General features: G+C 63.7%; 53 protein-coding genes and 2 tRNA genes (2 of these 55 running past the window's edge). 30 read left to right on the top strand and 25 right to left on the bottom strand.

Annotated elements, in window-relative coordinates:
* On the top strand, positions 1–236 hold the 3' portion of the coding sequence (locus tag EJ066_RS02495; RefSeq protein ID WP_126043721.1) for an SLC13 family permease. It extends 1,537 nt beyond the left edge of the window; 236 of the gene's 1,773 nt are visible here — the last part of the coding sequence; its start codon lies off the left edge, out of view; the stop codon is at positions 234–236.
* Positions 237–420: 184 nt separating this feature from the next.
* Here EJ066_RS02495 and EJ066_RS02490 read toward each other — a convergent pair.
* A tRNA-Ser gene (locus tag EJ066_RS02490) sits at positions 421–510 on the bottom strand.
* A 426-nt stretch (positions 511–936) separates the two neighbouring features.
* Between EJ066_RS02490 and EJ066_RS02485 the strand changes: the two genes are divergently transcribed.
* The 3 genes from EJ066_RS02485 to EJ066_RS02475 all read left to right on the top strand — a co-directional run bounded on the left by EJ066_RS02485 (position 937) and on the right by EJ066_RS02475 (position 3,171).
* Complete coding sequence (locus tag EJ066_RS02485; RefSeq protein ID WP_126034656.1) at positions 937–1,260, top strand: hypothetical protein; 324 nt, start codon at positions 937–939, stop codon at positions 1,258–1,260.
* 45 nt (positions 1,261–1,305) lie between these two features.
* Positions 1,306–1,971 carry a peptide-methionine (S)-S-oxide reductase MsrA gene (msrA, locus tag EJ066_RS02480; protein ID WP_126034655.1) on the top strand — a complete coding sequence of 222 codons (666 nt, stop codon included), beginning with the start codon at positions 1,306–1,308 and terminating at the stop codon, positions 1,969–1,971.
* A 210-nt stretch (positions 1,972–2,181) separates the two neighbouring features.
* Positions 2,182–3,171, top strand: a complete 990-nt coding sequence (locus tag EJ066_RS02475) for a BMP family ABC transporter substrate-binding protein (RefSeq protein WP_126034654.1) — start codon at positions 2,182–2,184, stop codon at positions 3,169–3,171.
* Positions 3,172–3,245: 74 nt separating this feature from the next.
* Here the strand turns inward: EJ066_RS02475 and EJ066_RS02470 are convergent, their stop codons facing one another.
* Positions 3,246–3,455: a SlyX family protein gene (locus EJ066_RS02470; protein ID WP_095488524.1), complete on the bottom strand. Its 210-nt coding sequence runs from the start codon at positions 3,453–3,455 to the stop codon at positions 3,246–3,248.
* A 96-nt stretch (positions 3,456–3,551) separates the two neighbouring features.
* Between EJ066_RS02470 and EJ066_RS02465 the strand changes: the two genes are divergently transcribed.
* Genes EJ066_RS02465 through deoA form a run of 7 tightly spaced genes read left to right on the top strand, consistent with a single transcriptional unit; the run spans position 3,552 to position 10,016 of the window.
* Entirely contained in the window at positions 3,552–3,749 is a 198-nt protein-coding gene (locus EJ066_RS02465) for a hypothetical protein (RefSeq protein WP_126034653.1), read from the top strand.
* Between the two features lie 43 nt (positions 3,750–3,792).
* Positions 3,793–5,325 carry an ABC transporter ATP-binding protein gene (locus EJ066_RS02460; protein ID WP_126034652.1) on the top strand — a complete coding sequence of 511 codons (1,533 nt, stop codon included), beginning with the start codon at positions 3,793–3,795 and terminating at the stop codon, positions 5,323–5,325.
* Positions 5,322–6,461: an ABC transporter permease gene (locus EJ066_RS02455; protein ID WP_126034651.1), complete on the top strand. Its 1,140-nt coding sequence runs from the start codon at positions 5,322–5,324 to the stop codon at positions 6,459–6,461. Before EJ066_RS02460 ends, EJ066_RS02455 begins: the two co-directional genes overlap by 4 nt.
* Before the next feature lies 1 nt (position 6,462).
* Entirely contained in the window at positions 6,463–7,434 is a 972-nt protein-coding gene (locus EJ066_RS02450; protein ID WP_126034650.1) for an ABC transporter permease, read from the top strand.
* 55 nt (positions 7,435–7,489) lie between these two features.
* Positions 7,490–7,882, top strand: a complete 393-nt coding sequence (gene cdd, locus EJ066_RS02445) for a cytidine deaminase (RefSeq protein WP_126034649.1) — start codon at positions 7,490–7,492, stop codon at positions 7,880–7,882.
* Positions 7,879–8,697, top strand: a complete 819-nt coding sequence (locus EJ066_RS02440; RefSeq protein ID WP_126034648.1) for a purine-nucleoside phosphorylase — start codon at positions 7,879–7,881, stop codon at positions 8,695–8,697. The genes cdd and EJ066_RS02440 overlap by 4 nt, the downstream gene beginning before the upstream one ends.
* A complete protein-coding gene (deoA, locus tag EJ066_RS02435; protein ID WP_126034647.1) occupies positions 8,697–10,016 on the top strand; it encodes a thymidine phosphorylase in 1,320 nt (439 codons plus the stop codon). Before EJ066_RS02440 ends, deoA begins: the two co-directional genes overlap by 1 nt.
* Before the next feature lie 101 nt (positions 10,017–10,117).
* Here deoA and EJ066_RS02430 read toward each other — a convergent pair whose 3' ends face one another.
* From EJ066_RS02430 to EJ066_RS02420, 3 genes are all read right to left on the bottom strand, one after another.
* The gene (locus EJ066_RS02430; RefSeq protein WP_126034646.1) at positions 10,118–10,681 is read right to left on the bottom strand and encodes a TIGR02281 family clan AA aspartic protease; all 564 of its coding nucleotides are present in this window, start codon (positions 10,679–10,681) and stop codon (positions 10,118–10,120) included.
* A gap of 98 nt (positions 10,682–10,779) precedes the next feature.
* Positions 10,780–11,409, bottom strand: coding sequence for a uracil phosphoribosyltransferase (gene upp, locus EJ066_RS02425; RefSeq protein WP_010911460.1), 630 nt, complete (start codon positions 11,407–11,409; stop codon positions 10,780–10,782).
* 169 nt (positions 11,410–11,578) lie between these two features.
* Complete coding sequence (locus tag EJ066_RS02420; RefSeq protein ID WP_126034645.1) at positions 11,579–12,553, bottom strand: adenosine deaminase; 975 nt, start codon at positions 12,551–12,553, stop codon at positions 11,579–11,581.
* Positions 12,554–12,701: 148 nt separating this feature from the next.
* Here EJ066_RS02420 and ubiE point away from each other — a divergent pair, with 148 nt between their 5' ends.
* The 3 genes from ubiE (at position 12,702) to coaBC (ending at position 16,788) form a co-directional block, all read left to right on the top strand.
* Positions 12,702–13,478 (top strand): bifunctional demethylmenaquinone methyltransferase/2-methoxy-6-polyprenyl-1,4-benzoquinol methylase UbiE, encoded by a 777-nt coding sequence (ubiE, locus tag EJ066_RS02415; RefSeq protein ID WP_126034644.1) that lies wholly within the window; start codon positions 12,702–12,704, stop codon positions 13,476–13,478.
* A gap of 172 nt (positions 13,479–13,650) precedes the next feature.
* Positions 13,651–15,225, top strand: a complete 1,575-nt coding sequence (ubiB, locus tag EJ066_RS02410) for a 2-polyprenylphenol 6-hydroxylase (RefSeq protein WP_126034643.1) — start codon at positions 13,651–13,653, stop codon at positions 15,223–15,225.
* Positions 15,226–15,303: 78 nt separating this feature from the next.
* Positions 15,304–16,788, top strand: a complete 1,485-nt coding sequence (gene coaBC, locus EJ066_RS02405; RefSeq protein WP_210211047.1) for a bifunctional phosphopantothenoylcysteine decarboxylase/phosphopantothenate--cysteine ligase CoaBC — start codon at positions 15,304–15,306, stop codon at positions 16,786–16,788.
* A 237-nt stretch (positions 16,789–17,025) separates the two neighbouring features.
* Here coaBC and EJ066_RS02400 read toward each other — a convergent pair whose 3' ends face one another.
* From EJ066_RS02400 to EJ066_RS02380, 5 genes are all read right to left on the bottom strand, one after another.
* On the bottom strand, positions 17,026–18,594 hold the full coding sequence (locus EJ066_RS02400; RefSeq protein WP_245455060.1) for an MFS transporter: 1,569 nt from the start codon (positions 18,592–18,594) through the stop codon (positions 17,026–17,028).
* A gap of 289 nt (positions 18,595–18,883) precedes the next feature.
* Positions 18,884–19,357: a DUF992 domain-containing protein gene (locus EJ066_RS02395; RefSeq protein ID WP_126034642.1), complete on the bottom strand. Its 474-nt coding sequence runs from the start codon at positions 19,355–19,357 to the stop codon at positions 18,884–18,886.
* A 234-nt stretch (positions 19,358–19,591) separates the two neighbouring features.
* Positions 19,592–20,437: a tetratricopeptide repeat protein gene (locus EJ066_RS02390; protein ID WP_126034641.1), complete on the bottom strand. Its 846-nt coding sequence runs from the start codon at positions 20,435–20,437 to the stop codon at positions 19,592–19,594.
* Between the two features lie 148 nt (positions 20,438–20,585).
* A complete protein-coding gene (gene rpsU, locus EJ066_RS02385; protein WP_023797519.1) occupies positions 20,586–20,852 on the bottom strand; it encodes a 30S ribosomal protein S21 in 267 nt (88 codons plus the stop codon).
* A 355-nt stretch (positions 20,853–21,207) separates the two neighbouring features.
* On the bottom strand, positions 21,208–22,035 hold the full coding sequence (locus EJ066_RS02380) for a MurR/RpiR family transcriptional regulator (RefSeq protein WP_126034640.1): 828 nt from the start codon (positions 22,033–22,035) through the stop codon (positions 21,208–21,210).
* 133 nt (positions 22,036–22,168) lie between these two features.
* On the opposite strand from EJ066_RS02380, the gene EJ066_RS02375 reads away from it, so the two are divergent.
* The 12 genes from EJ066_RS02375 (at position 22,169) to EJ066_RS02320 (ending at position 36,477) form a co-directional block, all read left to right on the top strand.
* Entirely contained in the window at positions 22,169–22,990 is an 822-nt protein-coding gene (locus EJ066_RS02375; protein ID WP_126034639.1) for an N-formylglutamate amidohydrolase, read from the top strand.
* Positions 22,991–23,004: 14 nt separating this feature from the next.
* Complete coding sequence (locus tag EJ066_RS02370) at positions 23,005–24,519, top strand: amino acid permease (protein WP_126034638.1); 1,515 nt, start codon at positions 23,005–23,007, stop codon at positions 24,517–24,519.
* A 94-nt stretch (positions 24,520–24,613) separates the two neighbouring features.
* Positions 24,614–25,984, top strand: a complete 1,371-nt coding sequence (locus EJ066_RS02365) for a glutamine synthetase family protein (protein WP_126034637.1) — start codon at positions 24,614–24,616, stop codon at positions 25,982–25,984.
* Positions 25,985–26,083: 99 nt separating this feature from the next.
* Complete coding sequence (locus EJ066_RS02360) at positions 26,084–27,472, top strand: aldehyde dehydrogenase family protein (RefSeq protein WP_126034636.1); 1,389 nt, start codon at positions 26,084–26,086, stop codon at positions 27,470–27,472.
* A gap of 16 nt (positions 27,473–27,488) precedes the next feature.
* Complete coding sequence (locus tag EJ066_RS02355) at positions 27,489–28,661, top strand: iron-containing alcohol dehydrogenase (RefSeq protein ID WP_126034635.1); 1,173 nt, start codon at positions 27,489–27,491, stop codon at positions 28,659–28,661.
* Positions 28,662–28,903: 242 nt separating this feature from the next.
* Entirely contained in the window at positions 28,904–30,010 is a 1,107-nt protein-coding gene (locus EJ066_RS02350) for an ABC transporter substrate-binding protein (protein WP_126034634.1), read from the top strand.
* Between the two features lie 60 nt (positions 30,011–30,070).
* On the top strand, positions 30,071–31,060 hold the full coding sequence (locus tag EJ066_RS02345; protein WP_126034633.1) for an ABC transporter permease subunit: 990 nt from the start codon (positions 30,071–30,073) through the stop codon (positions 31,058–31,060).
* Complete coding sequence (locus EJ066_RS02340) at positions 31,057–31,848, top strand: ABC transporter permease (protein WP_126034632.1); 792 nt, start codon at positions 31,057–31,059, stop codon at positions 31,846–31,848. The genes EJ066_RS02345 and EJ066_RS02340 overlap by 4 nt, the downstream gene beginning before the upstream one ends.
* Positions 31,849–31,863: 15 nt before the next feature.
* Positions 31,864–32,928 (top strand): ABC transporter ATP-binding protein, encoded by a 1,065-nt coding sequence (locus tag EJ066_RS02335; RefSeq protein WP_126034631.1) that lies wholly within the window; start codon positions 31,864–31,866, stop codon positions 32,926–32,928.
* A gap of 122 nt (positions 32,929–33,050) precedes the next feature.
* Positions 33,051–34,601, top strand: coding sequence for a sodium:proton antiporter (locus EJ066_RS02330; protein ID WP_126034630.1), 1,551 nt, complete (start codon positions 33,051–33,053; stop codon positions 34,599–34,601).
* Between the two features lie 108 nt (positions 34,602–34,709).
* The gene (locus EJ066_RS02325; protein ID WP_126034629.1) at positions 34,710–35,624 is read left to right on the top strand and encodes an endonuclease/exonuclease/phosphatase family protein; all 915 of its coding nucleotides are present in this window, start codon (positions 34,710–34,712) and stop codon (positions 35,622–35,624) included.
* 7 nt (positions 35,625–35,631) lie between these two features.
* Positions 35,632–36,477 carry an EamA family transporter gene (locus EJ066_RS02320; protein WP_126034628.1) on the top strand — a complete coding sequence of 282 codons (846 nt, stop codon included), beginning with the start codon at positions 35,632–35,634 and terminating at the stop codon, positions 36,475–36,477.
* A gap of 1 nt (position 36,478) precedes the next feature.
* Here EJ066_RS02320 and EJ066_RS02315 read toward each other — a convergent pair whose 3' ends face one another.
* From EJ066_RS02315 to EJ066_RS02255, 13 genes are all read right to left on the bottom strand, one after another.
* Complete coding sequence (locus EJ066_RS02315) at positions 36,479–36,793, bottom strand: Dabb family protein (RefSeq protein WP_126034627.1); 315 nt, start codon at positions 36,791–36,793, stop codon at positions 36,479–36,481.
* A gap of 11 nt (positions 36,794–36,804) precedes the next feature.
* A complete protein-coding gene (locus EJ066_RS02310; RefSeq protein ID WP_126034626.1) occupies positions 36,805–38,433 on the bottom strand; it encodes a GMC family oxidoreductase N-terminal domain-containing protein in 1,629 nt (542 codons plus the stop codon).
* A gap of 12 nt (positions 38,434–38,445) precedes the next feature.
* Positions 38,446–39,207, bottom strand: coding sequence for a 3-ketoacyl-ACP reductase (locus EJ066_RS02305; protein ID WP_126034625.1), 762 nt, complete (start codon positions 39,205–39,207; stop codon positions 38,446–38,448).
* 208 nt (positions 39,208–39,415) lie between these two features.
* Positions 39,416–40,930, bottom strand: coding sequence for a GMC family oxidoreductase (locus EJ066_RS02300; protein ID WP_126034624.1), 1,515 nt, complete (start codon positions 40,928–40,930; stop codon positions 39,416–39,418).
* Between the two features lie 5 nt (positions 40,931–40,935).
* Entirely contained in the window at positions 40,936–42,051 is a 1,116-nt protein-coding gene (locus tag EJ066_RS02295; RefSeq protein ID WP_126034623.1) for an ABC transporter ATP-binding protein, read from the bottom strand.
* A 4-nt stretch (positions 42,052–42,055) separates the two neighbouring features.
* A complete protein-coding gene (locus EJ066_RS02290; protein WP_126034622.1) occupies positions 42,056–43,000 on the bottom strand; it encodes a carbohydrate ABC transporter permease in 945 nt (314 codons plus the stop codon).
* Positions 42,997–43,956, bottom strand: coding sequence for a sugar ABC transporter permease (locus EJ066_RS02285; RefSeq protein WP_126034621.1), 960 nt, complete (start codon positions 43,954–43,956; stop codon positions 42,997–42,999). The genes EJ066_RS02290 and EJ066_RS02285 overlap by 4 nt, the downstream gene beginning before the upstream one ends.
* A 154-nt stretch (positions 43,957–44,110) precedes the next feature.
* Entirely contained in the window at positions 44,111–45,364 is a 1,254-nt protein-coding gene (locus tag EJ066_RS02280; protein ID WP_126034620.1) for an ABC transporter substrate-binding protein, read from the bottom strand.
* A gap of 59 nt (positions 45,365–45,423) precedes the next feature.
* Positions 45,424–46,935, bottom strand: a complete 1,512-nt coding sequence (locus tag EJ066_RS02275) for an aldehyde dehydrogenase family protein (RefSeq protein ID WP_126034619.1) — start codon at positions 46,933–46,935, stop codon at positions 45,424–45,426.
* 17 nt (positions 46,936–46,952) lie between these two features.
* Positions 46,953–47,729 (bottom strand): enoyl-CoA hydratase/isomerase family protein, encoded by a 777-nt coding sequence (locus tag EJ066_RS02270; RefSeq protein WP_126034618.1) that lies wholly within the window; start codon positions 47,727–47,729, stop codon positions 46,953–46,955.
* On the bottom strand, positions 47,722–49,323 hold the full coding sequence (locus EJ066_RS02265; RefSeq protein ID WP_126034617.1) for an acyl CoA:acetate/3-ketoacid CoA transferase: 1,602 nt from the start codon (positions 49,321–49,323) through the stop codon (positions 47,722–47,724). Before EJ066_RS02265 ends, EJ066_RS02270 begins: the two co-directional genes overlap by 8 nt.
* A complete protein-coding gene (locus EJ066_RS02260; protein WP_126034616.1) occupies positions 49,320–50,336 on the bottom strand; it encodes a Gfo/Idh/MocA family oxidoreductase in 1,017 nt (338 codons plus the stop codon). The genes EJ066_RS02265 and EJ066_RS02260 overlap by 4 nt, the downstream gene beginning before the upstream one ends.
* Positions 50,333–51,376 carry a LacI family DNA-binding transcriptional regulator gene (locus EJ066_RS02255; RefSeq protein ID WP_126034615.1) on the bottom strand — a complete coding sequence of 348 codons (1,044 nt, stop codon included), beginning with the start codon at positions 51,374–51,376 and terminating at the stop codon, positions 50,333–50,335. Before EJ066_RS02255 ends, EJ066_RS02260 begins: the two co-directional genes overlap by 4 nt.
* A 242-nt stretch (positions 51,377–51,618) precedes the next feature.
* On the opposite strand from EJ066_RS02255, the gene EJ066_RS02250 reads away from it, so the two are divergent.
* The 3 genes from EJ066_RS02250 to EJ066_RS02240 all read left to right on the top strand — a co-directional run bounded on the left by EJ066_RS02250 (position 51,619) and on the right by EJ066_RS02240 (position 54,278).
* Positions 51,619–52,773, top strand: coding sequence for a dihydrodipicolinate synthase family protein (locus EJ066_RS02250; RefSeq protein ID WP_126034614.1), 1,155 nt, complete (start codon positions 51,619–51,621; stop codon positions 52,771–52,773).
* A 139-nt stretch (positions 52,774–52,912) separates the two neighbouring features.
* A complete protein-coding gene (locus EJ066_RS02245) occupies positions 52,913–53,875 on the top strand; it encodes a GDP-L-fucose synthase (RefSeq protein WP_126034613.1) in 963 nt (320 codons plus the stop codon).
* A gap of 199 nt (positions 53,876–54,074) precedes the next feature.
* Positions 54,075–54,278, top strand: a complete 204-nt coding sequence (locus EJ066_RS02240; protein ID WP_126034612.1) for a hypothetical protein — start codon at positions 54,075–54,077, stop codon at positions 54,276–54,278.
* 69 nt (positions 54,279–54,347) lie between these two features.
* On the opposite strand, the gene EJ066_RS02235 is transcribed toward EJ066_RS02240, so the two are convergent.
* Both EJ066_RS02235 and EJ066_RS02230 read right to left on the bottom strand, forming a co-directional pair.
* Positions 54,348–54,422 (bottom strand) — tRNA-Val (locus tag EJ066_RS02235).
* 114 nt (positions 54,423–54,536) lie between these two features.
* On the bottom strand, positions 54,537–54,899 hold the full coding sequence (locus EJ066_RS02230) for a response regulator (protein ID WP_006199474.1): 363 nt from the start codon (positions 54,897–54,899) through the stop codon (positions 54,537–54,539).
* 163 nt (positions 54,900–55,062) lie between these two features.
* On the opposite strand from EJ066_RS02230, the gene EJ066_RS02225 reads away from it, so the two are divergent.
* Positions 55,063–55,755, top strand: partial view of an N-formylglutamate amidohydrolase gene (locus tag EJ066_RS02225; RefSeq protein ID WP_126034611.1) — the 5' portion only. It continues 249 nt past the right edge of the window; only the first 693 of its 942 coding nucleotides appear in the window; its start codon is at positions 55,063–55,065; the stop codon falls past the right edge of the window.

The raw sequence follows: 55,755 nt of genomic DNA, 5'->3' as shown, positions 1-55,755 counted from the left end.
CTATCGCCGCCGCATTTGCTGGCGATCTGGGCTACAGGCCGGAAGCATTTCTGATGGCAGTCGCCATCGGCGCCGGCTGCGACTTTCTCACTCCGATCGGACACCAGTGCAACACGCTCGTCATGGGGCCGGGCGGCTACCGCTTCAGCGACTATCCGCGTCTGGGACTGCCGCTATCATTCCTCGTCGCCATTGTTGCCGTGCCGATGCTTATGATCGTATGGCCGATGAACTAGTATGCGATACAGGGATCAAACCTGCTCGAACTTTCGCTGGCCAGCGGAGACAACTCCTCACTATCCATTCTAGACGGCAGGCCCAGAAGAAAATGAGCCCCGCTCGGTGGAAGTGGGAAACGATTGGGAGGCGCTGCCCTGGCGTTCGAAAAAGCCCGGAATTGCAGGGTCCATGTAGATCTGATGGCGGAGAGAGCGGGATTCGAACCCGCGTTACGGTCTCCCGTAAACACACTTTCCAGGCGTGCGCCTTCAACCACTCGGCCACCTCTCCGTCCTGGCATTTCGCGCCGGCCGGTTTTGCCGCGCGGGTTGGGGAGGTGCGTCTCCCTTGGGGATTCCGGCCCGGAGCTCCGCACCGTGGGCGCCGTCAACCAGCAGACGCCCTTTCCCCGCACCTGAGCCGTCAAAGCAACAGGCGCGGGGCTCATCTAGTCGATCCGACGTCGAATGCCAAGCCATAACGGCACTCTATTCGTTTTGCCGGGCACCAACGGTTTTGCGACGTCGCCGGCGCAAGGCTTCGGGTGCGGCGACGGCTCTGCAGCATGAGACTGGTGGCTTAGGCCTGCGTCCGGTCGATGAACGTCGGTCGAGCTTCAAATTCGCGTGTCGCGATTGCGAACAAAGCGCGCGCGCACTATCTCTTTGTTCGAAACAGATGTTGGAAGTCTGCTAAAGTCCTGGGGGAAAGGTCTGCATGCTCCGCTTTCTTTTCCGGCTCGCGGCAATGGTTGCGCTTTCGGTTTCCGTCATCATGGCGGTGCTCGACGCGACACGCTCGGTGGCGGCCTCCGCGCTGGTCATGACTCCGCTCAACACAAGCTGGCTCGCCGTCTCGCCGGATACGCGAAGCGCTTTCGAAAGCTTCGTCCGCGACAAGGCCGGCCCGCTGCTGTGGGACGGCACCTTCGCCTGGATGCTCAGCCAGCCCGGCTTCGCGGTGTTCGCGGTGCTTGCCTTCATTCTCTACATGATCGGCTATAGGCGAGAGCGGCCGACCGGGCGGTTCGCCTCGACGTGACGACTTCCAGCGTCCCTGACAAACAAAGAGAAAGGGAGACTGCGCATGTTTTTTCTCAGCGACATGCTGAACAAGAAGCTCAATCTGCCGAAGCCTGCCGAGGCGCTGCCGGGCCGCGCCAGGCCTATCCCGACGGCATCCAAGCACTTTGTCTCGAAAAGGCCGCTCAAGGGGCCTTATCCCGAAGCGCTGGAGACGGCGCTGTTCGGACTGGGCTGCTTCTGGGGCGCCGAGCGCCTGTTCTGGCAGCTTGAAGGTGTCTGGGTCACGGCTGTCGGCTATGCCGGCGGCGTCACCCCCAACCCGACCTACCAGGAAACCTGCACCGGCCTCACCGGCCATGCCGAAGTCGTGCTCGTCGTCTATGATCCGAAGATCGTCTCCTATGGCGAGCTTCTGAAGCTGTTCTGGGAAAGCCACGACCCGACGCAGGGCATGCGCCAGGGCAACGATGTCGGCACCACCTATCGCTCGACGATCTACACGTTCGGCGATGCGCAGTACCAGGCGGCGATCGCTTCGCGCGACGCCTATGAGGCCTCGTTGCGCGGCGCCGGCCGTGGCAAGATCACCACCGAGATCGCGGCGGCGCCGGAGTTCTACTTCGCCGAGGAAGACCACCAGCAATATCTGGCGAAGAATCCCTACGGCTATTGCGGCCTGCAGGGCACCGGCGTCACCTGCGCCATCCCGGCTGCCGTCTCCGCTTGAGGCCTTAGCAAAGGGAGCTTGCCGTGGCGCCGTGTGCCGGCGCCACGCTTTTCCAAAAGGTCAAAATTCCGCGTGAATTTTGTTTCGGGCCGTGCCAGATTGACCCGAAGCGGGAGGAAGACACTCCTGTCTGATGTCGCATGCCTGCCGGAGAACCGGGCAGGCAGGCGGTGCGTAACGGAAAAAAATAACCGACAGGGTGTGGATCACATGAAACGTATCGTTCTCGGCCTCCTGGCCGCAACTGCAATGGTTCTTCCGGCCTTCGCCGCGGACATCCAGCCCGCGATCCTCTACGATCTCGGCGGCAAGTTCGACAAGTCGTTCAACGAGGCGTCCTACAATGGCGCCGAAAAGTTCAAGGCCGAAACCGGCGTCGCCTATGTGGAATTCGAGGTCAGCAATGCGACCCAGCGCGAGCAGGCGCTGCGCCGTTTCGCCGAGGATGGCCGCAACCCGATCGTCATGGCGGGCTTTTCCTGGGCGGACGCGCTGGAGAAGATCGCCGTGGAATTTCCCGACACCAAATTCGCCATCATCGACATGGTCGTCGACAAGCCCAATGTCCGCTCCCTCGTCTACAAGGAGCAGGAAGGGTCCTACCTCGTCGGCGTGATGGCGGCGATGGCCTCGAAGTCCAAGAAGGTCGGCTTCATCGGCGGCATGGACATTCCGCTGATCCGCAGATTCGGCTGCGGCTATGTCGGCGGCGCCAAGGCGGCCGGCGCGACCGACGTCATCCAGAACATGACCGGCGACACGCCGGCAGCCTGGAACGATCCGGCCAAGGGCGGCGAGATTGCCAAGACGCAGATCGACCAGGGCGCCGACGTGATCTACGCGGCGGCGGGCGGAACCGGTGTTGGCGTGCTGCAGGCAGCGGCGGATGCCGGCAAGCTGGGCATCGGCGTCGATTCCAACCAGAACGGCCTGCAGCCGGGCAAGGTGCTGACCTCCATGGTCAAGCGTGTCGACGTTGCCGTCTATAATAGTTTCATGGACGCCAAGGACGGCAAGTTCACCGCCGGCATCAACGATCTCGGCCTCAAGGAAGGCGGCGTCGACTACGCCATGGACGATAACAACAAGGGACTTGTCGACGACGCAATGAAGGCGGCGGTCGAAAAGGCCAAGGCCGACATTATCGCGGGTACCGTCAAGGTGCACGACTACATGTCGGACAATTCCTGCCCGTATTGATTGATCGACCGACATCGCGGATATGATCGAAGCCGCCGGGTGAAAATCCGGCGGCTTTGCCATTCTCGGTAGGCTCACCAATGCGGCGGCTTGGTCACCGGCACGTCGGGTGCGGCCTGTTCCTCCAGCGCCAGGAACCGGTCGGTCAGCGCATCGAGCTTGCGCTGCATGCGCTCGATCACTTTCCATTGTTCGGCGATCTGGCCGGACAGTTCCTCGATGGTCTTCTCCTGTTCGGCGGCGCGGATTTCCAGCGTTGTCAGCCGGTCGGCGGGCATGGTCATCTGAAAAACCTCGGGTTCTCGCTGCGCAACTCCCAAGAGATGCGAATTTCGGGATTCGCCATATTAGAGCGACGCGCGTCCAATTGGACGCACAAAATGCGCTCTAACACCGACAATCTTCGCATCGCGCTTTCCGAACCGAAGGTCGGCGCAGCAAAAATCGAATCCGATTTTCAGGCCGATGCGATAGCGAATGTGAAGGCTGCGGCCACGTTCGAAATTGACAAGCGCGCGGGGATTTGTCGAGAGTGGATGCTGCTCTGGACAATTGGCACAAGCGGTGCGTCATGCTAGGCGTTTTGACCAAGCGATAAAAAATAAGAGTGGGACAGGCTGCATGGCGCAAGCCGCAATCGAGTTGATCGGCATCAACAAGAGTTTTGGCGCCGTTCGCGCCAACCGCGACATCAATCTGGAGATCGCGCGCGGTACCATCCACGGCATTGTCGGCGAGAACGGCGCCGGCAAGTCGACGCTGATGTCGATCCTCTACGGTTTCTACCAGGCCGACAGCGGCGAGATCCGCGTCGGCGGCCAGCCAGCGTCGATCAAGACGCCCAACGACGCCATCGCGCTCGGCATCGGCATGGTGCATCAGCACTTCATGCTGGTCGACAATTTCACGGTGCTGGAAAACGTCATTCTCGGCGCCGAAAGCGATGCGCTCTTGAAGAAGAGCATCGCCAAGGCGCGATCCGAACTGGAACGGCTCGAGCGCGAATACGGGCTGGAGGTCGATCCCGATGCGATCATCGAGGAGTTGCCTGTCGGCCTGCAGCAGCGCGTCGAAATCCTGAAGGCGCTGTATCGCGGCGCCGAGATCCTGATCCTCGACGAGCCGACGGGCGTGCTGACGCCGGCCGAGGCCGACCATCTGTTCCGCATCCTCAAGCAGCTGAAGGAGCAGGGCAAGACGGTGGTGCTGATCACCCATAAGCTGCGCGAGATCATGGCGATCACCGACACGGTCTCGGTCATGCGCCAGGGCACGATGGTGGCAACCAGGGTGACAAAGGAGACCACCGTCGGGGAGTTGGCCGAGCTGATGGTCGGCCGGCGCGTGCTCTTGCGAGTGGAAAAGGGCGAGGCGGAAGCCGGCGGCGTCAAGCTCGCGGTCAAGAACCTGACGGTCAAGGATTCCCGCGGCGTCACCATGGTCGACGACATCTCCTTCGACGTGCGCGCCGGCGAGATCGTCGGCATCGCCGGCGTCGCCGGCAACGGGCAATCCGAAATGCTCGAGGCGATTTCCGGCATCAGGCGCGCCGTCTCGGGCTCCGTCATGCTCGACGGCAAGCCGATCGACCTCACCGGTGCCGCCGATCCCGGCGAGCTGCGCGACCGGGGTCTCGCCCATGTGCCGGAGGACCGCCATCATGTCGGCCTGGTGCTGGCCTTCGAGGAGAACGAGAATTCGATCCTCGGCTATCACGACCACCCGCGCTATCTCAGGGGGCCGTTCCTCAACATCGACGCCATCCGCGACGACGCCAGGGACAGAATAGCCAAATACGACATCCGCCCGGCGGACTGCCGGCTCAAGACCGCCAATTTCTCCGGCGGCAACCAGCAGAAGATCGTGCTGGCGCGGGAAATGGAACAGGACCCGGGCGTGCTGATCGTCGGCCAGCCGACGCGCGGCGTCGATGTCGGCGCCATCGAATTCATCCACAAGCGCCTCATCGCCATGCGCGACCAGGGCAAGGCGGTGCTGGTGGTGTCGGTCGAGCTCGACGAGATCCGCTCGCTTTCCGACCGCATCCTGGTGATGTTTGCCGGCCGCATCGTCGGCGAGCGCGGCCCGGAGGCGACCGAAGGCGAGCTCGGCCTGCTGATGGCGGGTGTCGAGCACCGGGAGGCGGCGCAATGAGCACGCCTTACGCCAAGCTGCCGGCCTGGGCCGATTACGGGCTGATCCCGGTGATCAACCTCGCCGTTGCCTTCGTCGTCGCCGGCTTCGTCGTGCTTCTGGTTGGAGAAAATCCGTTTCGCGCGGCCGCCGTCCTGGTCGAGGGCGCCTTCGGCCGTGGGCAAGGCATCGCCTTCACCCTATTCTACGCCACCACCTTCATCTTCAGCGGGCTTTCCGTGGCGGTTGCGGCGCATTGCGGCCTGTTCAACATCGGTGGCGAGGGCCAGGGCTATATCGCCGGTCTCGGCATCGGCATCGTCTGCCTGGCATTCGACAGCGTGCTGCCATGGTGGCTCACCTTCCCGCTGGCGATCGCCGCCGCTGCGGCTATGGGAGCGCTGTGGGCTCTGATCCCTGCCTATCTGCAGGCCAAGCGCGGTTCGCACATCGTCATCACCACCATCATGTTCAACTTCATCGCCGCCAGCGTCATGGTCTATGCGCTGGTCGGCGTGCTGAAGCCGGCCGGCTCCATGGCGCCGCAGACGCGCACCTTCCTCGACGGCGCGCAGCTGCCGAAGCTCAACTGGATCATAGAACTGTTCGGCGCCAAGATCCGCTCGGCGCCATTCAACGTCTCCTTCCTGCTGGCGCTGGCCATGGCCTTTCTGGTCTGGGTGATGATCTGGCGCACCAGGTTCGGCTACGAGATGCGCACCTACGGCCACAGCCCGAAGGCGGCACGCTACGCTGGCATTTCCGAAACCCGCATCATCATCCTGGCCATGATGGTCTCGGGCGCGCTGGCCGGCATGATGGCGCTCAATCCGACGATGGGCGACCAGCACAACGTCGCGCTCGAGTTCGTCTCGGGTGCCGGCTTCGTCGGTATCGCCGTGGCGCTGATGGGGCGCCTGCACCCGGTCGGCATCGTGCTGGCGGCAATCCTGTTCGGCATGCTCTACCAAGGCGGCGCCGAACTCGCCTTCGAAATGCCGGCCATCAGCCGCGACATGATCGTCATCATCCAGGGCCTGGTCATCCTGTTCGCCGGCGCGCTTGAGCACATGTTCCGGCCCTATGTCCAGGCACTGTTCGCCTCGCTCAGCCCGAGAACCGTCGGCATGGAAGCGGTCAAGGGGAAGGGCGCCTGAGATGGATCTGTTCAATGCCATCATCCAGGTTCTGGACTCGACCATCCGCCTGTCGGTGCCGCTCCTGCTCGCCTGCCTCGCCGGCCTCTATTCGGAGCGGGCCGGCGTCTTCGATATCGGGCTCGAAGGCAAGATGCTGGTCGGCGCCTTCGCCGGTGCCGCCGCAGCCTCGGTCTTCCATTCCGCCTATCTCGGCCTCGGCATGGCCATTCTCATCTCGGTCGCTTTCGCAATGATCCATGGCTTTGCCTCGATCACCCATCGCGGCAACCAGATCGTCTCCGGCGTGGCGATCAATTTCATCGCCGCCGGGTCGACCATCATGCTGGGGCAGGCCTGGTTCCAGCAAGGTGGCCGTACGCCAGCTTTGGCCTCGGGCGAGCGGTTCGGAGCGATCGTCTGGCCCGGTGCGGACGCGCTCAGGAGCGTGCCGATCCTCGGACCGATATATTCGGAGCTCATCTCCGGCCATTCCGTGCTGGTCTATCTCGCGTTCCTCGCGGTGCCGTTCACCTGGTGGGTGCTGTTTCGCACCCGCTTCGGCCTGCGCCTGCGCGCGGTCGGCGAGAACCCGGCCGCGGTCGACACCGCCGGCATCTCGGTCGCCTGGCTGCGCTACCGGGCGCTGATCTGCACCGGCGTGCTCACCGGCATTGCCGGCGCCTATCTGTCGATGGTGCAGAATGGCGGCTTCGTGAAGGACATGACCGCCGGCAAGGGCTACATCGCACTGGCCGCGCTGATCTTCGCCAAGTGGAAGCCGGTCAACGCCATGTTCGCCTGCCTGTTGTTCGGCTTCCTCGACGCGCTGTCGATCCGCCTGCAAGGCACGCCGCTGCCGCTGATCGGCAAGGTGCCGGTGCAATTCATGCAGGCGCTACCCTATGTCCTTACCGTCATCCTGCTCGCCGGCTTCATCGGCAAGGCGATCCCGCCGCGCGCCGGCGGCGTGCCTTATGTCAAGGAACGCTAAGCATGGCTCTGAACCCCAGCCGGTTTTCGGACCGGACCATGCGAAAGGAAAATAAATGGCTCATGATCTGTTCGAAGCGGCCAAGGCCGCCATGGCCAAGGCCTATGCGCCCTATTCGAAATTCCCGGTCGGGGCGGCACTGCGCACCGAGGACGGCCGCGTCTTTGCCGGCGCCAATGTCGAGGTCGCGTCCTATCCGGAAGGCTGGTGCGCCGAGACCACCGCGCTCGGCCACTACATCATGGGCGGCGGCGGCAGGATCATGGAAATCGCGGTGATCGCCGAGCGCATGGCGAAATGCTCGCCCTGCGGCGGCTGCCGGCAGCGGCTGGCCGAATTCTGCCGGCCGGAAACCAAAGTCTATCTTTGCGACAATGGCGGCGTGGTCGAGACCGTGACCATGGGCGAGATGCTTCCCTACGGCTTCCAGGGCGACATTTTGAAATGAAGGAAGCGCTTGATCGTCTCGTCGAAAGGTTGGACGGGCTGGCGCCCGCCACCGCGCTGGTGCTGGGTTCGGGCCTTGGCGGGCTTGTCGACCTGGTCGAGGACCCTGTCCGCATGTCCTATGCCGAATTGCCGGGCTTTCCCAGAAGCGGCGTCACCGGCCATGCCGGCGAGGTGGTGGCGGGACGTTTTGCCGGCACGCCGGTGCTGATGCTGTCGGGCCGCGCCCACTATTACGAGCACGGCAACGCGGCGGCGATGCGGCCGGCGCTGGAGGTACTCGCCGGCATCGGCATCTCGAAACTGATCCTCACCAATGCCGCCGGCTCGGTCGATCCGGACATGGAGCCGGGCTCGGTGATGCTGATATCAGACCACATCAATTTCTCGGGCTCCAACCCGCTGATCGGCGAGCCGAGCGACCGCCGCTTCGTCGGCCTGACCGAAGCCTATGATGCCGGCCTCTGCTCGGCGATCGAAAAGGCGGCCAAGGCGACGGCTACCGCGCTGCACAAGGGCGTCTATATGTGGTTCTCCGGGCCGTGCTTCGAGACGCCCGCCGAGATCCGCATGGCGCGCATCATGGGCGCCAACGCCGTCGGCATGTCGACCGTGCCGGAGGTCATCCTCGCCCGGTTCCTTGGCCTGCGCGTCGCCGCCTGTTCGGTCATCACCAACCTCGCCGCCGGGATGACCGGGGCGGAGCTTTCGCACCAGGAGACCAAGGACATGGCGCCGGTCGGCGGCGCGCGGCTGGCGACCATTCTCCAGCGTGTGTTCCAGGATAGCTTGCCGGAGAGTAAGGTCCCGGCCTGATGCTTCCCCAGGAAATCATCCGCAGCAAGCGCGACGGCCACAAGCTGTCGGCGCAGGAGATCGCCAGATTCATCGAAGGCGTGACCGCAGGCACCGTCTCGGACGGGCAGGTCGGGGCCTTCGCCATGGCGGTGTTCTTCAACGGCATGAGCCGCGACGAGGCAGTGGCGCTGACGCTTGCCATGCGCGATTCCGGCGACGTACTCGACTGGTCGGAACTGCCAGGCCCGGTCACCGACAAGCATTCGACAGGCGGCGTCGGCGACAATGTCTCGCTGATGGTGGCCCCGATCGTCGCCGCCTGCGGCGCCTATGTGCCGATGATTTCCGGCCGCGGCCTCGGCCATACCGGCGGCACGCTGGACAAGATGGATGCCATCCCCGGCTACATCAGCCAGCCGGACGTTGCGCGGTTCCGGAAGGTGGTGCTCGAAACGGGCTGCGCCATCATCGGCCAGACCGCCGATCTTGCGCCCGCCGACCGCAGGCTCTACGCGGTCCGCGACGTGACGGGAACCGTCGAATCGGTGCCGCTGATCACCGCCTCGATCCTGTCGAAGAAGCTGGCGGCCGGCCTGCAGTCGCTGGTGCTCGACGTGAAGGTCGGCAACGGCGCCTTCATGGAGAAGTCGCGCGATGCAGCGGCACTGGCGAACAACCTGGTCGAAATCGCCACTGGTGCCGGCCTGAAGGCCTCGGCGCTGGTCACCGGCATGAACGAGCCATTGGCGTCGGCGGCCGGCAATGCGGTCGAGGTGCGCAATGCCGTTGATTTCCTCACCGGCCGTTTCCGTGACCGGCGGCTGGAGGATGTGACGCTGGCGCTGGCCGCGGACATGCTGCAGTTGGCCGGGTTGGTCTCGTCCAACAAGGACGGCATGCGGCGCGCCGCCGAGACGCTTGGCGGCGGCGGGGCCGCCGCCGCCTTCGCGCGCATGGTGGCGGCACTAGGCGGTCCGGCCGATTTCGTCGAGAGGCCGGAAAAATATCTGCCGAAGGCGGCGACGGAGCTTGCGGTCAAGGCGACCGAAAACGGCTTCGTCACCGGCATCGCGACCCGCGACATCGGGCTTGCGGTGGTCGGGCTTGGCGGCGGGCGCATACGGCCGGACGACGGGATCGACCATGCGGTCGGCATCACCAGGCTGTTGCCGGTCGGCGCGGAGGTGCGGGCCGGAGAGGCGCTGGCGCTGGTCCATGCCCGCAATGCCGGGGATGCCGAGGCCGCCGCCGCCGCCGTGCTTTCGGCCTATGCGATCGGCGCTTCGAAGCCGTCCGCGGAAAAATCCGTCATCCGGCGGATCCTGCCGCGCGGGTGATCCAGTCAGCAAGGCTCTGCCTTCTTGTTGGACCATGATCTCCAGCGAAAAAACCGGTTTCCACTTTTCGCTGACGCGGACCTGCGGTTCGGGATCTTGGTCTACTGGACGAGCAGCAGCGCGCCATTTTCGACCTGGTATCTTTCGAGCCGCTGGAGAAAACTCAGGCCGATCAGGTTGGTGCGCAGCGCCTTGTCGTCGAGCACCACCGCCTGGACGCCCTCGACCGTGATCTTGCCGATCTGCAGGCGGTCGATCGTCACCAAGGCAGCCCCGATCGCGCCGTTGGCGGTGTTGACCTCGTGGCGAAAGTCGGACGCATTCAGCGAAATGCCAATCCTGCGTGCCGTCGAACTGTTGATGGCGACGAGCGTCGCGCCGGTGTCGATCATGCCGTCGACCTGTCGGCCGTTTAGCTTGAACGCCGAGGTGAAATGCCCGCGCGCGTCCGCCGTGACCACGACCTTGCGGCCGAGCGGCTGCGGCGTCGCCGGCCTGTCGGGAACCGCGGCCAGGTTCAGGTCGGTTTGCGTTTCGACAGTCGGCCTGGCTCCGGCTGCCGATTTCAACAGCCCGTCCAGCATCCGCGGATTCGACTGATAGAGGATCGGGAACGACGCCGACGTTCCGGCGAGCACGCCAAGGATGAGAAGCTTGCGCAGCATGGACCTGCCTTCGTGAAGGCCCATGCTTATCGCGACATGGTGTTTACCGCTTTAACCGGCGCCGAAACCGTGCATTTGCGTAAACGATCGGTTAACGGTCATTTGGTCCCGTACATGCGGTCGCCGGCGTCGCCGAGGCCGGGCATGATGTAGCCCTTCTCGTTGAGCTGGCGGTCGATGGAAGCGGTGAAGACCGGAACATCGGGATGCGCCTTGGTGAACCGCTCGATGCCCTCTGGCGCCGCCAGCAGGCAGAGGAAGCGGATATTGGTGGCGCCACGCCCTTTCAGCTTGTCGATCGCCGCGATCGCCGAATTGGCGGTCGCCAGCATCGGGTCGACGACGATCACCAGCCGGTCGGCGAGATCGCTCGGCGCCTTGAAGAAATATTCGACCGCTTCCAGCGTCTCATGATCGCGGTAAAGACCGATATGGGCGACGCGCGCCGCCGGCACCAGATCGAGCAGGCCTTCGAGCAAGCCGTTGCCGGCGCGCAGCACCGAGGCGAAGACCAGCTTCTTGCCCTCCAGCGTCGGCGCTTCCATCGTCTCGATCGGCGTTTCGATCGTCGTCGTCGTCAGTTCGAGATTGCGGGTGACCTCATAGCCGAGCAGCAGCGAGATCTCGCGCAGCAGCCGCCGGAAGCCGGCCGTCGAGGTTTCCTTCTTGCGCATGATGGTCAGCTTGTGCTGGACAAGCGGGTGGTCGACGACGGTAACGCCCTTCATGGTGTTCTCCGAGCTGCGCAGGTGAATAGTGAATAGTGAATAGTGAATAGGTTTGCGAGTCCTTGGTTGAGCGGAAACTCGCGGTTGACGGACCGAAGCGTTGGGCGAACCATTCACCATTCACCATTCACCATTCACCATTCACCATTCACCATTCACCATTCACCATTCACCTGCCCTTCACGTCCAGCCGGTCCAGCAGCATCGCCCTGGTCTTCCTGTCGACGAAGGCGGCCTCTATTGCCGTTCTGGTGACGGCGGCGAGCGCCTTCTCGTTCATCGAGAAATGCTCGGCGGCGATGTCGTATTCGCGCTTCAGCGACGTCCAGAAATAGGGCGGGTCGTCGGAGTTGAGCGTCACCTTGCAGCCCGCCGCGCGCAGCGCCGGAAAAGGGTGGTCGGCGAAACTGTCGAAGACCTTCAGCGCGATGTTGGAGCCGGGGCAGCATTCGAGCACGACGCCTTCGTCGGCGATGCGCCGGACAAGGTCGGGGTTTTCGATGGCCCGCACGCCATGGCCGATGCGGGACGGGCGGATGTGGTCGAGCGCGGCTTTGACGCTCTCCCAGCCCATCAGTTCGCCGGCATGGACGGTGATGCCGAGACCGGCCTCACGCGCGATTTCGAAAGCTCTGACATAGTCCTCCAGATCGCCTATCCGCTCGTCGCCGGCGACGCCGAAGCCGGTGACCAGCGGATGCCCGCAGCGAGCCGCGAAGCGCGCCGCCTGCTCGATCGATTCGACGCCGGCGTTGCGCACGCCGGTAACGATCATGCGGCCCTCGATACCGGTCTTGGCCCTGGCGCGCGCGATGCCTTCGCCGAGCGCGTCCGTATAGGCCTTGGGCGACAGGCCGGCCTTGCCGGCGTGGTCCGGCGAAGTGAATACCTCTGAATAGATGGCGCCGTCGCGGGCGAGGCTGGTCAGGTAATGGTCGGCCAGCCGCGCATAGTCCTCCTCCGTGCGGAACAGGTCGGAGGAGAAGTCGTAAGCGGCGAGGAAGGAGGTGAAATCATGCCAGACGAATGAGCCGTTCTGAATGTAGGGCGAGGTGTCCTTGCCGTATTTCTGCGCCTGGCGGATGACGAGTTCGGGCGCCGCTGCCCCTTCGATATGGCAGTGCAGTTCCGCTTTCAAAGGCATGCAGTCATCCCGTCAGGTCAATCCAGGTCGTGGACCCATAAGCATGATTCCATGACCGGGAAGCGCGGCCGAACACCGCGCCTTAAACAATAGCGTCCGCACCATCGATCGGCTATGGTCCCGCCGGTTTTATGGCGGATCAAAAATAATGTCGGTTGAGAGAACCACGGCCGTTGGCGGCATGGAGACCTCCTATGGTTTCAAGCGGGTAGGGGCGGGCGAGAAGCAGTCCCTGGTCAACGACGTTTTCCACAAGGTGGCGAACCGCTACGATCTGATGAACGACCTGATGTCGGCCGGTCTGCACCGGCTGTGGAAGGACGCCATGGTCGCATGGCTCAATCCGCCGAAGCGACCGGGCTGGAGCGTTCTCGACGTTGCCGGCGGCACCGGCGACATCGCCTTCCGCATCGTCGAGGCGAGCGGCAGGAACGCTCACGCCACGGTTCTCGACATCAACGGCTCGATGCTCGCCGTCGGCCGCGAGCGGGCCGAGAAAAAGGGCCTGACGGCAAATACCGATTTCGTCGAGGCCAATGCCGAGGAACTGCCCTTCGCCGACGCCAGTTTCGACGCCTACACGATCGCTTTCGGCATTCGCAACGTGCCGCGCATCGATGTGGCGCTTGCGGAAGCCTATCGTGTGCTGAAGCCCGGCGGGCGCTTTCTCTGCCTCGAATTTTCCGAGGTCGACATGCCGCTGCTCGACAAGGTCTATGAGGCGTGGTCGTTCAACTTCATCCCCAGGATCGGCAAGGTGGTTACCGGCGACGATGAGCCCTATTCCTATCTGGTCGAATCGATCCGCAAATTTCCCAATCAGGTGAATTTTGCTTCCATGATCACCCGCGCGGGCTTCGACCGCGCGTCTTTCCGCAATTATTCCGGCGGCATCGCTGCGCTTCATTCGGGCTGGAAGCTTTGAGGCTGGCCCGTATTTTCCACAGCCGATGTGCCCTTCGCCGGTCTAAGCAGGCATTCGTGGGCTGGCCCACGAATGCCTGCTTAGATTCTCTCTTTTGTCGCAGGTTCTTGTCGCAAAACCGTGGGACACTTTTGCGGAACCTGCTTAGGAAATCAGCGGGGCAAGCGCAGTCATGAGCAGGCTTGGCGCTGGTTTCAGGCTCGTACGGGCCGGCTGGGTGCTGGTCCGCGAAGGCGTCGTGGCGGCCTTGCCGGGCGACGAGCTTTCCGGCCTGCCGAAATTCGGCTGGCGGATGGCACGCCTGTTCACCCGCCGCCGCGCGCTCGCCTATGAACGCGGCGACCGGCTGGCCAAGGCGGTCGTCCGGCTCGGGCCATCCTACGTCAAGCTCGGCCAGTTCCTGGCGACACGGCCCGATGTCGTCGGCAACGACATGGCGCTCGATCTCGCCATGCTGCAGGACAAGATGCAGACCTTTCCGCAAGCCGAGGCCATTGCGGCGATAGAGGCTTCGCTCGGACGCAAGGTCGGCGAGCTCTACGCCGGTTTCGGCGAACCCGTCGCTGCGGCCTCGATCGCTCAAGTGCATACCGCAGAAACCCTGCAGAACGGCGTCGTTTCGCGGGTGGCGGTGAAGGTCATCCGGCCGGGCGTGCGCCACCGCTTTTTTCGCGATCTCGAAAGCTATTTTCTCGCCGCCCGCCTCCAGGAAAAATACATCCCGTCGTCGCGCCGGCTGCGGCCGGTCGAAGTGACCGAAACGCTGGCGCAGACCACCAAGATCGAAATGGATCTGAGGCTCGAGGCGGCAGCGCTTTCGGAGCTCGGCGAGAACACCAGGGACGATCCCGGCTTTCGCGTGCCGACGGTCGACTGGGAACGCACCGGCCGCGACGTGCTGACCATGGAATGGGTCGACGGCATCAAGCTGAACGACATTGCCGGTCTCGCTGCTGCCGGCCATGATCTGAAGGCGATCGCCGCCAACCTCATCCAGTCGTTCCTGCGCCATACGCTGCGCGACGGGTTCTTCCACGCCGACATGCATCCGGGAAACCTGTTCGTTGAGGCTGACGGCACCATCGTCGCCGTCGATCTCGGCATTGCCGGCCGGCTCGGCAAGAAGGAGCGCCGGTTCCTCGCCGAAATCCTCTATGGCTTCATCACCCGCGACTATCTGCGCGTCGCCGAGGTGCATTTCGAGGCCGGCTACGTGCCGCGCCAGCACAATGTCGCGGCCTTCGCCCAGGCGATCCGCGCCATCGGCGAGCCGATCCATGGCCAACCGGCCGATACCATCTCGATGGCCAAGCTCCTGACTCTTCTGTTCGAAGTGACCGACCTCTTCGACATGGCGACACGGTCCGAACTGGTGCTGCTGCAGAAGACCATGGTGGTGGTCGAAGGCGTCGCGCGCACGCTCGACCCGGCCTTCAACATGTGGAAGACGTCCGAACCGGTGGTCGGCGGCTGGATATCGGGCAATCTCGGCCCGCGTGCTCTGCTGGCAGACGCACGCGACGGCGCTGGCGCGCTGCTGGCGCTCGCCCGCCAGGCGCCGGACCTCGCCGCCCGCACCGAGCGGCTGTCGCGCGAGATCGACCTGATGGCCGAACACGGCCTGCGCTTTGACGAAAGGACGGCGCGCGCCATCGGCAAGGCCGAGGCGCGCTATAGCAGATCCGGCCGGCTGGCGCTGTGGGTGATTGCACTGACGTTGGTTTATATCGCTTGGAAGCTGCTTTGAGTGCAATGATAGCGGCGGCGTTGCTGTCATTGCATGCGCAGTCCTCCTCACTTATGTTGAGGGCCAAGGAGCACGGCCATGGGAACCCTTACCATACGCAGTCTCGACGACAGCGTGAAGCAAGCGTTGCGCGAGCGTGCCGCCGCAAGGGGCGTGTCGATGGAAGAGGAAGCGCGTAGCGTCCTTGCAAAGGGCGTTTCTGGCGGCTCAACCCAAAGCTTCCAAGACGAGACTCTTTACGCGGCGATCCGCCGCTCGGTCGAGCCTCATGGAGGATTCGATGTCGATCTGCCGGAACGTGGTCCCGCCCGCAGGCCTCCGCAATTCGCTGCGGGCCTTTCCGGCAAGCGCATCCTGCTCATCATCGGCGGTGGCATCGCCGCCTACAAGGCGCTCGATCTGATCCGCCGGCTGCGCGAGCGGGGCGCCGCGGTGCGGGTGGTGATGACATCAGCCGCGCAGGAGTTCGTCACCACGCTGTCGGTCGGAGCGCTGTCCGCCGACCATGTCTTCACCGATTTGTTCGACCGCAATGACGAGCACGATGTCGGCCATGTTAGGTTGTCGCGCGAGGCCGATCTTGTCGTCGTGGCACCGGCCACCGCCGACCTGATGGCGAAGCTTGCCAACGGCCATGCCAACGACCTTGCCTCTACCGTGCTCATCGCCACCGACAAGCCGGTATTGATGGCGCCCGCCATGAACCCGAAAATGTGGTTGCATCCGGCGACCCGCCGCAACCGCGCGACGTTGCAGAAGGACGGCATCGCATTCGTTGGCCCGGCGAAAGGCGAGATGGCGGAGAGCAACGAGGCCGGCGAAGGCCGCATGGCCGAGCCGCTGGAGATCGTCGCCGCGATCGAGGCGCTGCTCGATATCAGGCCGAAGCCGCTGGCGGGCAGAAAGATCATCGTCACCTCCGGGCCGACGCATGAGCCGATCGACCCGGTGCGCTACATCGCCAACCGTTCGTCCGGCAAGCAGGGCCATGCCATCGCGGCGGCGCTGGCAAGGCTGGGCGCCGACGTGCGCCTCGTCTCCGGTCCGGTCGGCATTGCCGATCCCGCATGCGTCACCACGCTCCACGTCGAAACCGCGAACGAGATGAAGGACGCGGTCGAACAGCTGCTGCCGGCGGACGCGGCCGTGTTCGTCGCCGCCGTCGCCGACTGGCGCAGCGAGACCTCGGCCGGCGAGAAGATCAAGAAAGTGGCGGGCGAGGGGCCGCCGGCACTGCAGATGGTCGAAAACCCGGACATTCTCGCCAGTGTCGGTCATCACGGGAAGCGGCCCGGCCTGGTCGTCGGCTTTGCCGCCGAGACGCAGGATCTTGTCAGGAATGCCGAGGCCAAACTCAGAAAGAAGGGAGCCGACTTCATCGTCGCCAACGACGTATCGCATGACAGCGGCATGGGGTCTTCGGGTGTAATGGGCGGCGACCGCAACAAGGTGCGGATCGTCTCGAAGGCCGGTGTCGACGAATGGCCGGAGATGAGCAAGGACGAGGTGGCGGCACGGCTTGCGGCACTGATCGCCGAACGGCTGAAGACGATCGTCGTCTAGTTGCTTCGCCTTCGGCCTGCTCTTGCTTCAGCATTGAAGATTGGCGAAGGCCGCGGCGACATCTAATCTCCCCACAAGTGGGGGAGATGGCCGGCAGGCCAGAGGGGGGCGCTGTCCCGCTGACGTTTCGAAAAGTTGTGTGCCGCCGCAGCGCTCAAAAGGGACAGGATTCTAAAGCGCGTCGCGTTTGAACGGATTCATGCGACGCGCTTTAAGTTCTTGTTTTTATGCATGTCGTTATCGCAAAACCGCTGCACACTTTTGCGCGACATGCATTAGTGCCCTGGGCCCTTCTATGGAAAGATCAAGCCAAAGGTTGGCAATCCTTCGCGCCCCCTCTGCCCTGCCGGGCATCTCCCCCACAAGGGGGGAGATTGGCAGCCTCGCCGGCCGGGCAGCCGGCCCCGATATTCTCAGAGCGGCGAGGCACCCGAGAATCCCGAGTGGCACGAAGGCGAGGAACAGCCAGCTGGCGACATTTGCCGCCGCCTCACGGTTCAGGCCTTCGGAAAAACCGCTGGCGTTGGCGACGATGCCGGTCAGTGCTGCACCCACCGCATAGCCGATGCGCTGCATCGTCGGTACGGCGGCGGACGCGATCGTCTGCTCGTCGTCCCTGGCCGATGCCACGATCACGCGCGTGACGAAGGGCCAGGCAATGCCGAAGCCGCCGCCTTGCAACAGCGCGCAAAACAGGATCAAAGGAATGGAACCCGCCGGTACCGCATAGGCGAAGCCGGTGATGCCCGTCGCGATCATCAGCGCGCCGCCGGTGATGATCAGTCGTTCGCGCTCCGGCGGGGCATTGGCGACGAGGATCGACAGGATCGACCAGGCGATCGATTCGGCGGCGATGATATAGCCGGTGGTCAGGATCGGAATGCCGTGCAGGCTGGTCAGCAGCAGCGGTCCGTAGACGGCGAAGGAGCAGGTCGCCACCGAAAAGGCGGCGACCATGGTCATGCCCGCGCCGACCGGCGAGCGCCATGAGAACAGCCGCGACGGGAATAGCCGCGAGCCCGGCTTCAGCGCGTCGATGCGGATGAACAGCGCGAGGCCCGCCAGGCCGAGGGTGAGCAGCAGGGACGAGCGCAGAAGGGCAATGTCGACACCGGCGGTGGCGATCAGCACGACGCTGACGGCAAGGCAGCCGAGCGCGGCAAAGGGGAAGGGCGGCGCCATCCCAATGACCGTGCGCGGTCTGGTCGCCTCGGGTGTGTTAAGCACGATGAAGCTGGCCAGCGCCATGGTCGTGCCGCCGAGCGTGAAGATGCCGAAAGCCCAGCGCCAGGAGAGCAGCTCGGTCATCAACGCACCCAGCACCGGCCCGCTGAAGGCGGCAACGCCCCAGATCGCCGACATGACGCCGAAAAGCTGCGGCCAGATGATGCGTGGAAACAGCCGCTCGACCGAGACGAAGGCCAGCGACACCAGCGCGCCGCCGCCAAGCCCCTCGATCAGGCGCCCGGCCAGGAACAGCGGCATCGACGGCGCGATGGCGCAGACCAGGGCGCCGGCCGCATAGAGCAGGGCGGCCACCACCATGTTGGTGCGCAGCGCGACATAGCTCACCAGCCGGCCGGCGGCGGCGCCGGCGACGATGGCGCCGAGCTCGTAGATCGCCAGCGACCAGCCGACCAGCTGCACGCCGGCGAGTTCGCCGACCATGGCCGGCATCACCGTCGCCACCATCGTCTCGTTGGTGGCGTGCAGCAGGATGCCAAGGCTGATGAAGCAGAAGCGCGCCAGATCGCCGCTCGCCCACAGCGCTCGCCAGTCGACCCTGTTTGTGCTGGTCTCGGTCATCCCGCCTCCCGAACTTTCTTATACGCCGATTCAAAACGATGGAATGCTGTTCGCGTCCAAATGAACACGCGGCGTTTCGGGGACGGCTTGTAAGACCTCAACCGCAGTTGAGCTCAAGCGGTTTTTTGCGAGTGGGCCGAGGATGCCCATCAAACGTGGGGTGGTCGAAGATTGGCGCCGGCGGCGATCGTGGCGGCAGCGATGATCGTCCCCGGCATGGGTTTTCAAAAAAATCAGGCGGCACGGAACGATCCTGTTCCGCGCCGCGCTCAGAGCCACGCTATGCCGCTTATTTGTACGAGTGGATCAGCTCCAGCGAAGTGACGGCGACCGCCAGGTTGACGCCGGTCTGCGCCTGTACGTTGAGAGGCTGCAGCGAGAAGGCGCTGTTCAATCCGCCGACCAGAAGGTTGGCGCCGCCGCCGGTCACCACGCTGGCCTCGGCGTTGACGCCATAATAGCTGCCGGCAAGGTCGCCGGAAGCACGGTTGCCGGTGGCCGCCAGAACCGCCCATATCAATTCGCCCTGATGCGTCTTGCCGACGTCGACGCCAAGCTTGGAAATGACCCCGGTATAGGCTTCGGAAGGGCCGCCATGATGGGGGCGGAAGGTGCAGGTCACGCCTTTGTTGGATGTGACGATATAGCCGGTGCCGCCGTCGATGGTGCAGTCGAGCACGCCGAGCTGAAGCCTGCCCGCGCTGGCAGGGGCGGCGAGAACCGTAGCGGCGAGGCCGGCGGCACAGGCGAGTTTCTTGATCATGGGAGGGTCCTTTCGCGAATTGCCTTGAACAACGGCTAAGCGTCGCGAGCGTTCCGCCGAAAACTTGGCGCGATCAAGGCGAGCGTCAATGCATGTCGCCCGAAAGCACGCCCTAGGACAAACTTGAAGCACACCATTCCATTACATGCGATGCGCTTTAGTGCGCAGTCTTCGAGCGTTTCGAAGGCATGCCAAGCGGCAGGCCCGCCATATCAGGCCGGACGCCGCCGGCGGTCAGGCGGCGCTGGTGCGCGCCAGGCCGTCCTTGGCCGGCTGGTAGGTGGGGTTGAGGCGCACGGCCTCGCGGTAGGATTTCGCCGCCTTGGCCTTGTCGCCGCGCCGCTCGTAGATCAGCGCCTGATTGGACCAGGCCTCGGCGTTCTTGCCGTCGAGCTTGATCGCCATGTTGATGTCGGCGAAGGCATTGTCCTCGTCGTTCGTGGCGAGGTAGGAAAGGCCGCGACCATTGTAGGGCTCGGCGGCGTCCGGTGCCAGCGAGATGGCGGTCGAGAAATCCTCGATGGCGAAGGCGTGCTGGCCCTGGCTCTGATAGATCAGGCCGCGATTGTGGTAGGCGCGGGCATCTGTCGTGTCGAGCTGGATCGCCTTCTGGAAATCGTTGAATGCTTCCTGGGTGCGGCCGGCCCTGCGGTAGAGATTGCCACGGCCGATATAGGCGGCGTCATAGTTGGAATTGATCTGGATCGAGTGGTTGTAGTCGGCAAGCGCGGCCGCCTGGTCGCCGAGGAAGCGATGGATTAGAGCGCGGTTCGAATAGGCCTGGTAGAAATTAGGATTGAGCTGGATGGCGGTGTCGAAGTCCTTGAGCGCCGCCTGATACTGGCCGCCGCGGCCATAGGCCGAGCCGCGCACGTTGTAGCCTTCCGGATCCTGGGGGCTGCGCTGGATCACGGCCGATAGCGAGGAAATGTTCTCGACCGATCCTTGTGCCTTGTCGATGTTGTTGAATCCGGCCGTCGGGGCTGTCTGGCAGCCGGCAAGCGCCAGGCCAGAAAGCAGGGCTGCCGTCAGGGCGAAGCCGCGCATTGCGGTTTTGCGCTCAAGGCTAGTTGCGTTCATGTCTGCTCTGTCCTCACTGCCGCCGCGCCGTCAGTTTCCCACTCCGAACCGGGTCTCCCCGAACCAGGTCGAATTCAAAACAAAAAGGTGGCGGCGATTACGCATCGCCCCACCCTGGATATCCTTCGAAAAGGACGAAAAATTGACGTCAGAACCGCGGCGGACGCGGAGCACCAGCAGCACCGGCGGCCACCGGGCGCGGCGTCATCGGCAACAAGCCTTCGCGCTGGGCGCGCTTGCGGGCCAGCTTGCGGGCGCGGCGAACGGCTTCCGCCTTCTCACGCGCGCGCTTCTCGGAAGGCTTCTCGTAATGTCCACGCATCTTCATTTCGCGGAAGATGCCTTCGCGCTGCATCTTTTTCTTGAGCGCGCGAAGCGCCTGGTCAACATTGTTGTCGCGGACGAGTACCTGCACGGGCAATCCTGTCTTTCGGGTTTGATATCAACAGGCAAGCGGCCATAGCCACCAGCCTCCGCAGTGGGCTACACCACGAATTGCGGCGGCTGATAGCAGAATCATGCCGCTTTGTCCACTGCCGAAACGAAAAACCCGCCTAACGGCGGGTCGTCAGCGCAAATCAGCACCATATCTAAATCAATAGCATAACTGCCGTCAGAAAGCAATTGATTGATCGCGAGCTCGGGCAGTGTGTCTGCCTCTTAGGTAAGGCGCCAGAACAATGTCCTGAGCTGTTCACGCGACAGCGCTGGTGCGGGCCGCTGCGTTCCGGACGACCCAGCCGCAGGTCCAGGTTCAAGCCGCGTCGGTTCTACCGCAGGCTTTCCAGCTCGCGGATGCGTTTGGCGCTGTCAGCCTCGAGCTGCCGGGTGACGGCGCCGATCAGGGTTTCGGCAACGACAAAAAGGGCCGCCGAGGAGTCCCAGGCCGAGGGCACGGCGGTGCGCCCGGCGATGACATGGCGGGCGAAGCGGGCGATCGGCGACAGCCACTGGTCGGTGAACAGCACGATCTGCACGCCGCGCTGATGCGCCGTTTCGGCAAAGCGAACCAGGCTTTCCTGGTAGCGCCTGATGTCGAAGATCACCAGCACGTCGTGCTTGCCCATGTCGATCAGCCGGTCGCGCCAGACGCTCTCCTGCCCGGCGAGGTGAAAGACGTTGGGCTGGACGATGGCGAGGTGGGCGGCCATGTAGCGTGCCAGCGGGTCGGTGAAGCGGCCGCCGATCAGGAACGTCTTGCCGCGCCGATCGGCAAGCTTCGCGACGATGTCGGCAAGCTGCTTGTCGGACAGGTGCCTAAACGTCTCACGCATATTGTCGAGCGTCGCCTCCAGCATCGGCGACACCGCGCCTCCGCCCAGCGACGACGGATTGAGCGTCCGCGATGCCGGCGACTGCAATTGCGCCGCCAACTCGTCCTGCAGTGTCGACTGGAATTCCGGGTAGTTCTGAAAGCCGAGCCGGGCGACGAAACGCAAGATCGTCGGCGAGGAGACGCCGGCGGCAGTCGAGAACTCGGCGACCGTCTTCAGGCCGATCAGCGGGTAGTTGGCGATCAGCGTCTGTGCGGCGCGCCGCTCGCCTGCCGGCATCGTGCCGATGCGGTCCGAGATCAGTTCGGCAATGCTGGATATCATCTTTTCCCCACCCTGGCTGTTTTGCCGAAATCGCATTTGACAAAGCCTGACAAACTGTATGAAATCATCCATAGGGACGCAATGAGGCAAAATACGTAACATACGGTACAGCGCTCCCCGGGGACAGCAGACAATGGAGACAGCACGGCCCGCCAGCCTTGCATCGCCTGAAGCCGTGAGGGTGACGAACCCGGGCGGATCAAGCCCATTCGTGCTGACCTGCGACCACGCCTCCAACTTCCTGCCGCCGGAATTCGGAACGCTCGGCCTTGCTGCCGAAGAGCTTTCCCGCCACATCGCCTGGGATCCCGGCGCGCTGCCGGTCGCCCGCCGCATGGCCGAGGCACTCGACGCGGTGCTGGTAGAGACCTGCATTTCGCGCCTTGTCATCGACTGCAACCGCCCGCTCGACGCGCCCGACCTGATATCGGCGATCAGCGAAACCACTGCCGTTCCCGGCAATGCCGGACTGACGGAAAAGCAGCGCGCCGCGCGCATCGCCTTGTCGTGGCGGCCCTTCCATGACGCGGTCGAGCAGATCGTCGACAAAAGGTTGGCGCGCGGAGCGGAGACCCGTCTGGTTTCAATCCATTCCTTCACCCCGGTCTACAAAGGCAAGAGCCGGCCCTGGCACATCGGCATCATCCACGACGAGGACCGCCGATTGGCGTCTCCGCTGATTGCCGCGCTGAAGCGGCTCGCCGGCGTCACGGTCGGCGTCAACGAACCCTATTCGCCGGCCGACCGCGTCTATTTCACGCTGGAACGCCATGCGCGCTCGCGCGGCCTTGCCTGCGCGATGATCGAAATCCGCAACGACGAAATATCCGACGAAGCCGGGCAGCGGAAATGGGCGGATCTGCTCACGGGCATTTTTTCCGATCTCGGACTGGAAGAGGACCAAAAGGAGATCCGACAGTCGGCGATTGGCCATCCGGTTCAGCCGGTCAACTGACAGAGGGAAAAACAATGGCAGACGAAGCAAAAAAGCATGAAGGGGGCGTGTCCTATCACATCCCCGGTTCTGAATATTTCGAAAAACGCGGGCTGAAACGTCACGCCGGCGTCTTCTCGCTTTGGGCACTCGGCGTCGGAGCCGTCATCTCGGGCGACTTTTCAGGTTGGAACCTCGGCTTCGCCGTCGGCGGCTGGGGCGGCATGTTCATCGGGACCGTGCTGATCGCCATCATGTATCTCGGCCTGACCTATTCCATTGCCGAGATGAGCCCGGCGCTGCCACATACCGGTGGTGCCTATTCCTTCGCGCGCACGGCGTTCGGTCCGTGGGGCGGCTTCATCACCGGCATAGCGGAAAATATCGAATATGTGCTCACGCCGGCGGTCGTCGTCTATTTCATTGGCACCTACATGACGGCCATCACCGGCACCCCGGATGCCTGGCAGCCGATCTGGTGGCTCGTCGGCTATCTGGTCTTCGTCGGGTTGAACGTGCGTGGCGTCGCGCTTTCATTCGGGGTCACCGTCATCGTCACGCTCATCGCTTTGGCGATCTTGGTGTTCTTTTTCGTCAGCGCCTTGGCGTCGGGACAATTCGACTTCGCCAAGAATGCGATGAATATCGGAATCGGACCGGACGGGGCGGCAATGGCGCTGCCGGACGGAGGCGGGCCATTCCTGCCATTCGGTCTGCGGGGCATTTTCGCGGCGATGCCGTTCGCGGTTTGGCTGTTCCTCGCCATCGAGCAATTGCCGCTTGCCTCCGAGGAATCGATGGATCCCAAGCGCGACATGCCAAAAGGCATCATGCTCGGCATGTTCACGCTGCTCGCCACCGGTTTCCTGATCCTGATCATCAACCCGGCGCTGCCCGACGGTGCGTTTGCCTACGGAACGTCCGGCGAGCCGATACTGGACGGCTTCAGGACTATCTACGGAGCGGGCTGGGCGAAAGTCCTCGCGCTGTTCGCCGTCGCTGGCCTGGTGGCGAGCTTCCACGCGATCATCTTCGCCTACGGGCGGCAGATCTATTCGCTCAGCCGCGCGGGCTATTTCCCGCATTTCCTCTCGGTAACCCATGGTGAGCACAAGACGCCCAACGTGGCGCTTGCCGCGGGATCGCTGGTCGGCTTTCTGGTGATGGTGGTGATCTGGTTCACCCAGGGCGGCGGGGCCGCCGGCACCTACATCGGCGGCACTCTTCTGAACATGGCCGTGTTTGGCGCCATGTTCTCGTATCTGCTGCAGGGGCTTACCTTCCTGCAACTGCGCCGCCGTTTCCCGCATATCGAGCGGCCCTACAAGAGCCCCTTCGGCGTGCTAGGCGCATGGCTGACCGTGATCATCGCCTTGATCACCATTGCCTTCCAGCTCACCGATCCGCTCTACCGGCAGGGCATCGTTGGGGTGGCGGTCTGGTACGCGCTGGCGATCATCTATTTCGGCGCCTATGGCCGCAAAACGCTGGTCTACTCGCCGGAGGAGGAATTCGCCGTCAAGCAACGCGAAGGCGCCGCCTCGATCTAGGGCTGCCGATAACTCGATACGACCCGGCCCGCTCTCCGCGGCCGGGTCCAGATTTGAACTCTCGAAGCGCCATAAGGCGACGGAGCGTGAAGGAATGGCCGGAAATTTCTCGTTCGATCAGTTGAAGAAGGCGGTCTCCAGCGGCGAGGTCGACACGGTGCTGGCCTGCATCGTCGACCTGCAGGGCCGGCTCGCGGGAAAGCGGTTCCTGGCCCAGTATTTTGTCGATTCCGCCCATGACGAGACGCATGGCTGCAATTATCTGCTGGCCGCCGACATCGATATGGAGCCGGTGCCGGGTTACAAGGCGGCGAGCTGGTCGAAGGGCTATGGCGACTTCGTCATGAAGCCTGATATGTCGACGCTGCGGCGCATCCCGTGGCTGGAGAAGACGGCGCTGGTGATCTGCGACGTGCTCGACCATCACACCCATGACGACCTGCCGCATTCGCCGCGCGCCATGCTGAAGAAGCAGGTCAAGCGGCTGAGCGAACGTGGCTATATCGGCTATTTCGCTTCCGAACTCGAATTCTACCTGTTCAGCGAAACTTACGATTCCGCCCGCAAGAAGCACTGGCAGGGCCTCGATACCGCTTCGCCCTATATCGGCGATTACCAGATCGGCATCACCACCAAGGAAGAAGGCGTCATGCGCCGGCTGCGCAACGAGATGGAGGCGGCCGGCATTCCGATCGAGAATTCCAAGGGCGAATGGGGCCCGGGCCAGGAAGAAATCAATGTGCGCTATGCCGAGGCGCTCGACATGGCCGACCGCCACGTCATCCTGAAGAACGGCGCCAAGGAAATCGCCGAGTCCGAAGGCAAGGCGATCTCGTTCATGGCCAAGTACAATTACGGGCTCGCCGGCAATTCCAGCCACATCCACAATTCGCTGTGGAGCGCCGACGGCAAGACGCCGCTTTTTTATGACAAGAACGCCGAATGGACGCTGTCGACGCTCGGCCAGCAATGGGCGGCGGGCCAGCTCAAATACGCCAAGGAATTCACCTGGTTCCTGGCGCCCTACGTCAACTCCTACAAGCGCTTCCAGGCCGGCACCTTCGCGCCAACCAAGATCATGTGGAGCGAGGACAACCGCACCGCCGGCTTCCGCCTGTGCGGCGAGGGCACCAAGGGCATTCGCATGGAATGCCGCATCGGCGGCGCCGACCTCAACCCCTATCTCGCATTCGCGGCGCTGATCGCGGCTGGGCTTGCCGGCATCGATGAAAAGCTCGAACTGCAAAAGCCCTTCGTCGGTGACGCCTATCAGGCCTCGCAGCTGCCGGAAATACCGAACACGCTGCGCGACGCGACAGAGACGCTGGCGAAATCGGAAATGCTGAGGCAGGCGCTTGGCGAGGATGTGCTCGAACACTACGTGCACACGGCACGGTGGGAGCAGTTCGAATACGATCGCCGGATTACGGATTGGGAACTGCACAGGGGGTTCGAGCGGTACTAAACTACGCCAGCGCTGCCGTTCAGCCTTGGTGCCGGAGGTTGGTGCCGGAGGGCGGGCGGCTCAAAGCCGAGATTGTCACAAACTGCGAGGACTCAACGAATGACCGATACGGTCAAGATAAAATCCCCCGTCGATGGCTCGATCTATGCCGAGCGGCCTGTCGCCACGGACCAGGCGATCAATGCCGCGGTCGAGCGCGCCAAAGCGGCGCAGGAGAAATGGGCTGAGACGCCGGTCGTCGAGCGCGGCAAGTACATGCTCGCCATGCTGGAAGCGCTGGTCGCGATGAGCGACGAGATCGTGCCGGAGATCGCCTGGCAGATGGGCCGTCCGGTGCGCTATGGCGGCGAGTTCGGTGGCGTCAGGGAACGCACCGGCTACATGGTCGAGATCGCCGAGGCGGCACTGAAGCCGGTGATGGCCTCCAATCCCAAGGACGGGTTTCGCCGCTATGTGAAGAAGGTGCCGCTCGGCGTGGTCATGGTGATCGCGCCGTGGAACTATCCCTATCTCACCGCCGTCAACACCATCGTGCCGGCGCTGATGGCCGGCAGCGCCGTCATCCTCAAGCATGCGGCGCAGACGCTGCTGGTCGGCGAACGCTTTCAACAGGCCTTCGACAAGGCCGGCCTGCCAAAGGGCCTGTTCCAGAACCTCGTCATGAACCATGCCCAGACCGAGAAGCTGCTCGGCTCGGGCAAGATCGATCATGTCAACTTCACCGGCTCTGTTGCCGGCGGCCGCGCCATCGAGAAGGCCGCGGCTGGCACCTTTATGACGCTCGGCCTCGAACTTGGCGGCAAGGATCCGGCCTATGTCCTGGCCGGTGCCAAGATGGATCATGCCGTCGCCAACCTGGTCGACGGCGCCTTCTACAATTCCGGCCAGTGCTGCTGCGGCATCGAGCGCGTCTATGTGCACGAGAAGGTCTATGACGAATTCGTCGAAGGCTTCATCGCCGAAACGAAGAACTATGTCGTCGGTAATCCGCTCGACCAGGCGACGACGATGGGGCCGATGGCGCAGGCGCGCTTTGCCGACCTGATCCGCGAGCAGAAGGCCGAGGCGCTGCGCAAGGGTGCCAAGGCGCACGTCAACATGAAGGTGGCCAACGACGAGCAAGGTTCGCCCTATCTGGCGCCGGAAGTGCTGACCGAGGTCGACCACCAGATGAGCGTCATGCGCGAGGAGAGTTTTGGGCCGATCGTTGGCATCATGAAGGTGCGCAACGACGAGGAGGCGATCGCCCTGATGAACGACAGCCCGTACGGGCTGACGGCCTCGATCTGGACTAGTGACACCGAGCATGCGGTGGCGATCGGTGATCGCGTCGAGACCGGCACCGTGTTCATGAACCGCTGCGACTACCTCGATCCGGCGCTGGTCTGGACCGGTGTCAAGGACACCGGCAAGGGCGCCGCCCTGTCGGCCATCGGCTACGACAATCTGACGAGGCCGAAATCATATCATCTGCGCGAAGCCATCTGATTTCTGAAAGAACAAGATGACAAAACTCATTTCCAAATGGAACTACCCGACGACCGTGCGCTTCGGCGCGGGGCGCATCAAGGAATTGCCTGATGTGCTTGATGCCACCGGCATCAAGAGGCCGCTCTTCGTCACCGATCCGGGGCTGGCGAAGCTGCCGGTCGTCGCCTCGACCCTGAAGATCCTCGACGACGCCAAGGTTCCCTATGGGGTGTTTTCGGAGGTGAAGCCGAACCCGGTGGACTCCAACCTGACCGCAGGCATCGCGGTGTTCAAGAAGGGCAAGCATGACGGCGTCATCGCCTTCGGCGGCGGCTCGGCGCTCGATCTCGGCAAGCTGATCGCCTTCCAGGCGGGCCAGACGCGGCCGGTCTGGGATTTCGAGGATATCGGCGACTGGTGGACGCGCGCCAACTCCGATGCGATCGCGCCGATCATCGCCGTGCCGACCACCGCCGGCACAGGCTCCGAGGTCGGCCGCGCCGGCGTCATCACCAATGAGGAGACCCATACCAAGAAGGTCATCTTTCACCCGAAACTTTTGCCGGCGATCGTCATCGCCGATCCGGAATTGTCGGTCGGCATGCCGGGCTTCATCACGGCCGGCACCGGCATGGACGCGCTTGCTCACTGCCTCGAGGCCTATTGCGCGCCGGGCTATCATCCGATGGCCGACGGCATCGCTGTCGAAGGCGTGCGGCTGGTCTTCGAGAACCTGCCGAAAGCCTATGCCAACGGCAAGGATCTCGTCGCTCGCGCCCACATGATGAGTGCCGCCGCAATGGGGGCGGCCGCCTTCCAGAAAGGGCTGGGCGCCATCCACTCGCTGTCGCATCCGATCGGCGCGCTCTACGACACCCATCACGGCATGACCAACGCCGTGTTCATGCCTTATGTTCTGGCCTTCAACCGCGACGCCATCGAGGAGCGCATAGCCCGGCTCGCCGCCTATTGCGGTATCAAGGGCGGCTTCGACGGTTTCGCCAGGGCGGTCATCAAGCTGCGCAAGGAGCTGAAGGTGCCGCACGCGCTACCGGGGCTGATCAAGGGGCTCGACATGGACAAGAAGCGCAAGGGCCTGATCGCCGACATGGCGGTGGTCGATCCGACCGCCGGCGGCAACCCGGTCAAGCTGACCAGGAAGGCGGCGCTGACGCTGCTCGAAAACGCCATCGCCGGCACCGTCTGAGACGGTTTTTCGCGCCGGAAATTGATCTGGGAAATGAGGGCAAAGAAAGGGGAAAGGATGGCAGGTAAGACAGAAATTCATTAGCCGGAAAAAGAATCGCGAAGCGATTGCTACAGCCGGTTAAAAAGAGTTACTTTTTCGTACTGCAGGGCGTCGCTTTCACAAAGCTTTCATCTGGCTGTCACACGAAAACGATACCGCATCGCAGGCGTCCAACGGCGTCAGTTCAACGGAGAGAACACATGTTCAAATTCACGGGAAAAGTGCTTTCCCTTTCGGCCGTCGCCTTGATGGCGACCTCTGCCATCTCGTCGGCCCAGTCCATGGATGAACTGGTTGCCGCCGCCAAGGCGGAAGGCCAGCTCACCACCATCGCGCTGCCGCATGACTGGTGCGGCTATGGCGCTGTCATCGACGGCTTCAAGGCGAAGTATCCGGAAATCACCGTCAACGAGCTCAACCCCGATGCCGGCTCCGGCGACGAGATCGAGGCGATCAAGGCCAACAAGGACAATAAGGGCCCGCAGGCGCCCGATGTCATCGACGTCGGCCTGTCCTTCGGCCCGACCGCCAAGGCCGACGGCCTGTTGATGCCCTACAAAGTGTCGACCTGGGATTCGATCCCCGACAGCGCCAAGGATGCCGAAGGCTACTGGACCGGCGACTATTACGGCGTGCTGGCAATGATGGTGAACAAGGATCTGGTCAAGGAAGCGCCGGCCGATTGGGCCGATCTGCTGAAGCCGGAATATGCCAATGCCGTCGCTCTCGCCGGCGATCCGCGCGCTTCGAACCAGGCCATCCAGGCGGTCTATGCCGCTGGCCTTTCAAGCGGTGCGGCGGCGGGCGAAGCCGCAGGTACTGCCGGCCTCGACTTCTTCAAGAAGCTCAATGCCGCCGGCAATTTCGTGCCGGTCATCGGCAAGCCGGCGACGCTTGCACAGGGTCAGACGCCAATCCTGATCAACTGGGACTACAATGCGCTTGCCGGCCGCGACACGCTGAACGGCAACCCGCCGGTCGATGTCGTCGTACCGAAGACCGGTGTCGTCGCCGGCGTCTACGTGCAGGCGATCAGCGCCTATGCGCCGCATCCGAATGCCGCCAAGCTGTGGCTGGAGTATCTCTATTCCGACGAAGGCCAGATCGGCTGGCTGAAGGGCTATTGCCATCCGATCCGCTTCAACGATCTCGCCAAGAACGGCAAGATTCCGGAGGACGTGATGGCCAAGTTGCCGCCGGCTGCATCCTATGAGGCCGCGGTGTTCCCGACGCTCGACGAGCAGGGCAAGGCCAAGGAAGCCATCACCAAGAACTGGGACGCCGTCGTCGGCGCCAACGTTCAGTAAGGTTGAAAGCCACCGGGCGGCCTCACGGCCGCCCGGTCTCCCTCGAACGGTAGCCGGCGCATGACCGATCTCTCGCTTTCCGATCACGCAATTGCCGGGAAGACGGCGCCGCCCAGCGAGGCGCGCGCGTTTCGGCTGCCGACGCAGTGGCTGGGCGTGGCGCCGTTCTTCATCTTCGCCATCATGTTCCTGATCCTGCCAACGCTCTATCTGGTGCTGGGCGCCTTCCAGAACGCTACCGGCACGTTCACCTTCGACAACATCGTCGGTATCTTCGACCCGCCCAATTTGTCGAACTATATCCAGTGCCAATATGATTCCTGGATCTCCTGGGCCGACGGAAACTGCAGGCTGCCCACTATCCTTGCCGCCTACTGGATATCGATCAAGATCAGCCTTGCCTCATCGCTCATCGGCGCATTTGCGGGTCTGGCCATTGCCATTGCCATCGTGCGCGGCGGCCTGCCGAACTGGATACGCTCGGCGACGCTGACCTTTTCGGGCGTGGCTTCCAATTTCGCCGGCGTGCCGCTGGCCTTTGCCTTCCTTGCCACGCTCGGCCGGCTCGGCCTCGTAACGGTGATCCTGAACACCGTGTTCGGCCTCAACATCTATGCCCACGGCTTCAACATCCTGTCCTTCTGGGGCCTGACGCTCACCTATGTCTATTTCCAGATCCCGCTGATGGTGGTCATCATCACGCCGGCAATCGACGGGCTGAAGAAGGAATGGGGCGAAGCCGCCGCCACGCTTGGCGCCACCACCGCGCAATACTGGCGCATGGTGGTCATCCCGGTGATCTGGCCGAGCTTTCTCGGCACTGTCATCCTTTTGTTCGCCAATGCGTTCGGCGCCATCGCCACCGCCTATGCGCTGACCGGCTCGTCGCTCAACATCATTCCCATCGTGCTCTACGCGCAGATCCGCGGCGACGTGCTGCACAACCCGCATCTCGGCTATGCCATTGCCTTCGGCATGATTGTCATCACCGGCCTCGCCAACGTCTTCTACATCTGGTTCAGGACGCGCAGCGAAAGGTGGCTCAAATGAAGAGCGGACGTTTCTGGGCTTGGGTCGTCTTCGCGCTGGGCGCGGCCTATTTCTTCATTCCGCTCATCGCGACCGTCGAATTCTCGATGCGCATGCGGCGCGGCGTTTATTCCCTCGACGCCTACAAGGTCGTGCTCGGCGACCCCCGCTTCCAGGCGACCTTCGGCTATTCCGTGCTGGCCGCCGTCTTCACCATCATCCTGGGCGTGCTGATCGTCGTGCCCACCGCCTACTGGATCAGGCTTCGGCTGCCGCAACTGAGGCCAATCGTCGAGTTCATCACCCTGCTGCCGCTGGTCATCCCGGCCATCGTCATCGTCTTCGGCTATATCAGAATGTATGGATCGAACTCGCCGCTGCCGTTCCTGGCGAGCGGTAGGGGTACCGACGCTTTGCTGGTCATCGGCTATGCGACGCTGGCGCTGCCTTATATGTACCGTGCGGTCGACACCGGGCTTCGCACCATCGACGTGCGCACGCTGACGGAGGCGGCGCAGATCCTCGGCGCCGGCTGGGGCACGATCATCACCCGGGTCATCCTGCCCAACGTGCTGATCGCAGTGCTGTCGGGCGCCTTCCTCACCTTCGCCATCGTCATCGGCGAATTCACCATGGCCAGCCTGCTCAACCGGCCGGCCTTCGGCCCCTATCTGCAGAACATCGGCGCCAATCGTGCCTATGAGCCGGCGGCACTGGCAATCATCGCCTTCGCCATCACCTGGGGCTGCATGTCGCTGATCCAGATCCTGTCGCGCTTTGCGCCGAGATCGGCGAACCGCCCAAACTGATCGAAAGAAAAAGACATGGCCGAGCCATTCCTCTCAATCCAGCAGGTGCGAAAATCCTTCGGCGCCACCACCGTGGTCCAGGACTTCAACCTCGATGTCGAGCCGGGCGAGTTCGTCTCCTTTCTAGGGCCATCGGGCTGCGGCAAGACGACGGTGCTGCGCATGGTCGCCGGCTTCGAGGAGCCGAGCGCCGGCAAGATCGTGGTGGCCAGCAAGGACATCACCCGGCTCAAGCCCAACCAGCGCAATGTCGGCATGGTGTTCCAGGCCTATGCGCTGTTTCCGAACCTGACCGTGGCGCAGAACATCGGCTTCGGGTTGAAGGTCGCGGGCATGCCCAAGGCCGATGCCGACAGGCGCGTGGCCGAGATGCTCGACCTCATCAAGCTGCCGCAGATGGGCGACCGCTATCCCTATCAGCTCTCCGGCGGCCAGCAGCAGCGTATCGCGCTGGCGCGGGCGATTGCGCCGAAGCCGAAGCTCCTGCTGCTCGACGAGCCGCTGTCGGCGCTCGATGCCAAGGTGCGCGTGTCGCTGCGCGAGGAAATCCGCTCGATCCAGAAGAAGCTCGGCATCACCACCATCTTCGTCACCCACGACCAGGAAGAGGCACTGTCGATCTCCGACCGCATCGCCGTCATGTATGGCGGCAAGGCCGAGCAGGTCGGCACGCCGTTCGAGATCTACAACCGGCCGGCGACCAAGTTCGTCGCCAATTTCGTCGGCACGCTGAACGTGCTCGAAGGCACCGTCACCGACGCGGCATCTGGCAAGGTGCGCGTCAACGCGCAAGAAGTCTCGCTCAAGGGCAAGCTCAACGGCTCCAAGTCCGGCGACACGCTGTCGCTGGCGTTGCGGCCCGAGGCGATTTCGCTTGGCCGCCATCCGGGTCGCGACTCCAGCCTTTCGGGCGAGATCGCCGAGGTGCATTTCCTCGGCTCGGTCATCCGGGTTCGCGTCGGCATCGGCGGCAGCACTGTGTCGCTCGACACGTTCAACAGCCCCGCCACCCCGCCGCCCGCCGTCGGTGAAAAGGCCGAGATTTCCTTCTCGTCGGGCGACATGCTGGTGCTGCATTAGGGGCAGAGACCCTGACGCCATTTCAGGCCTGCTTCACAAACCCCGTGGAAACAGATCGTGGCGGTATGAAACCGTCCGCTTTTTGCAGTGCCAATCGTCTTATTCCGCGGCTACGATAAGGCATGGCGCTTTTCGAGCTGACCCTCGTTCTCCTGCTGATAGCCGTCGCGCTGACGGCGCTGTCGCGGCGCCTCGAGGTTCCCTATCCTTCCTTGCTGGCGCTGGCGGGCGCCGGCATCGCCTTCCTGCCCTTCGCACCGACTATCGAGATCGACCCGGAACTGGCGCTTGCCTTGTTCGTCGCGCCGGTGCTTCTCGACGCGGCCTACGACACATCGCTGCGCGATCTCAATCGCTACAGGCTGCCGCTCTTCTTGCTGGCGCTTGGCGCCGTCGTTTTCACCACCGCGGTCGTGACGCTGTTCGGCTGGACAATGGCAGGCCTGCCTCTCGCCGCGGCCATCGCCCTTGGCGCCATCGTGGCGCCGCCCGATGCGGTCGCGGCGTCGGCCGTGCTTGGACAGTTCAAGGTGCCGCACCGCATCACCGCCATCCTGCAAGGCGAAAGCCTGCTCAACGACGCCACCGCTCTCCTGATCTACCGGATGGCGGTTTCGGCGGCTGCCGGCTCCGTCCTGCTGAGCAGCGCCGTTCCAACGATCCTGCTGTCGACGGTCGGTAGCCTTGCGGCCGGCTACGCACTCGGCCGGCTGTCTCTCATCACGCTCGATCGCATAAGAGATCCGGCAAGTGGCACGGTGGTGCAATTTGCGGGGACATTCGGCGTCTGGATCCTGGCCGACAGGATCGGGCTCTCCGCCATCATAACCATCGTCGTCTATGCCATGACCATCGCGCGCACCGCGCCGCGTCGCATGCCGGCCAGAAATCGCGTCAGCTCCTACTCGGTCTGGGAGACGGCGGTCTTCGTGCTCAACGTGCTGGCCTTCGTCCTGATGGGCCTTCAGGCACGATCGATCGTCGGCCGGCTCGCCGAGCAGGGGCAGGGCGAAGCCTTCGTCTTCGCCGCGGCCGTGCTGGCCGTCGTCATCGTTTCGCGTCTCGTGTGGGTGTTGGGATGCGGCGCGATCATCAGGTGGCTTGCCAGCTTTGGTGACGCGGACCGGCAGGCCGAAGCCCCGTCGTTTCGCGGCGGTGTGCTGATCGGTTGGTGCGGCATGCGCGGCCTAGTCACCCTTGCGACAGCATTCGCCTTGCCGGCCGACTTTCCGGGCCGCGACCCGATCGTGCTCGCCGCCTTTTCAGTCGTCCTCGGTACATTGGTGCTGCAAGGTATGAGCCTGAAGCTGATGCTGCGCCTGCTTCGGCTCGACCCTGACCAGACGGTCGACCTCGAGGTTGCGCAGGCACGCGTCGCCATCATGCAGGCCGCGCTGGACGTGCTGAGCGGCAAGACATCGAATGCCGCGGCCGCGGTGCGCGAGCAATTTACCGCGCAGCGTATGATCGCCGAAAACCCGGAGGACGCCCAGGCGGCGACCGAGTATGACAGGTTGCGGTTGTATGCCATCAAGAGCCAGCGTGATGCGCTGGAGCGGCTGCGCCGCGACGGTACGATCGGCGACGAAGCGTATCATCGCCTGGAAGAGGAAATCGACTGGTCGGAACTGGCCGCTTCTCCGCCTGGACGATTTCAGCCGCTGACGACCTAGGCTGGAATCTGAAAGATCGCGTCTGGCCCAAGTTCTCTCCATCCACCCGGCACATTGCAACCGATCCGCCAAACCGCTACTGCATCACGAAATTGAGCCGGTTAAGCAATGAAGCTGGTCAGCTACAACATCCAGTACGGGTTCGGCGGCGACGGCCGCTACGATCTCGCGCGCTGTGCCAAGGTTATCGCCGGCGCCGACATCATCGCGTTGCAGGAAGTGGAACGGCACTGGCAGCGGACCAACGAGGACGACCAGCCGGACATCCTTTCGCGGCTGCTGCCCGAATACTATTGCGTCTACGGCCCCGCCTTCGACATGGATGCCAGCGAGCGGCGCGACGGCCGCGTGATCAACCGGCGGCGGCAATTCGGCACCATGGTGCTGTCGAAGCTGCCGATCGTCTGGTCGCGGCTGCACACGCTGCCGCTGCGCCGCACGATGCGTCCGCTCAACACCCGTAACACGGCGCTCGAATGCATGATCCGCACCCCTGCCGGTCCGGTGCGGGTGCTGTCGCTGCATCTCGCGCATATCGCCGCCGAGGAGCGGCTGGAGCAAATCGACTACCTGCTCGCCGAACATCGCCGGGCACCAATCGACGGCGGCCCGTGGAGCGGCGCCGACGATGAACCGTCGCGCAACTGGAGCAATGGCGAGCCGGAGCCGGAAAACCCGCTGGCGGCGATCTGGATGGGCGATTTCAACATGGAGCCGGGCAGCACTGAGTACCGGCGCATCGTCGGCAGCACGCCCTATCATCGGGGCGCTGCCTATCTCGATGGTTTTGTCGATGCCGCCGCCGTCGCCAGCGAACCGACGTCGGATTTCCACACCCATGTGAAGACAATCGACGGCAGGCTGACAAAGCGACGGCTCGACCATTGCTTCGTCGGCGGCATGTTTGCCGGACGCGTGCGCTCGGTCAGCGCCGATATCGGCGAAATCGCCTCCGACCATTTTCCGCTGCGGGTCGACATCGACCTGGAAACACCGTTGGCGACAGGGACCGGAGGCGCATGAGCCGCCGATGACCTTGCTTGTCTTCTTCGCGGTTCTTGCTGCCGCGGCCATGCACGCGATCTGGAACGCGCTGGTCAAGGTCCATCTCGACCGCTTCCTGTCGATCACGCTGATGACGCTTGGCATGGGCGCCGTGGCGCTTCTGGCGCTGCCTTTCGTCGAGGTGCCGAAAGCGGAAGTGTGGCCATACATCATCGCCTCGGTGATCTTCCATATGGGCTACAGGACGTTCCTGATCGGCGCCTATAAGGCCGGCGATTTCGCCCAGACCTATCCGCTGGCGCGCGGCACCGCGCCGCTGCTTGCCGCGTTGGGCGGCATGGTGGTCGTTGCCGAAGTTCCGGCGCCGCTCGCCGTTCTCGGCATTGTTCTGTTGTCGGCCGGCACGCTGGTGCTGTCGTTTCGCGGCGGCGCGCATCTGGAGCGGCTGAACCTGCGTGCGGTCGGCTTCGCGCTGGGCACCTCGATCTTCATCGCCAGCTACACGCTGTCCGACGGCAGCGGCGCGCGGCTGGCAGCGACGGCCTCGAGCTATGCCGCATGGCTGTTCGTCTGCGATGCGCTGTGGGCGCTGGTGCTGTGCCTGATCTTCCGCGGGCCACAGGCGCTGCCGGTGCTGGCGCGCGACTGGAAGGCGGGCGTGTACACCGGCGTGCTCAGCGGCGCCGCCTACTGGATCGTGATGTGGGCGATGACCAAGGCGCCGATCGCCTCGGTCGCGGCGCTGCGCGAAACCTCGATCCTGTTCGCCATGATGATCTCGGTGTTTGCGCTTGGCGAGAGGATGACGGCCTGGCGGGGTGCCGCGGTGCTCAGCATCGTTGCCGGTGTCGTCGCGCTGAGGCTTGGATAGGCTAAGCGCTTATCTCCAGATCGAACACCATCAGCCCATCCGTGCCGCCTTCAAGCGCGGCGACCAGCCGGGCGCCAGCTCGGCTGTGATCGTCATGCACCAGATAGGCGTCGCGCGCGGCGGCGTCGTGGAAGTCGATGGTGAAGCCGTGCGTGAAGCCGCGGGCGAACGGTTCCGGGCTGGTGTTGGCGCTGAATTCGACCTTGCCCATGCCGTCGACCACCCGCCGCAGTGCCTCGAGGTCGGCATGGATCGCCGCACGCTCGGTGGCGTCGACATCGTCGCGGAATCTGCCAAAAACACAGTGCCTGATCATTTTTCTACTCCCTACGCTGCGCGATTGCCTGAGAAGACCGCCGGCGGCAGCGGCTCGCGGCCAAGGATCAGATCGGCGCCTTTTTCGCCGACCATGATGGTCGGCGCATTGGTGTTGGAAGAGGGGATGCGCGGCATTACCGAGGCATCGCAGACGCGCAAGCCCTCGATGCCGCGCAGCCTGAGGTCGGGCGTCACCACGCTCATCGCGTCATGGCCCATGCGGCAGGTGCCGACAGGATGGTGGTCGGTCTTGGAACTGCGGCAGGCATAGTCGAACAGTTCGTCACCGCTCTGCAGGGCAGGGCCGGGCAGCACTTCGCGCAGGATATAGGGTTGAAGCGCCTTCTGCCTCATGATCTCGCGCGCCAGCTTTAGGCCCTTGATCGACATGTCGCGGTCATAGGGGTCGCACCAGTAATTCGGATCGATCAGCGGGTGGTCGGCCGGGTCGGCGCTGTTCAGCCGCACCGTGCCGCGCGAGCGCGGACGCAGGAAAGCCGAGTTCAGCGTCACGCCCGGATTCCTGAGCTTTTCGACCCCGGCCTCGATGCCGGAACCGAGCCCGAGATGGAACTGGATGTCGGGCGAGGCGGCGGTCGGGTCGGCGTACCAGAAGCCCCCGGTCTCGAACAGGCTGGAGGCAACCGGGCCCTTCTTCAGAAGCAAATATTGCAGGCCGGCCCAAGCCGTCCGGTGCAGCTTGGCATAGTTGTCGTAGGTATGGTCGCCGGTGCATTCGGCGATGACGAACAGGTCGAGATGGTCCTGCAGGTTGGAGCCGACGCCGGGCAGATCGTGCACCGGCGTCACGCCGACCGATTTCAGGTGGTCGGCCGGGCCGATGCCCGACTGCATCAAGAGTTTCGGCGAGCCGATGGAGCCGGACGAGACGATCACCTCGCGCTCGGCACGCAGCATCGTCGGCTGGCCGCCAGGCCTGTCGACGATCTCGACGCCGACGGCGCGGCCCTTGTCGATGACAATGCGCGTCACCAGCACGCCGGTCCTGACGGTCAGATTCTTACGCTCGCGGATCGGCCTGAGATAGGCGACCGAGGCGGAGGAGCGCCTCGCGTCCTTCTGCGTCAGCTGATAGTAGCCGACGCCTTCCTGGGCTATCCCGTTGAAGTCCGGATTGAAGGGAATGCCTATCTCCTGTCCGGCGCGGAAATAGGCTTCGCAGATCGGCAGCGGCGCAATTGGGTTCGAGACGCCGAGCGGGCCCTGGTCGCCGTGAAAATCGTTGGCGTAGCGCTGGTTGTTCTCGGCCCGCTTGAAATAGGGCAGCACGTCGCGGTAGCCCCAGCCGGCAAGGCCCTCTTCCTTCTCCCAGGCGTCGTAATCGCGGGCATTGCCGCGCGTGTAGATCTGAGCGTTGATGGAGGAGCCGCCGCCGATCACCTTGGCCTGCGTGTACCAGAAGACGCGGTCCTTCATGTGCTTCTGCGGTACGGTCGACCAGCCCCAGGAGGCGATGCCCTTGGTCATCTTGGCGAAGCCGGCCGGCATGTGGATCAGCGGGTGCCAGTCCTTGCCGCCGGCTTCGAGCAGCAGCACCCGATGCGACGGATATTCGCTCAGCCGGTTGGCCAGGACGCAGCCTGCCGGGCCGGCGCCAACGATGATGTAATCGGTCATGACGTCACCTGCTCACAGTCTCGGCACCGACAGCGCGCCGTCGACATTGATGATCGAGCCAGTCGAAAAGCCGAGCTTGCCGCCGGCGAGCGCGGCGACTGCGGCGCCGACATCGGCGGCTTCGCCCCAGCGTCTGGCCGGCACCAGCCCGCTATCGATCAGCGCATCGTATTTGGCTGCGACACCCGCTGTCATGTCGGTGCGAATGATGCCCGGCCGCAGTTCGAAGACGCCGATGTTTTCGGGGGCGAGCCTGAGCGCCAGGTTCTTCACCCACATCGACAGCCCGGCCTTGGAGATGCAGTAGTCAGAGCGTTCCGGAGAGGCCATTTCGGCACTGACCGAGGTGATGGTTATGATCGATTTTGCATGATCGCTTGGCGCTGCAAGCATCGCCCTGGCGACTGCCTGGCTGAGGAAGACGGTGCCACGCAGATTGATGCCAAGGATCCGGTCGAAATTCTCCGGTTTCAATTCCAGCAGGTCGCCGCGCACGACGGCGCCGATGCCGGCATTGTTGACCAGGCAGTCGATGCGGCCGAAGGCGCCGGTCGCGGCATCGACCAGCGCTGCATGGCTGTCGAGATCGGCGATGTTACTGCGGTGGTAGACGAATTTCGCGCCGCGCGCCGTGATGTTGGCGGCAAGCCCGTCGGCGGCTTTTTCGGCAAGATCAACGACAAGGATATCGAAGCCCGTATCGGCCAGCGCCTCGGCGCAGGCAAGGCCGATGCCGCGCGCGCCGCCGGTGACGATGGCTGCCGGGCGGGTCATTGGGGGTTAGCCTTGCGGAAATCGGCACCGCCCCTCATCGCCCTGCCGGGCACTTCTCCCCGTATAGTGACGGGGAGAAGGACGCTCTCGCCGCCGCTTTCGCTAATCGCTGGCATCGCAAGAAGGACGCCGGGGTTGCGGCCAGCAGTCTTCTCCCCGTTCACGGGGAGAAGGTGCCGGCAGGCGGATGAGGGGCAGCGCAACCCGATCATGTGACAAGCTCCGTCTTGCGGATGTGGTCGGCGACGCGCAGCGCTTGTGCTGCGATCGACAGCGCCGGGTTGACTGCGGCCGAATTCGGCAGGAAGCCGGCATCGACGACGAACAGGTTCTTGTGGTCGAATGACCGGCAGAAGGGATCAAGCGGCGAGGTCGCCGGATCGTCGCCCATCTTCACCGTGCCGCATTGGTGCGACGGTGTGCGCTTGTCGAAGGGTCGCGACAGGACGATCGGATAGCCGCAGGCGCGGAAATTCTCGCGCATCACCTTGGTCAGCCCGTCGAGCGACTGCATGTTGGAGCGCCGCCACTGCATGACGATATCCTTGCCGTCGACCATGATGCGGCTTTCGGGATCGGGCAGGTCCTCGCACATCAGGTACCAGTCGACGGCGTGGCCGGCCATGAAGTCCAGCGCGAATCCGGGTGCAAGCTTGACGTTGGCCCTCAGAATGTTGCCGTCGATCTTGCCCAGAAGCTGGACGTTGCCGAGCGGCTTGCCGCCCTTGCCGTCAGACAGATAGTAGTCGTTGAGCATCAGCGTCTTCTGGTAGACCGATGTGTTCCTGCGGCGCGGGTCGATCGCCAGCATGGCGCTGGAATTGTGGTTCATGAAGTTGCGGCCGACGTGGTCGGAGCGGTTGGCGAGGCCCTTGCCACCTCCCTTGCCATCGGGGGAGGGCGAACGCAGCAGGATGGCCGCTGAATTGACCGCGCCGGCCGAGAGGATGACCAGCTTCGGCGTGACTTTCTTTAACTCGCCGTTTTGGTTGTAGTGGACGGCCGCGATGGTTTTGCCGTCGCTCGCGGCTTCGAGATATTCGACATGAGCGCCGGTCTCGAGCCGGATGTTCTGGTCGGCAAGCGCCGCCGTCAGCGGTCCGGATTGCGCATCGACCTTGCCGGTGCCGGTGTTGGGAAAAGCGTCCCAGCCTGTCTTGCCGTCCTTCAGCCAGGCGTCGATATCGACGCCGAGCGGTAGCGATGCCGGGTGCAGGCCGAGGCCCTTGAGTTCGGCACGCGCACGCGCGATCGGCGGCTCGTCCGGCACCGGCCCGAAGGCGTAAGGGATCGAGTGGAACGGCTCGGTCGGGTCTTCGCCGAGTGCGCCGCGCACGCGAAAAAGCTGTTCGGCCTTGGAGTACCATGGCTCGAACTCCTCATAGGAAAACGGCCAGGCCGGCGAGACGCCGCCATAATGCTCCATGGCTGAAAAGTCTTGCCTGCGGTAGCGGATCAGCACCGCGCCGTAGAATTTCGAATTGCCGCCGACATAGTAGTAGTTGCCGGGATTGAAGGCTGCACCGCCGGCCTCGCGCCACATCTCCTTCGGCCGGTAGTGGCCATCGACGAAGATGGCGCGCGTGTCGCGCGTATGCGGCGTCGCCGGCAGCGGTTCGCCCCGCTCCAGCATCAGGATCGAGGCACCGCTGCCGGCAAGGCCGGAAGCGATCGTGGCGCCGCCGATGCCGGAGCCGATGATGACGATGTCGGGGTTTGCCATAGCCGTCAGAGGATACGGTTCTCGGTCGCGGGATCGAAGAACACCGCTTTGGTCAAGTTGAAGGCCAGCGGCGTGCTGGTGCCCGGCTGGATGTTGGCGTCGGCGCGCAGCCGCGCCACCACGGCCTTGCCGCCGAGATTGGTCACGGCGAAGGTGTCGGAGCCTGCCGGCTCGACGACCTCGATGTGGCAGTCGGCGGTGGCGATGTTCGACGCGTTGCGCTCGGCGCCTTCAGGATCGGTCAGCGCCTCGGGACGGACGCCGAATATGATCGGCTTGCCCTGGAATGCCGACAGGCCGGCAGGCGCATTGGCCAGAGGCAGCGAGATCGGATCGCGCGCCTCGCGCTGCAGCACCACAGAGAGTGCATTGCCATTGCCGCCGATCGTCGCCGGGACCAGGTTCATCGCCGGCGAGCCCATGAAGTCGGCAACGAACAGATTGGTCGGGTTGTTGTAGATCTCGGCCGGCGTGCCGAACTGCTGCACCTCGCCGTCACGCATCACCGCGATCTTGGTGGCCAGCGTCATTGCCTCGATCTGATCGTGGGTGACATAAACGATCGTGGTGCCGGTGGTCGCGTGCAGGCGCTTGATCTCGATGCGCATGTCGACGCGCAGCTTGGCGTCAAGATTGGAGAGCGGCTCGTCGAACAGGAACAGCTTGGGGTCGCGCACCAGCGCCCGGCCCATGGCGACGCGCTGGCGCTGGCCGCCGGAGAGCTGGCTCGGCTTGCGCTGCAAAAGATGGCCGATCTGCAGGACTTTCGCCACCTTGTCGATCGCCTTCTGGCGCTCCTGAGCCGGTACGCCGCGCATCTCCATGCCGAAGGCAATGTTTCCGGCTACTGTCATGTTGGGATAGAGCGCATAGCTCTGGAACACCATGGCGATGTCGCGCTTCGAAGGATGAAGATCGTTAATCGTGCGGCCGTCGACGCGGATTTCGCCTTCGGTGATGGTTTCGAGGCCGGCGATGGTGTTGAGCAGGGTGGACTTGCCGCAGCCGGACGGGCCGACCAGCACGAGGAAGCCGCCCTTTTCGAGATCGACGTCGATCCCCTTCAGGATCTCCACCGATCCGAACCGCTTCTTCAGCCCAGCAATTTCGAGAAAAGCCATCCGATTATCCTTTGACGGCGCCGGCCATCAGGCCACGCACGAAATAGCGGCCAGCGACCACGTAGACGAGAAGGGTAGGCAGTGCGGCGATCATAGCCGCCGCCATGTTGACGTTGTATTCGACGACGCCGGTCGAGGTGTTGACGACGTTGTTCAACGCCACGGTCATCGGCATCGCGTCGCCCGTGCCGGCATAGGCGGAGGCGAACAGGAAGTCGTTCCAGATGTTGGTGAACTGGTAGATGACGGTGACGACGAAGATCGGCATCGAATTCGGCAGCATGATGCGCCGGAAGATCTGGAAGAAGCTGGCCCCGTCGACCTGTGCCGCTTTGATAAGCTCGGTCGGGAAAGCCTCGTAGTAGTTGCGGAAGAACAAGGTGGTGAAGCCAAGGCCGTAGACGACGTGAACGAAGACGAGGTTGACGGTCGGATTGCCCAAGCCGAACGAAAACCCCGTTGCGTTGCGCAGCGTCACGCCGAAGCGGCCGAGGCTGCCGAGGATCGTCGCCATCGGCAACAGCACTGACTGGAACGGGATGAAGCAGGCAAACAGCATCAGGCCGAAGACCAGCGTGTGGCCGCGGAAGCGCCATTTGGTCAAGACATAGCCGTTGAGGGCGCCGAGCAGGGTCGAGATCAGCACTGCCGGAACCACCATCTTGATGGAATTCCAGAAATAGCCCTTGATGCCGGCGCAGGTGAGGCCGACGCAGGTCTCGCCCCAGGCTTTCGCCCAAGGCTCGAAGGTCGGCGCCTGCGGCAGCGCCAGCATGTTGCCGTTCTGGATCTCCTCCATGGTCTTGAACGAGGTCACCAGCATGACGAACAGAGGCATCAGGTAAAACAGTGCGAACAGCGCCAGCAGCCCGTAGATGACGATGCGGTTGATTGTCCTGGCGCTGGTGCCGCCAGTGCTCTGGCGAGCGGGCGAAGCAATGACGCTCATCGCGGCTTCTCCCTGAGCTCGGAATAGAGATAGGGTACGATGATCGCGGTGATGGTCATCAGCATGATCACGGCGCTGGCCGAGCCGACGGCCATTTCGTTACGCTTGAAGGTGTACTCATACATGAAGTTCGACGGCAGCCAGGCCGAGCCGCCCGGCCCGCCGCTGGTCAGCGCGACGACCAGATCGTAGGACTTGATGGCGAGGTGGGCGAGCACGATGAAGGCCGAGAGAAACACCGGCCGCAGCAGCGGGATGACGATGCGGCGATAGAGCTGGAAAGTGGTGGCGCCATCGATCTGCGCCGCCTTCATGATCTCGCCGTCAATGCCGCGCAGGCCGGCGAGGAACATCGCCATGATGAAGCCCGAGGCCTGCCAGACGCCGGCGATCACCACGGTGTAGATGACGAAATCCTTGTTCTTGATCCAGTCGAAATGGAAGCTCGTCCAGCCCCATTGATGCAGCGTCTGCTCAAGGCCGAGGCCGGGATCGAGGAACCATTTCCAGGCGACGCCGGTGACGATGAAGGACAGCGCCATCGGGTAGAGATAGATCGGCCGCAACATGCCTTCGCCGCGGATCTTCTGGTCGAGCAGGATCGCCAGCAACAGGCCGAGCGCCAGGCAGATGAAGACGTAGAGAAAGCCGAAAATGCCCATGTTGGTGATCGACGTGTACCAGCTCGACGGCGGGTCGCTCTCGAAGGTCCAGCGCCACAGCCGCTGATAGGCGCGTGACCCTGATATGGCATAGGACGGGAAGGTCTTGGAGTTGGTGAAGGACAGATAGACCGTCCACAGAATGAAGCCGTAAACGAAGACGACAGTGATCGCAAAGCTTGGCGCCAGCACGATTTTCGGCAGCGCGTCCTGCAGGCGCGAACGCATGGAGGCTCCCGGGCGCGCACCACGCTCCGGCGTCGGCTTGATATTGGTTTCGGCAACCGTGCTCATTGGCTCATCCAGTAACGGCTCATCCGGGATCGACTCATCGGGTATCTTGGAGCCCACCGGCACCCCGAAACGTGTCGATCAAAACGGCTCCAACCTTTGCCTCGGGAGAACCTCCCCCGCTTGCGCGGGGAAGGTGTTTCCAGCGGAGGAGGCCCTACTTGGCGTCTTCGATCGCGCTGACCAGCTGCGTCACGGCCTCGTCCGAGGTCTTGATCTGGCCGTGGACGAACTTCGAGACGACGTCCTTGTAAGCATTGGCGACGGCTGGCGGCGCGCCATAGCCTTGCGCCAGCGAACCGAACAGCGTGCCGCCATCGTTAGCGGCCTTCAGGTCGGCTATGCCCTTCTTGCCGCAAGCGTCGAAGTCGGTGTCGGGCACGTCGGTGCGGGCCGGGACCGAGCCCTTGACGACGTTGAAGGCCGACTGGAAGCTCTTCGACAAAGTGGCGGTGGCCAGGGCGGCCTGGGCGGCCTTGCGATCGTCCGGAACGTCGAACATGCCGAACATGTCGGAGTTGTAGACCACGCTGCCGTCGGTGCCCGGGAAGCGATAGCACAGGTAGTCGGTGTCCGGGGTCTTCTTGGCGGCGTTGAATTCGCCCTTGGCCCAGTCGCCCATGACCTGCACCAGGGCATCGCCCTTGATGACCATGGCGGTGGCGAGGTTCCAGTCGCGGCCCGAGAAGTTCGGATCGACATAGGTGACGAGCTTGGCGAGGTTGTCGAACGACTTCTTCATCGTGTCGGACTTCAGGGATTCCTCGTCGAGGTCGTTGAAGGCCTTCTTGTAGAACTCAGGCCCGCCAGTCGACAGCACGACCGAATCGAACATGGTGGCTTCCTGCCAGTTCTGGCCGCCGAGCGCGAGCGGGATGACGCCCGCCGCCTTGGCCTTGTCGAGCAGCGCGACGAAGTCGTCGAAGGTCTTGGGCTCGGTGCCGCCGATCTTGTCCATCACGGCCTTGTTGATCCACAGCCAGTTGACCGAATGGACGTTGACCGGAGCCGCGACCCACTTGCCGTCATAGACCGAGAACTTCTGCAGGGCGGCCGGAACGGACTTGTCCCAGCCTTCCTTTACCGCCGTCTCGGTCAGGTCGCCCATCACGCCGGCCTCGGCATAATCGAGCACGGTGTAGCCGAGCATCTGCGAGGCGGTCGGGTAGTTGCCGGCCGCGACCATCGCCTTCAGCGCGGTCATGGCAGCGTCGCCGCCGCCGCCGGCCACCGGCACGTCCTTCCAGGCAAAGCCTTGCTTGGCCAGATCCTCCTTGAGCACGTTCAAGGCAGCCGCTTCGCCGCCAGACGTCCACCAATGCAGCATCTCGACTTCCTTGACGTCCTGGGCATGGGCCGCGAACGCAAGACCCGACCCGAGAGCCGTTCCGATAAGCAATTTGCGCAACATGTACTTCCTCCCTTGTTGCAGTTACACGACCGGCGGATGTCCACCGGGTTCTTCCCAACTCAGCCGACCCACCATCCGGTGCGCTGGCCGCGATGAAACTGGATTGTCTTTTCCTCGGTATAATCCTCAACGGCGCGCTTGCCGAGTTCGCGTCCGAGACCGGACTGCTTGTAGCCTCCGAAAGGCAGCTCGGGATAACCTTCCATGAAAGTGTTCACCCAAACGGTTCCCGAACGCACATTCCGCGCCACCGACATGCAGGTGTCGATGCTCGCGCTCCACACGCCCGCCGACAAACCATAGGGCGTGTCGTTGGCGATGCGCAACGCCTTCTCAATCGATTCAAAGGTCAGCACCGAGAGCACCGGGCCGAACACTTCCTCGCGCGCAATGGCCATGTCTTCGGTCACGCCGCGGATGATGGTCGGGTCGAGATACTGACCGGCACTGGAGGCGATCCGATTGCCGCCGCTATAGACACTGCCGCCGTCGTTTGCCGCTGCCGCCACGTAGCCGGTCACCTTGGCCAAATGGTCGGAAGAGATCATCGCACCGACCTTGGTGCCGTCGTCGAGCGGATCGCCGACGGTAACCCTGGCGGTGAGCGCCTTCACCACGCCGAGGAAGTCGTCGGCGATCGCCTCATGGACGATCAGCCGGCTGCCGGCGTTGCAGCACTCGCCGGCATTGAAGAAGCCGCCGAAGACCGCCGCGTCGGCGGCGGCTTCGAGATCGGCATCTGGAAAGACGATCTGGCCGTTCTTGCCGCCAAGCTCCATCGAGACTTTCTTCAGCGAGTTCGCAGCCGACGCCATGGTCATCCTGCCGACCCGGGTGGAGCCGGTGAACGACACCATCTCGACCAGCGGATGGCTGACCATCGCTACGCCGACATCGGCGCCCAGGCCGGCGAGGATGTTGACGACGCCATCCGGCAAGCCGGCCTGCATCAGGATGTCGCCGAGCACGAAAGTTGAGGCCGAGGTCATCTCGCTCGGCTTGACCACCGCCGTGCAGCCTGCCGCGAGCGCGAACGGCAGTTTCTGGCTGACGATGAGGAACGGGAAATTCCACGGCGTGATGATCGAGACGACGCCAATCGGCTCGCGCAGCACGACGCCCAGCATGGCGTCGCCGAGATTGGCATAGGTTTCGCCATGGAGCATGCGGGCAAGGGATGCGGCATAGCGCCAGATGTCGACGGCGCCGCCGATCTCGCCGCGCGCCTGGGCGATCGGCTTGCCGGATTCCAGCGCGTCGAGCCGGGCGATCTCCTCGAGCCGCGCCTCAATCAGGTCCGCCGCCTTGAGCAGGATCGCGGCCCGCTCTGCTGCCTTCATGCGCGGCCAGGGGCCGGTCTCGAAGGCCTTGTGCGCGGCGGTCACCGCAGCCTCGACGTCCGCCGCGCCGGCTTGCGCATAGCGCGAAACGGTGAAGCCATGGCCGGGGCTCTGGCGCTCCAGCATCCGGCCGTCGCGGGCATCGACATGCTTGCCGTCGATCAGCAGCCGATAAGTCTTCGGTGCTGCGGATGCCTCAGCGGGCATGGTGATCTTGAGGGGCAAGTTCATATGTTTCTGGATTCCGCTTACGATCTTGAAAATGCTGGTTTCTGTTTGGCCTTGAAAGCGCCGACACCGGCCTTGAGGTCGCCGGTCAGCGCGATGAAGCCGCTGGCCAGCGCTTCGGTTGCGGCGGCACTTTCTTCGCCTTCCGCCACCGCCATCATCAGCTTGGCGGCCTCCGTCGCCAAAGGTCCGCGCTCGGCGATTTTTTCTCCCCAGGCCTTGGCCTCGGCGAGTGCGTTGCCGGTCTCTACCACCCGATCGACGATACCGAGAGCGAGTGCCTCGGAGGCGAGAAAAACCTCGCCGCCGAGCGCCATGCGCCGCACCGTCTGCGCGCCGAAGCGGCGCACCGCGCGCTGCGTGCCGGACCAGCCGGGCACCACGCCGATCGAGGTTTCGGGGAAGCCGAGCTTCACTTGCGTTTCCGCCATGCGGAAGTCGCAGGCGACCGCCAGTTCCAGACCGCCGCCCAGCGCATGGCCGGATAGCACGGCGATGGTCGGCTGCCGCAGCCGCGCCAGCCGGTCGAAGACACGATGGCCATAACGCACCCATTGCACCTGGAAATCGGCGGCGCTCATTTGCGACCACGCCTCGACGTCGCCGCCCGAGCAAAAACCCTTGCCTTCGCCACACAGCAGCACGGCGCGGATACCTTCCGCAGCCTCCGCTTGGTCGAGCGCGGCTTCCAGTGCGCGCAGCATCGGGATGTCGAGCGCGTTGAATTTCTCCGGCCGGCGCAGCGTGACGATGCCGATGGCGCCGTCAGCTTCAAAGGTGACGAGACGCTCAGCCATGCGTGCCTCCACGCGAGGCGCCGCCATTGAGCGACAGGCCGATCGGCCGATCCCGGTAGAGTGCGTCCGGTGTCACTTTCAGATCGTTGGCGACACCGAGCGGAATCTCGGCCTGCGCCAGCACGTCGCGCTGAAGGTCGATCCCGGGTGCCAGCTCGGTCACCATCAGCCCATCCGGCGTCAACTTCATCACGCAGCGCTCAGTGACATAGGTGATGTCCTGTCCTTGCGCGACCGCGCGCTTGCCCGAAAACGAGATGTGCTCGACCTCGCCGACCACCTTCTTGACCTTGCCTTCCCCGTCGATGCGGATGCCGCCATCGGCCAGCGACAGCTTGGCGCCGGCATTGAAGAAACCGGAAAAGACGATCTTCTTCGCCCGCGCGGTGATGTCGACGAAGCCGCCGGCGCCGGCGGTGACATGCGGGCGGGCCGAAAGCTTCGACACGTTGACCGAGCCATGGCGGTCGATCTGCAGGAAAGACAGCAGCGACGCGTCGAAGCCGCCGCCCTGGAAGTAGATGAACTGGTGCGGCGAGGGCATGAAGGCATCGGCATTCGACGAGCAGCCGAACTTGAAGTCGAGGAGCGGCACACCGCCGACCGCGCCCTGTTCGATCACCCAGATGACCTTGCCGTGCTGGCCTTCCTCGAGAAGGATGCGCGGCACGTTGGCCGAGATGCCGAAGCCGATGTTGACGGCCATGCCGTCGGCAAGCTCCATCGCGACGCGCCGCGCGATCACCTTCTGGACGCTCATCTCGGCGTTGCGGAAGGTCGACAGCGGCCGGAAGATCTCGCCCGAGATCGCCGGGTCGTAAGGCGTCAGCGTCGTCTGCAACTGGTCGGGCGCCACCACGATATGGTCGACCAGCACGCCGGGCACGCGCACGTCGTGCGGCTTCAGCGTGCCGTTCTCGACGACGCGCTTGACCTGCGCGATGACGATGCCGCCATTGTTTCGGGCGGCGAGCGCCTGTTCCAGCCCGCCGAGATAGGCGCCCTCGTGCTCATAGGTGAGGTTGCCGCGCTCGTCGGCCGTCGTTGCGCGGATGATCGAGACATCAGGCACGATCGAGCGGAAATAGAGCCATTCCTCACCGTCGAACTGCTGCACCGAAACGATCGGCTCGCTGGCGGCCGCATTCATGGCACAGCCCTGATGACGTGGATCGGCGAAGGTGTCGAGGCCGACCTTGGTCAGCACGCCCGGCCGCTTGGCGGCGGCCTCACGATGCATGTCGAACAGGATGCCGGAGGGCACATTGTAGGCAGCGACCGAATTGTCGCCGATCATCTTCCAGATCTGCGGCGGTTCCGAGGAGGAGGGGCCGGACGGATAGGAGCCGCACAGCGTGCGCTGCAACAGGCCGGGCTTGGCCAGATGGTCGATACCCCTGATGCCGTACATGTCGCCGGCGGCGATCGGGTGCAGCGTCGTGATGTTCCTCGGATGGCCCTCAGTCTCGAAGCGTTCGCCGATCGCGGCAAGCACCGCATCCGGGCAGCCGAGACCGCTCGACGACGAGACGGAAACGACCATGCCGTCCCTGATCAGGCTCGCGGCCCGCGCTGCGGAGACCAGCTTGCTCATCCTGCGCTCCCGAGTTTCGGATCGACCGCGACGGCCTTGCCGGATCTGGCTGATTGCAACGCCGCTTCGGCTGATGTCAGCGACCAGATGCCGTCTTCGCCGGTAGCCGACGGCTGGCCATCGCCGCGTATCGCCGCTTGGAACTGCCGCACCGACCTGACGTAGAGATCCTCGCGGTCGAAGCTCAATTCCTCCTCGCCCTTTGCCGTGCGCAGCAGCACGGAGCCGATCGGCTTCTGGGTCATCACATCTTTCGCGATTAGCGAGCCTTCGCTGCCATGCACCTCGAAGCCGGTGCCGGCGAATTTGGTGGTGAAGCCCTCATGCGACTGCGCGATGACGCCCGATCTGAAGCGCCAGATGCACATGGCGCCATCTTCCAGCCCGCCGGCGGCCATGCCTGCGGTCTGCGTGAAGGCCGAAACCTCGAGCGGATCATCGCCGAGCACGAAGCGCAGCGTGTCGGCATCGTGCACGGTGATGTCGAGCACGACACCACCACCCGCATCCGGCCTGGTGATGCGCCAACCCTGCAGGCTTTCCGGCAGATAGACGGAGTGGAAGACGCGCGCGGCAATCGGCTTGCCGATGCGGCCGGCGGCAATGGCTTCGCGCATCGCCCGGTGCGAGCCGGCATTGCGCAGGTGGTGATTGGTGCCGAGCACGACGGCCGCCGCCTTAGCGGCGGCGACCATCTTGCGCGCATCGTCGCTGGTCAGCGCCAGCGGCTTTTCGCACAACACATGTTTGCCCGCCTTGATGGCGGCTAAAGCCTGTTCGAGATGCAATTCGTTGGTGGTCGAGATGTAGACGGCGTCGATGTCGGAGCCGAGCAGTTCATCGAGCGTCGCGACGGCGAGCGGAATGCCATTCTCCTTCGCATAGGACGTGGCGCGCTCCGGGCTGGAGCTCATCACCGCCGCGATCCCGCTGTTCGGTTGCGCGCGGATGGCGCTGATCATGAATTGCCTTGCGATCGTGCTTGCGCCGATCAGTCCCCATTTCACGGTCATGCCGCGTCTCCCATTCCCGCACGACGATCGGGACCGCAACTGTCCCTGACCACGAGGTTGACGGCGCCGATATGATCCTCGGCGCGCGTGGTACGCGACTGGATCATCTTCAGCATGACATGGGCGGCGCGCTCGCCGAGGCCCGCCGAATCCACCGCGACGCTGGTCAGCGCCGGCATGTAATGCTGGGCTTCGACCACGTCGTCGAAGCCGACGACGGCGAAATCCGCGCCGGGCTCAAGGCCGCGCTTGCGCAGCGCCAGCATGACGCCGAAGGCGACCGCATCGTTGAAGCACAGCGCCGCGGTCGGCGGCTCGGCCATCGCGAGGGCCGTTTCCAGACAGGCAATGCCGCCCTTACGGCTGGTCTCGCCTTCGACGACGAGCGTATCGCGTGCGGCGATGCCGAGCGTCTCGCAGGCCTCGCGAAAACCGCCCAGGCGCTCATGATAGACCACCAGATCCGACGAGCCGCCGAAGAAGGCCAGCCGGCGATGCCCTTTGCCGATCAGATGGGCGGTGGCGAGCCAGGCGCCGCGATGATTGTCGGGCGCGATCACCGGGATGCGGCTCTCGGGAAGGCGGCGCATGGTGAAGACGACCGGAAGGCCCGCCGTCTCGATGCGGCGGAAAGCACCTGATGCCGTGCCGCGCGCCGGCGACACGATGAGCCCGGCGACACCTTGCTCCATAAGCGATTTCAGCACTTCTTCCTGGCGCACCGGGTTCTCCGCCGTGTTGGCGATGAACGGCACGATGCCCGCCGACTGGAAGACGCGCTCCATACCGACCGCCATTTCAGCGAAAAAGGGGTTGGTGAGGTCGTTGATGACCATGCCGATGACATTGGAATGGGCCTTGCGCAGATTGGCGGCGCCGCGGTTGTAGACATAGCCGACATCCTCGATCGCCTTGCGAACCTTCAGCGCCGTTTCAGGCCGGATCAGCCCGCTGCCCTGCAGCACGAGCGACACCGTCGACTTGGACACGCCCGCCTCGCGGGCAATGTCGAGTATCGTCGCCTTTGCCCTGCTGGCCATCCAGATCCGTCCTCCCGGTTATTTTTTGTCAGATTTTATTGGAACGTTCTAATCCCATTGTTGGATTTGAGTCAATCAGGATTTTTTCCCAATCGGAAAACGGGAGTTTAGCCGCGTAATGTTGGCCCTTTCCAAGGGATTTGTGCTGCGACGCAACATCTTGCGAGAGCGGGGCGCATAATCAGAAAGGCTCTTGATCTATTGGAACGTTCCATTTATAGGCTCGGCCAAGGGAGAGATCGATGGACATTGCCTTGCCCGAAGAGGGCGGTCGCAGCACGCGCTACCGCCTTGTCGGCCAGCCGGCGCAGCCGGTGATCGGTGCGCGGTTTTCGCGCATCGCCTATGCCGCCGCCCATGTCGTTGCCGATCCTCTGGCAATGACCGATCCATGGTCTCACCCCGCGGTCGACTGGGAGCGTACGATGGCGTTCCGCCATCATCTCTGGCGGCTCGGCTTCCGTGTCGCCGAGGCGATGGACACCGCGCAGCGCGGCATGGGTTTCGACTGGGCAAACGCCAGGGAATTGATCCGCCGCTCGATCGCCGAGGCGCGAACGGTTGAAGGCGCCGATCTCGCCTCGGGTGCCGGGACAGACCATCTGGCGCCAGATGCCGCTAAGGGGCTCGACGACGTGGTCGCGGCCTATGAAGAGCAGTTCGGTTTCATCGAGGGCCTGAGCGGCAAGGCGATCATGATGGCTAGCCGGGCGCTGGCTGCCGTGGCCAAGGGGCCAGATGACTACGCGCGCGTCTACGACCGCATCCTCTCACAGGCGTCCGGCAAGGTGATCCTGCACTGGCTGGGCGACATGTTCGATCCGGCGCTCAAGGGCTATTGGGGCAGCGGCAATTTCGACACCGCGCTCGACACGGTGGTCGCCGTCATCGAAAGACACGCCGAGAAGGTCGAGGGGATCAAGATATCGCTGCTCGACGTCGGCAAAGAGGTTGCCCTGCGGAACCGGCTGCCTGACGGGGTCGTTATGTTCACCGGCGACGACTTCAACTACCCCGAACTGATCGCCGGCGATGGCGAAAGACACTCGCACGCGTTGCTCGGCATTTTCGATGCCATCGCGCCGGTCGCCAATGCCGCGCTGGCGAAACTGGCTGACGGCGACCGCGCCGGTTATGACGCACTGATGGCGCCGACCGTGCCACTGTCGCGAAAAATCTTCGAGGCGCCGACCGAATACTACAAGGCCGGTATCGTCTTCATCGCATGGCTGAACGGCCATCAGGAGCATTTTTCGATGGTCGGCGGCATGCAATCGGCGCGCGGCATCCGCCACTATGCCGATGTCTTCCGCCTAGCCGACCAGGCAGGATTGCTGGCCGACCCGGAGCTTGCCGTCGCAAGAATGAAGAGCCTGTGCGCCGTCGCGGGTGTCTGACTGTTTACCGCAAGACTTCGCCCAAATCTTCGATTTGCCTTGTCCGGCCAAATCTGTATGCGGTATGCGTCCGACGCAGGCCCATCCGGCGCGCCGACGCCAGATGGTCATAGCGGCCGTTCTGCACAGGGATACGCCAATGGATTTCGAACTTCAGGGCAAGCGCGTTTTCGTGGCCGGGCATCGGGGCATGGTCGGCTCGGCCATATTGCGCAGGCTGGCGGACGAGGATTGCGAGGTCTTGACCGCGTCCCGCGATGAACTCGACCTGATGGACCAGGCCGGCGTGCGGCGCTGGATGGCCGACCACAGGCCGGACGCGGTGGTGATGGCGGCGGCCAAGGTTGGCGGCATCCTGGCAAACGACAGATTGCCGGTGGATTTCCTGCAGGACAATCTCGTCATGCAGACCAACGTCATCGAGAGCGCCTTTCGCAACGAGGTGCAGAAATTGCTGTTCCTCGGTTCGTCCTGCATCTATCCGAAGTTCGCGGCACAGCCGATCTCCGAGGACGCCTTGCTGACCGGGCCGCTCGAGCCGACCAACGAATGGTATGCGATCGCCAAGATCGCCGGGCTGAAACTGTGCCAAGCCTATCGGCGCCAATATGGTGTCGAGTACATCTCGGCGATGCCGACCAACCTCTACGGTCCGGGCGACAATTTCGACCTCTCCAGCAGCCATGTCGTACCGGCTCTCATGCGCAAGGCGCACCAGGCCAAGCGGGCCGGCGCCAAGACCCTGGAGGTCTGGGGATCGGGCACGCCGATGCGCGAATTCCTGCATGTCGACGACGCCGCCGATGCCCTGGTCTGGCTGCTGAAAAACTACGCCGGCGACAGCCACGTCAATGTCGGCTCGGGCGAAGACATCACCATTGCCGAGCTGGCCCGCACCATGCTCTCCGTCGTCGGCGCCGATGCCACGCTCACATTCGATGCGACGAAGCCGGACGGCACGCCGCGCAAGCTGATGGACGTGTCGCGCCTGTTTGCCACGGGCTGGCGCCCGCGGTACTCGCTCCACAGCGGACTGGAGGAGACCTATGCGTGGTTTCTCCAGCATATCGAGAAGGGCGATCTCCGCCTCGGCGCCGCCTGACTTTCAACGCGCTGATTGCCGCTGGAGATGACAGCCCCTGGGCGGCCTGAAGCAGGTCGCGAAGCTCATGCGGTGCCTTGAAGCGGACGGCTTCGCGCACGTTTCGGCATGTCCTTCAATTTTCTTGTGAACCAATCCTGCCTGAGAAGCGACCAAGCACTGCGTCTGCAAAAGCGCGGTCAATCATGGAGAACTTCTCATGTCTATTGCGATACGAAATATCTTTCTTGCCGCCGTTTCAGCTTCGGTGTTGGCGGGTTGTCAGACAACGGTGACGAGAGAGTGCGACAAACCAAATACAAAAACCGTCTACCACGGCAAATGCTGCGGCGTTGGCGACACCAACTGCCGGGAAGGCAATGGCGGCAGGCCGGGACATACGCCGGATCCAAGGCCACAATGATCCGGACCCCGCCCCGTCCTGGTTCAAGCCGGGGCGGGCGTCCCACGTTTTCAGGGCGGATTGTCTGGATGGTGGGCGTGACAGGGATTGAACCTGTGACCCCTGCAATGTCAATGCAGTGCTCTCCCGCTGAGCTACACGCCCATCCGAAGCCGCGCATACACCATTTTTGGCTCAGCGCGTCAATAGCAGGAAAAGGGAAAGAAAGGCTCGCCCTGTCGCACCGCTGAAGGCGGCCGAAGGCCTGCCAGAATCGGCTCAGGCTGCCTGCAGCATCTTTTCGACCTCGTTGACGAGATCGCGCAGATGGAACGGCTTCGACAGCACCTTGGCGTCTTTCGGCGCCTTGGAGTCTGGATTGAGCGCAACGGCGGCGAAGCCGGTGATGAACATGACCTTGAGGTCGGGATCGATCTCGGTGGCGCGGCGGGCGAGTTCTATGCCGTCCATCTCAGGCATGACGATATCGGTCAACAGCAGCGAGAAAGGCTCTTCGCGCAGCCGCTCGTAGGCGCTGGCGCCATTGTCGAAATCGCTGACCTGGTAGCCGGCACGCTCCAGCGCCTTGACGAGGAACCGGCGCATATCGTCGTCGTCTTCCGCCAGTAGAATGCGTGCCATCTTATCCCGTCCGAATCACCCACCCGAGACTGCCGTGGGGCAAACCCGTTAACCATCCTGTATATGAGGAGGTGACGGTAAACATCAAGTGAACGATGAAGAGCCCGATCCGTATTTAACGAAGCGATCCGGGCGCCGAAATGCTGGACATGCGGCCGGTGAGGTGGCACTTTCCAACCATGATGCATTGGTATTTCCGGGTTCGTTCAAATTGAAAACGGCAGCCGAGGATTTTTCGGTCGTTCCACCCTTCGAAATCCGGTCGGGCGCTGAACAGCGCGTCCCCTTCCTCTTCAACTCGCCGCATAGCGGCCGCCACTATCCGGACCGGTTCCTGGCCATGGCAAGGCTGGACCGAAACGCCATCCGACGGTCCGAGGATTGCTATGTCGACGAATTGTTCGGCGGCGCCGTCGCGCTCGGTGCGCCGATGCTGGCGGCAAACTTTCCGCGCGCCTATCTCGACGTCAACCGGGAGCCATGGGAACTCGATCCGCGCATGTTCGCCGAACCCGTGCCGTCCTTCTGCAATATCCGCTCGGCGCGCGTGGCCGGCGGGCTTGGCACCGTGCCCAAGCTGGTGGGAGAGGGGCTCGACATCTATTCCGGCCGCTTGCCGCTGGCGGAAGCCATCGCGCGTATCGAGGCTGTCTACAAGCCTTATCACGAGACGCTGAAACGGCTTTTGACCAGGACCCATGCGCGGTTCGGCTTTGCCGTGCTTATCGATTGCCACTCGATGCCGGCGAGCATCAGGGTCGGCGATAACGGTCTCAGGCCGGACTTCATCGTCGGCGACCGTTTCGGCATGTCCGCCTCGGCAGCGTTGACGGAGACGGCGATCGGCCTGCTCATC

Origin of the sequence: Mesorhizobium sp. M9A.F.Ca.ET.002.03.1.2, assembly GCF_003952365.1 — a bacterium.
In the GTDB taxonomy this organism is placed as follows: Bacteria; Pseudomonadota; Alphaproteobacteria; order Rhizobiales; family Rhizobiaceae; genus Mesorhizobium.
Note: the sequence above shows the minus strand (reverse complement) of the source record. Positions and strands in the feature narration are given on the sequence as shown.

Excerpts from the sequence above, each read along its gene's own strand:
- EJ066_RS02485 (WP_126034656.1), top strand. The coding sequence starts at position 937 with ATGCTCCGCTTTCTTTTCCGGCTCGCGGCAATGGTTGCGCTTTCGGTT.
- msrA (WP_126034655.1), top strand. The coding sequence starts at position 1,306 with ATGTTTTTTCTCAGCGACATGCTGAACAAGAAGCTCAATCTGCCGAAG.
- EJ066_RS02475 (WP_126034654.1), top strand. The coding sequence starts at position 2,182 with ATGAAACGTATCGTTCTCGGCCTCCTGGCCGCAACTGCAATGGTTCTT.
- EJ066_RS02470 (WP_095488524.1), bottom strand. The coding sequence starts at position 3,455 with ATGACCATGCCCGCCGACCGGCTGACAACGCTGGAAATCCGCGCCGCC.
- EJ066_RS02465 (WP_126034653.1), top strand. The coding sequence starts at position 3,552 with ATGCGCTCTAACACCGACAATCTTCGCATCGCGCTTTCCGAACCGAAG.
- EJ066_RS02460 (WP_126034652.1), top strand. The coding sequence starts at position 3,793 with ATGGCGCAAGCCGCAATCGAGTTGATCGGCATCAACAAGAGTTTTGGC.
- EJ066_RS02455 (WP_126034651.1), top strand. The coding sequence starts at position 5,322 with ATGAGCACGCCTTACGCCAAGCTGCCGGCCTGGGCCGATTACGGGCTG.
- EJ066_RS02450 (WP_126034650.1), top strand. The coding sequence starts at position 6,463 with ATGGATCTGTTCAATGCCATCATCCAGGTTCTGGACTCGACCATCCGC.
- cdd (WP_126034649.1), top strand. The coding sequence starts at position 7,490 with ATGGCTCATGATCTGTTCGAAGCGGCCAAGGCCGCCATGGCCAAGGCC.
- EJ066_RS02440 (WP_126034648.1), top strand. The coding sequence starts at position 7,879 with ATGAAGGAAGCGCTTGATCGTCTCGTCGAAAGGTTGGACGGGCTGGCG.
- deoA (WP_126034647.1), top strand. The coding sequence starts at position 8,697 with ATGCTTCCCCAGGAAATCATCCGCAGCAAGCGCGACGGCCACAAGCTG.
- EJ066_RS02430 (WP_126034646.1), bottom strand. The coding sequence starts at position 10,681 with ATGCTGCGCAAGCTTCTCATCCTTGGCGTGCTCGCCGGAACGTCGGCG.
- upp (WP_010911460.1), bottom strand. The coding sequence starts at position 11,409 with ATGAAGGGCGTTACCGTCGTCGACCACCCGCTTGTCCAGCACAAGCTG.
- EJ066_RS02420 (WP_126034645.1), bottom strand. The coding sequence starts at position 12,553 with ATGCCTTTGAAAGCGGAACTGCACTGCCATATCGAAGGGGCAGCGGCG.
- ubiE (WP_126034644.1), top strand. The coding sequence starts at position 12,702 with ATGTCGGTTGAGAGAACCACGGCCGTTGGCGGCATGGAGACCTCCTAT.
- ubiB (WP_126034643.1), top strand. The coding sequence starts at position 13,651 with ATGAGCAGGCTTGGCGCTGGTTTCAGGCTCGTACGGGCCGGCTGGGTG.
- coaBC (WP_210211047.1), top strand. The coding sequence starts at position 15,304 with ATGGGAACCCTTACCATACGCAGTCTCGACGACAGCGTGAAGCAAGCG.
- EJ066_RS02400 (WP_245455060.1), bottom strand. The coding sequence starts at position 18,594 with ATGACCGAGACCAGCACAAACAGGGTCGACTGGCGAGCGCTGTGGGCG.
- EJ066_RS02395 (WP_126034642.1), bottom strand. The coding sequence starts at position 19,357 with ATGATCAAGAAACTCGCCTGTGCCGCCGGCCTCGCCGCTACGGTTCTC.
- EJ066_RS02390 (WP_126034641.1), bottom strand. The coding sequence starts at position 20,437 with ATGAACGCAACTAGCCTTGAGCGCAAAACCGCAATGCGCGGCTTCGCC.
- EJ066_RS02380 (WP_126034640.1), bottom strand. The coding sequence starts at position 22,035 with ATGATATCCAGCATTGCCGAACTGATCTCGGACCGCATCGGCACGATG.
- EJ066_RS02375 (WP_126034639.1), top strand. The coding sequence starts at position 22,169 with ATGGAGACAGCACGGCCCGCCAGCCTTGCATCGCCTGAAGCCGTGAGG.
- EJ066_RS02370 (WP_126034638.1), top strand. The coding sequence starts at position 23,005 with ATGGCAGACGAAGCAAAAAAGCATGAAGGGGGCGTGTCCTATCACATC.
- EJ066_RS02365 (WP_126034637.1), top strand. The coding sequence starts at position 24,614 with ATGGCCGGAAATTTCTCGTTCGATCAGTTGAAGAAGGCGGTCTCCAGC.
- EJ066_RS02360 (WP_126034636.1), top strand. The coding sequence starts at position 26,084 with ATGACCGATACGGTCAAGATAAAATCCCCCGTCGATGGCTCGATCTAT.
- EJ066_RS02355 (WP_126034635.1), top strand. The coding sequence starts at position 27,489 with ATGACAAAACTCATTTCCAAATGGAACTACCCGACGACCGTGCGCTTC.
- EJ066_RS02350 (WP_126034634.1), top strand. The coding sequence starts at position 28,904 with ATGTTCAAATTCACGGGAAAAGTGCTTTCCCTTTCGGCCGTCGCCTTG.
- EJ066_RS02345 (WP_126034633.1), top strand. The coding sequence starts at position 30,071 with ATGACCGATCTCTCGCTTTCCGATCACGCAATTGCCGGGAAGACGGCG.
- EJ066_RS02340 (WP_126034632.1), top strand. The coding sequence starts at position 31,057 with ATGAAGAGCGGACGTTTCTGGGCTTGGGTCGTCTTCGCGCTGGGCGCG.
- EJ066_RS02335 (WP_126034631.1), top strand. The coding sequence starts at position 31,864 with ATGGCCGAGCCATTCCTCTCAATCCAGCAGGTGCGAAAATCCTTCGGC.
- EJ066_RS02330 (WP_126034630.1), top strand. The coding sequence starts at position 33,051 with ATGGCGCTTTTCGAGCTGACCCTCGTTCTCCTGCTGATAGCCGTCGCG.
- EJ066_RS02325 (WP_126034629.1), top strand. The coding sequence starts at position 34,710 with ATGAAGCTGGTCAGCTACAACATCCAGTACGGGTTCGGCGGCGACGGC.
- EJ066_RS02320 (WP_126034628.1), top strand. The coding sequence starts at position 35,632 with ATGACCTTGCTTGTCTTCTTCGCGGTTCTTGCTGCCGCGGCCATGCAC.
- EJ066_RS02315 (WP_126034627.1), bottom strand. The coding sequence starts at position 36,793 with ATGATCAGGCACTGTGTTTTTGGCAGATTCCGCGACGATGTCGACGCC.
- EJ066_RS02310 (WP_126034626.1), bottom strand. The coding sequence starts at position 38,433 with ATGACCGATTACATCATCGTTGGCGCCGGCCCGGCAGGCTGCGTCCTG.
- EJ066_RS02305 (WP_126034625.1), bottom strand. The coding sequence starts at position 39,207 with ATGACCCGCCCGGCAGCCATCGTCACCGGCGGCGCGCGCGGCATCGGC.
- EJ066_RS02300 (WP_126034624.1), bottom strand. The coding sequence starts at position 40,930 with ATGGCAAACCCCGACATCGTCATCATCGGCTCCGGCATCGGCGGCGCC.
- EJ066_RS02295 (WP_126034623.1), bottom strand. The coding sequence starts at position 42,051 with ATGGCTTTTCTCGAAATTGCTGGGCTGAAGAAGCGGTTCGGATCGGTG.
- EJ066_RS02290 (WP_126034622.1), bottom strand. The coding sequence starts at position 43,000 with ATGAGCGTCATTGCTTCGCCCGCTCGCCAGAGCACTGGCGGCACCAGC.
- EJ066_RS02285 (WP_126034621.1), bottom strand. The coding sequence starts at position 43,956 with ATGAGCACGGTTGCCGAAACCAATATCAAGCCGACGCCGGAGCGTGGT.
- EJ066_RS02280 (WP_126034620.1), bottom strand. The coding sequence starts at position 45,364 with ATGTTGCGCAAATTGCTTATCGGAACGGCTCTCGGGTCGGGTCTTGCG.
- EJ066_RS02275 (WP_126034619.1), bottom strand. The coding sequence starts at position 46,935 with ATGAACTTGCCCCTCAAGATCACCATGCCCGCTGAGGCATCCGCAGCA.
- EJ066_RS02270 (WP_126034618.1), bottom strand. The coding sequence starts at position 47,729 with ATGGCTGAGCGTCTCGTCACCTTTGAAGCTGACGGCGCCATCGGCATC.
- EJ066_RS02265 (WP_126034617.1), bottom strand. The coding sequence starts at position 49,323 with ATGAGCAAGCTGGTCTCCGCAGCGCGGGCCGCGAGCCTGATCAGGGAC.
- EJ066_RS02260 (WP_126034616.1), bottom strand. The coding sequence starts at position 50,336 with ATGACCGTGAAATGGGGACTGATCGGCGCAAGCACGATCGCAAGGCAA.
- EJ066_RS02255 (WP_126034615.1), bottom strand. The coding sequence starts at position 51,376 with ATGGCCAGCAGGGCAAAGGCGACGATACTCGACATTGCCCGCGAGGCG.
- EJ066_RS02250 (WP_126034614.1), top strand. The coding sequence starts at position 51,619 with ATGGACATTGCCTTGCCCGAAGAGGGCGGTCGCAGCACGCGCTACCGC.
- EJ066_RS02245 (WP_126034613.1), top strand. The coding sequence starts at position 52,913 with ATGGATTTCGAACTTCAGGGCAAGCGCGTTTTCGTGGCCGGGCATCGG.
- EJ066_RS02240 (WP_126034612.1), top strand. The coding sequence starts at position 54,075 with ATGTCTATTGCGATACGAAATATCTTTCTTGCCGCCGTTTCAGCTTCG.
- EJ066_RS02230 (WP_006199474.1), bottom strand. The coding sequence starts at position 54,899 with ATGGCACGCATTCTACTGGCGGAAGACGACGACGATATGCGCCGGTTC.